Annotated in this window: 52 protein-coding genes (2 of these 52 running past the window's edge); 16 read left to right on the top strand and 36 right to left on the bottom strand. The window is 62.1% G+C overall.

Going from position 1 to position 56,817, the window contains the following annotated elements:
* Nucleotides 1-559: the 5' portion of an SDR family NAD(P)-dependent oxidoreductase gene (locus HHL26_RS01745; protein ID WP_226869983.1), read on the bottom strand. Its footprint begins 254 nt before the window's first position; 559 of the gene's 813 nt are visible here — the first part of the coding sequence; its start codon is at nt 557-559; its stop codon lies off the left edge, out of view.
* Between the two features lie 159 nt (nt 560-718).
* On the opposite strand from HHL26_RS01745, the gene HHL26_RS01740 reads away from it, so the two are divergent.
* Nucleotides 719-1,351 (top strand): glutathione S-transferase family protein, encoded by a 633-nt coding sequence (locus HHL26_RS01740; protein WP_102999823.1) that lies wholly within the window; start codon nt 719-721, stop codon nt 1,349-1,351.
* Between the two features lie 4 nt (nt 1,352-1,355).
* Here the strand turns inward: HHL26_RS01740 and HHL26_RS01735 are convergent, their stop codons facing one another.
* From HHL26_RS01735 to HHL26_RS01720, 4 genes are all read right to left on the bottom strand, one after another.
* A complete protein-coding gene (locus HHL26_RS01735) occupies nt 1,356-2,138 on the bottom strand; it encodes a hypothetical protein (protein ID WP_066563090.1) in 783 nt (260 codons plus the stop codon).
* 34 nt (nt 2,139-2,172) lie between these two features.
* Entirely contained in the window at nt 2,173-3,015 is an 843-nt protein-coding gene (locus tag HHL26_RS01730) for an SDR family NAD(P)-dependent oxidoreductase (RefSeq protein WP_066563091.1), read from the bottom strand.
* 81 nt (nt 3,016-3,096) lie between these two features.
* Entirely contained in the window at nt 3,097-4,470 is a 1,374-nt protein-coding gene (locus tag HHL26_RS01725; RefSeq protein ID WP_102999822.1) for a phosphotransferase, read from the bottom strand.
* Nucleotides 4,467-4,859, bottom strand: a complete 393-nt coding sequence (locus tag HHL26_RS01720; protein WP_066563095.1) for a nuclear transport factor 2 family protein — start codon at nt 4,857-4,859, stop codon at nt 4,467-4,469. The genes HHL26_RS01725 and HHL26_RS01720 overlap by 4 nt, the downstream gene beginning before the upstream one ends.
* Before the next feature lie 170 nt (nt 4,860-5,029).
* Between HHL26_RS01720 and HHL26_RS01715 the strand changes: the two genes are divergently transcribed.
* The 3 genes from HHL26_RS01715 to HHL26_RS01705 are packed head-to-tail and all read left to right on the top strand — an operon-like array spanning nt 5,030 to nt 6,582.
* Nucleotides 5,030-5,731: a hypothetical protein gene (locus HHL26_RS01715; RefSeq protein WP_066563097.1), complete on the top strand. Its 702-nt coding sequence runs from the start codon at nt 5,030-5,032 to the stop codon at nt 5,729-5,731.
* Nucleotides 5,731-6,312: a cytochrome c oxidase subunit 3 gene (locus HHL26_RS01710; protein WP_066563099.1), complete on the top strand. Its 582-nt coding sequence runs from the start codon at nt 5,731-5,733 to the stop codon at nt 6,310-6,312. Before HHL26_RS01715 ends, HHL26_RS01710 begins: the two co-directional genes overlap by 1 nt.
* A 12-nt stretch (nt 6,313-6,324) precedes the next feature.
* Nucleotides 6,325-6,582, top strand: a complete 258-nt coding sequence (locus tag HHL26_RS01705) for a cytochrome C oxidase subunit IV family protein (RefSeq protein WP_066563102.1) — start codon at nt 6,325-6,327, stop codon at nt 6,580-6,582.
* A 5-nt stretch (nt 6,583-6,587) separates the two neighbouring features.
* On the opposite strand, the gene HHL26_RS01700 is transcribed toward HHL26_RS01705, so the two are convergent.
* The 5 genes from HHL26_RS01700 to HHL26_RS01680 all read right to left on the bottom strand — a co-directional run bounded on the left by HHL26_RS01700 (nt 6,588) and on the right by HHL26_RS01680 (nt 10,401).
* Nucleotides 6,588-7,028: a nuclear transport factor 2 family protein gene (locus HHL26_RS01700; protein WP_082749142.1), complete on the bottom strand. Its 441-nt coding sequence runs from the start codon at nt 7,026-7,028 to the stop codon at nt 6,588-6,590.
* 41 nt (nt 7,029-7,069) lie between these two features.
* On the bottom strand, nt 7,070-7,876 hold the full coding sequence (locus HHL26_RS01695) for an SDR family oxidoreductase (protein WP_066563107.1): 807 nt from the start codon (nt 7,874-7,876) through the stop codon (nt 7,070-7,072).
* A gap of 71 nt (nt 7,877-7,947) precedes the next feature.
* The gene (locus tag HHL26_RS01690) at nt 7,948-9,000 is read right to left on the bottom strand and encodes a hypothetical protein (protein ID WP_066563109.1); all 1,053 of its coding nucleotides are present in this window, start codon (nt 8,998-9,000) and stop codon (nt 7,948-7,950) included.
* Nucleotides 8,993-10,015 carry an LLM class flavin-dependent oxidoreductase gene (locus tag HHL26_RS01685; RefSeq protein ID WP_066563111.1) on the bottom strand — a complete coding sequence of 341 codons (1,023 nt, stop codon included), beginning with the start codon at nt 10,013-10,015 and terminating at the stop codon, nt 8,993-8,995. The genes HHL26_RS01690 and HHL26_RS01685 overlap by 8 nt, the downstream gene beginning before the upstream one ends.
* A gap of 11 nt (nt 10,016-10,026) precedes the next feature.
* On the bottom strand, nt 10,027-10,401 hold the full coding sequence (locus HHL26_RS01680) for a limonene-1,2-epoxide hydrolase family protein (protein ID WP_237230098.1): 375 nt from the start codon (nt 10,399-10,401) through the stop codon (nt 10,027-10,029).
* A gap of 218 nt (nt 10,402-10,619) precedes the next feature.
* On the opposite strand from HHL26_RS01680, the gene HHL26_RS01675 reads away from it, so the two are divergent.
* Genes HHL26_RS01675 through HHL26_RS01665 form a run of 3 tightly spaced genes read left to right on the top strand, consistent with a single transcriptional unit; the run spans nt 10,620 to nt 14,501 of the window.
* The gene (locus tag HHL26_RS01675; protein ID WP_066563113.1) at nt 10,620-11,996 is read left to right on the top strand and encodes a hypothetical protein; all 1,377 of its coding nucleotides are present in this window, start codon (nt 10,620-10,622) and stop codon (nt 11,994-11,996) included.
* A gap of 16 nt (nt 11,997-12,012) precedes the next feature.
* Complete coding sequence (locus HHL26_RS01670) at nt 12,013-13,425, top strand: acyl-CoA reductase (RefSeq protein ID WP_066563115.1); 1,413 nt, start codon at nt 12,013-12,015, stop codon at nt 13,423-13,425.
* Nucleotides 13,426-13,433: 8 nt separating this feature from the next.
* The gene (locus HHL26_RS01665) at nt 13,434-14,501 is read left to right on the top strand and encodes an aldo/keto reductase (protein ID WP_066563928.1); all 1,068 of its coding nucleotides are present in this window, start codon (nt 13,434-13,436) and stop codon (nt 14,499-14,501) included.
* Here HHL26_RS01665 and HHL26_RS01660 read toward each other — a convergent pair whose 3' ends face one another.
* From HHL26_RS01660 to HHL26_RS01650, 3 genes are read right to left on the bottom strand one after another with little or no spacing between them, the layout of a single operon-like run.
* Entirely contained in the window at nt 14,502-16,214 is a 1,713-nt protein-coding gene (locus HHL26_RS01660) for an amidohydrolase family protein (RefSeq protein WP_066563116.1), read from the bottom strand. It abuts the gene before it with no gap.
* A 14-nt stretch (nt 16,215-16,228) separates the two neighbouring features.
* The gene (locus tag HHL26_RS01655; RefSeq protein WP_066563120.1) at nt 16,229-17,686 is read right to left on the bottom strand and encodes an acyl-CoA reductase; all 1,458 of its coding nucleotides are present in this window, start codon (nt 17,684-17,686) and stop codon (nt 16,229-16,231) included.
* 8 nt (nt 17,687-17,694) lie between these two features.
* Nucleotides 17,695-19,110: a hypothetical protein gene (locus tag HHL26_RS01650; RefSeq protein WP_169575791.1), complete on the bottom strand. Its 1,416-nt coding sequence runs from the start codon at nt 19,108-19,110 to the stop codon at nt 17,695-17,697.
* 256 nt (nt 19,111-19,366) lie between these two features.
* Between HHL26_RS01650 and HHL26_RS01645 the strand changes: the two genes are divergently transcribed.
* The gene (locus tag HHL26_RS01645) at nt 19,367-19,768 is read left to right on the top strand and encodes a nuclear transport factor 2 family protein (RefSeq protein ID WP_066563122.1); all 402 of its coding nucleotides are present in this window, start codon (nt 19,367-19,369) and stop codon (nt 19,766-19,768) included.
* Between the two features lie 14 nt (nt 19,769-19,782).
* Here HHL26_RS01645 and HHL26_RS01640 read toward each other — a convergent pair whose 3' ends face one another.
* The 6 genes from HHL26_RS01640 to HHL26_RS01615 form a co-directional block, all read right to left on the bottom strand.
* Nucleotides 19,783-20,670, bottom strand: a complete 888-nt coding sequence (locus HHL26_RS01640) for an AraC family transcriptional regulator (RefSeq protein ID WP_066563124.1) — start codon at nt 20,668-20,670, stop codon at nt 19,783-19,785.
* Nucleotides 20,671-20,754: 84 nt separating this feature from the next.
* Entirely contained in the window at nt 20,755-22,053 is a 1,299-nt protein-coding gene (locus HHL26_RS01635) for an MFS transporter (protein ID WP_240962269.1), read from the bottom strand.
* 354 nt (nt 22,054-22,407) lie between these two features.
* Nucleotides 22,408-22,665, bottom strand: coding sequence for a hypothetical protein (locus HHL26_RS01630; protein ID WP_066563125.1), 258 nt, complete (start codon nt 22,663-22,665; stop codon nt 22,408-22,410).
* 191 nt (nt 22,666-22,856) lie between these two features.
* On the bottom strand, nt 22,857-25,289 hold the full coding sequence (locus tag HHL26_RS01625) for a TonB-dependent receptor (RefSeq protein WP_066563126.1): 2,433 nt from the start codon (nt 25,287-25,289) through the stop codon (nt 22,857-22,859).
* A 268-nt stretch (nt 25,290-25,557) separates the two neighbouring features.
* Nucleotides 25,558-26,952, bottom strand: a complete 1,395-nt coding sequence (locus tag HHL26_RS01620; RefSeq protein WP_169575790.1) for a phosphotransferase — start codon at nt 26,950-26,952, stop codon at nt 25,558-25,560.
* Nucleotides 26,953-27,072: 120 nt separating this feature from the next.
* Complete coding sequence (locus HHL26_RS01615; RefSeq protein WP_066563130.1) at nt 27,073-29,448, bottom strand: TonB-dependent receptor; 2,376 nt, start codon at nt 29,446-29,448, stop codon at nt 27,073-27,075.
* A 350-nt stretch (nt 29,449-29,798) separates the two neighbouring features.
* Here HHL26_RS01615 and HHL26_RS01610 point away from each other — a divergent pair, with 350 nt between their 5' ends.
* The 3 genes from HHL26_RS01610 to HHL26_RS01600 all read left to right on the top strand — a co-directional run bounded on the left by HHL26_RS01610 (nt 29,799) and on the right by HHL26_RS01600 (nt 33,915).
* On the top strand, nt 29,799-30,710 hold the full coding sequence (locus HHL26_RS01610; RefSeq protein WP_066563942.1) for an SMP-30/gluconolactonase/LRE family protein: 912 nt from the start codon (nt 29,799-29,801) through the stop codon (nt 30,708-30,710).
* Nucleotides 30,711-30,805: 95 nt separating this feature from the next.
* On the top strand, nt 30,806-32,428 hold the full coding sequence (locus HHL26_RS01605; RefSeq protein WP_102999818.1) for a GMC family oxidoreductase N-terminal domain-containing protein: 1,623 nt from the start codon (nt 30,806-30,808) through the stop codon (nt 32,426-32,428).
* Nucleotides 32,425-33,915 (top strand): aldehyde dehydrogenase family protein, encoded by a 1,491-nt coding sequence (locus HHL26_RS01600; protein WP_066563132.1) that lies wholly within the window; start codon nt 32,425-32,427, stop codon nt 33,913-33,915. Before HHL26_RS01605 ends, HHL26_RS01600 begins: the two co-directional genes overlap by 4 nt.
* Before the next feature lie 133 nt (nt 33,916-34,048).
* Here the strand turns inward: HHL26_RS01600 and HHL26_RS01595 are convergent, their stop codons facing one another.
* The 4 genes from HHL26_RS01595 to HHL26_RS24165 all read right to left on the bottom strand — a co-directional run bounded on the left by HHL26_RS01595 (nt 34,049) and on the right by HHL26_RS24165 (nt 38,252).
* Nucleotides 34,049-34,798, bottom strand: a complete 750-nt coding sequence (locus tag HHL26_RS01595) for an SDR family oxidoreductase (protein WP_066563952.1) — start codon at nt 34,796-34,798, stop codon at nt 34,049-34,051.
* A 114-nt stretch (nt 34,799-34,912) separates the two neighbouring features.
* The gene (locus HHL26_RS01590; RefSeq protein ID WP_237230102.1) at nt 34,913-36,091 is read right to left on the bottom strand and encodes a hypothetical protein; all 1,179 of its coding nucleotides are present in this window, start codon (nt 36,089-36,091) and stop codon (nt 34,913-34,915) included.
* A complete protein-coding gene (locus HHL26_RS01585; RefSeq protein WP_237230104.1) occupies nt 36,078-37,223 on the bottom strand; it encodes a sulfotransferase in 1,146 nt (381 codons plus the stop codon). The genes HHL26_RS01590 and HHL26_RS01585 overlap by 14 nt, the downstream gene beginning before the upstream one ends.
* Before the next feature lie 135 nt (nt 37,224-37,358).
* Nucleotides 37,359-38,252 (bottom strand): AraC family transcriptional regulator, encoded by an 894-nt coding sequence (locus tag HHL26_RS24165; RefSeq protein WP_237230106.1) that lies wholly within the window; start codon nt 38,250-38,252, stop codon nt 37,359-37,361.
* Between the two features lie 336 nt (nt 38,253-38,588).
* On the opposite strand from HHL26_RS24165, the gene cysD reads away from it, so the two are divergent.
* The 3 genes from cysD to HHL26_RS01565 all read left to right on the top strand — a co-directional run bounded on the left by cysD (nt 38,589) and on the right by HHL26_RS01565 (nt 42,309).
* Nucleotides 38,589-39,506 (top strand): sulfate adenylyltransferase subunit CysD, encoded by a 918-nt coding sequence (gene cysD, locus HHL26_RS01575; RefSeq protein ID WP_066563138.1) that lies wholly within the window; start codon nt 38,589-38,591, stop codon nt 39,504-39,506.
* Between the two features lie 122 nt (nt 39,507-39,628).
* Complete coding sequence (cysN, locus tag HHL26_RS01570; protein ID WP_102999817.1) at nt 39,629-41,542, top strand: sulfate adenylyltransferase subunit CysN; 1,914 nt, start codon at nt 39,629-39,631, stop codon at nt 41,540-41,542.
* Nucleotides 41,539-42,309, top strand: a complete 771-nt coding sequence (locus HHL26_RS01565; RefSeq protein ID WP_240962267.1) for a 3'(2'),5'-bisphosphate nucleotidase CysQ — start codon at nt 41,539-41,541, stop codon at nt 42,307-42,309. Before cysN ends, HHL26_RS01565 begins: the two co-directional genes overlap by 4 nt.
* A 520-nt stretch (nt 42,310-42,829) precedes the next feature.
* On the opposite strand, the gene HHL26_RS01560 is transcribed toward HHL26_RS01565, so the two are convergent.
* Genes HHL26_RS01560 through HHL26_RS01545 form a run of 4 tightly spaced genes read right to left on the bottom strand, consistent with a single transcriptional unit; the run spans nt 42,830 to nt 48,622 of the window.
* Nucleotides 42,830-43,351 (bottom strand): lytic transglycosylase domain-containing protein, encoded by a 522-nt coding sequence (locus HHL26_RS01560; RefSeq protein WP_082749146.1) that lies wholly within the window; start codon nt 43,349-43,351, stop codon nt 42,830-42,832.
* Nucleotides 43,348-46,263: a MobF family relaxase gene (gene mobF / locus HHL26_RS01555; protein WP_066563145.1), complete on the bottom strand. Its 2,916-nt coding sequence runs from the start codon at nt 46,261-46,263 to the stop codon at nt 43,348-43,350. Before mobF ends, HHL26_RS01560 begins: the two co-directional genes overlap by 4 nt.
* Nucleotides 46,260-48,326 carry a type IV secretion system DNA-binding domain-containing protein gene (locus HHL26_RS01550; RefSeq protein ID WP_066563148.1) on the bottom strand — a complete coding sequence of 689 codons (2,067 nt, stop codon included), beginning with the start codon at nt 48,324-48,326 and terminating at the stop codon, nt 46,260-46,262. The genes mobF and HHL26_RS01550 overlap by 4 nt, the downstream gene beginning before the upstream one ends.
* Nucleotides 48,323-48,622 (bottom strand): CopG family transcriptional regulator, encoded by a 300-nt coding sequence (locus HHL26_RS01545; RefSeq protein ID WP_066563150.1) that lies wholly within the window; start codon nt 48,620-48,622, stop codon nt 48,323-48,325. The genes HHL26_RS01550 and HHL26_RS01545 overlap by 4 nt, the downstream gene beginning before the upstream one ends.
* Before the next feature lie 511 nt (nt 48,623-49,133).
* Here HHL26_RS01545 and HHL26_RS01540 point away from each other — a divergent pair.
* A complete protein-coding gene (locus tag HHL26_RS01540) occupies nt 49,134-49,394 on the top strand; it encodes a hypothetical protein (RefSeq protein WP_066563959.1) in 261 nt (86 codons plus the stop codon).
* A 185-nt stretch (nt 49,395-49,579) separates the two neighbouring features.
* Here the strand turns inward: HHL26_RS01540 and HHL26_RS01535 are convergent, their stop codons facing one another.
* The 8 genes from HHL26_RS01535 to HHL26_RS01500 form a co-directional block, all read right to left on the bottom strand.
* Entirely contained in the window at nt 49,580-50,563 is a 984-nt protein-coding gene (locus HHL26_RS01535; RefSeq protein WP_066563153.1) for a DUF2493 domain-containing protein, read from the bottom strand.
* 350 nt (nt 50,564-50,913) lie between these two features.
* Nucleotides 50,914-51,156, bottom strand: a complete 243-nt coding sequence (locus HHL26_RS01530; protein WP_066563154.1) for a DUF6117 family protein — start codon at nt 51,154-51,156, stop codon at nt 50,914-50,916.
* A 70-nt stretch (nt 51,157-51,226) separates the two neighbouring features.
* Nucleotides 51,227-52,252 carry a DUF2493 domain-containing protein gene (locus HHL26_RS01525; protein WP_066563157.1) on the bottom strand — a complete coding sequence of 342 codons (1,026 nt, stop codon included), beginning with the start codon at nt 52,250-52,252 and terminating at the stop codon, nt 51,227-51,229.
* 84 nt (nt 52,253-52,336) lie between these two features.
* A complete protein-coding gene (locus HHL26_RS01520; RefSeq protein WP_066563159.1) occupies nt 52,337-52,825 on the bottom strand; it encodes a DUF736 domain-containing protein in 489 nt (162 codons plus the stop codon).
* 496 nt (nt 52,826-53,321) lie between these two features.
* Entirely contained in the window at nt 53,322-53,645 is a 324-nt protein-coding gene (locus HHL26_RS01515) for a hypothetical protein (RefSeq protein ID WP_066563162.1), read from the bottom strand.
* A 22-nt stretch (nt 53,646-53,667) separates the two neighbouring features.
* A complete protein-coding gene (locus tag HHL26_RS01510; protein ID WP_066563164.1) occupies nt 53,668-55,362 on the bottom strand; it encodes an ATP-binding protein in 1,695 nt (564 codons plus the stop codon).
* 36 nt (nt 55,363-55,398) lie between these two features.
* Nucleotides 55,399-55,770 (bottom strand): hypothetical protein, encoded by a 372-nt coding sequence (locus HHL26_RS01505; RefSeq protein WP_197672815.1) that lies wholly within the window; start codon nt 55,768-55,770, stop codon nt 55,399-55,401.
* 23 nt (nt 55,771-55,793) lie between these two features.
* Nucleotides 55,794-56,336: a hypothetical protein gene (locus HHL26_RS01500; protein ID WP_240962264.1), complete on the bottom strand. Its 543-nt coding sequence runs from the start codon at nt 56,334-56,336 to the stop codon at nt 55,794-55,796.
* A gap of 138 nt (nt 56,337-56,474) precedes the next feature.
* On the opposite strand from HHL26_RS01500, the gene HHL26_RS01495 reads away from it, so the two are divergent.
* Nucleotides 56,475-56,696, top strand: coding sequence for a hypothetical protein (locus HHL26_RS01495; RefSeq protein ID WP_066563178.1), 222 nt, complete (start codon nt 56,475-56,477; stop codon nt 56,694-56,696).
* Here HHL26_RS01495 and HHL26_RS01490 read toward each other — a convergent pair.
* Nucleotides 56,684-56,817, bottom strand: partial view of a hypothetical protein gene (locus tag HHL26_RS01490; RefSeq protein ID WP_066563183.1) — the 3' portion only. Its footprint extends 109 nt past the window's final position; 134 of the gene's 243 nt are visible here — the last part of the coding sequence; its start codon lies beyond the right edge, outside the window — the gene reads right to left on this strand; its stop codon occupies nt 56,684-56,686. The two genes, HHL26_RS01495 and HHL26_RS01490, sit on opposite strands and share 13 nt — an antisense overlap.

Below are 56,817 nucleotides of genomic sequence, written 5' to 3'. Positions count from 1 at the left end.
TGACCCGGATATTGAACCGGCCGAACTGCACGGCGGCATTGCGGGTCAGGGCGTTCACAGCCGCCTTGGACGCGGAATAGGAAGGATTGTTGATGTCGCCGGTCAATGCCACACCCGTCGAAGTGTTGATGATGGAACCGCCGCCGCCTGAAATCATGTGCGGAGCGACCGCCTTGATCATCAGCATCGTGCCCCTGGCATTGATGTGGAAGGCGCGATCCCAGGTCGCGGCATCGAGATCGAGAAGCGAGCCATCTGCCGCCATCTGCTCCAGCCGCGTATCGGCGGCATTGTTGTGAAGGATGTCGATGCGCTGGTGCTGCCGCATCACATCTTCGACCAGCGCCGTGATACTGTCCTCTTGCGCAAGATCGAGGAACATCCCCGTCGCCTGTCCGCCCGAAGCCTGGATAGATCGGGCGACGACCTCTGCCCGCTCGACCGCGATATCCGCCAGGATAACTGCCGCGCCGGCCTTTGCCAGGGCTCGTGCGCAGGCTTCCCCGATATTGGCGCCCGATCCGGTGACGATAGCGACGCGTCCCGATAAATCCGTCATGGGCATCTTCTCTCCTGTCTCTCATGGATGCGGGACCGCTGGGCTTCCGCCGCAGCGGGACGCTGCCACGGCGGACGCTCCGCGATACCTAGATAAAGATAGGTTTGGCGGAATTGATAAGCGGCGCATCTATGGCGCCCCTCAAGCGGAGAGCCCTTCATGAGCATCACCATCTTTCAACTTAACAGGTCCCGCTCCGAACGCGCGGTTTGGCTGATGGAGGAAGTGGAGTTGCCCTATGACATCCGCTTCTATGCGCGGCTGGAAACGCTCGCGGCGGAGCCCGCCTATAAGGCATTGCATCCGCTGGGTTCTTCACCCGTGATCGAGGCCGATGGGCGTCGGATCGCCGAGAGCGGGGCGGTCATGGAATATCTCGCCACGACGCAAGGGAAGGGCACGCTCCGCGCCAATCCCGGCGATCCGGACTATGCTGATTATCTTTTCTGGTTCCATTTCGCCGAATCATCCCTGATGCCGGCGCTGGTGACCGAGATCATGGCCGAACGCGCAGGCATCGCGCAGGATCACCCCTCCCGTGTCGCGGGACGGACCCATGCGGCGCGCCTGCTGACACTTGTCGACGACCGGCTTTCGCATAAACCATATATGGCGGGCGACCGGTTCACGGCAGCCGACATCATGATGACTTTTCCTTTCACTACCACGCGGCTGTTCATGTCCGTCGACGTGGAGGGACATCCGAACATCGCCGCCTATGTCGAGCGGATGGCGGCGCGCCCGGCCTATCGCCGGATGCGCACCATCGTCGATCGCCCCCCGACCGCCTGACGGATCAGCTCATCGCCAGCTTTTCCGTGCCGCCGGTGCGTACCCGGTCGCCCATTTGCGCCCGGGCGCGTTCTTCTTCCGCCAGGCCGACGGCGGTCGGATGCTGGACATCGTCCTTGGTGAGACGGGGTGTCGCACGGTCCCACCGCGTGATGCGTATCCCCTCGGGCCGGAGCAGGCCGCTGTTCGCCAGCAGGGCGTCCGCGCCTCTCCATGCTTGATGGGCAGCGTCCGGATCGTTGATCCTGTAGATCGCGACATAGCGATAGTCGGGCGTCATCGGGATCATCTGGCCAAAGGTGCGAAAGGTCAGGAAAGCGGCCGATTTGACGCCGGGTCGGGCGGCCGCCTCGCGAAAATAGCTTTCCGCATAGAAACGTCTGAAACGGTCATCGCTGCCCGCAAGCGGGTTGAATTCCTCCAGGATGACGCCGCCGCAATGCGCGACCTCCGGATCATTGTCCTGAAAGAGCAACGGATAATAATGAAAGTCATAGAGCAGGCTGTCATCAATGGCGTCCGACACCTGCATCCGCGATGTCAGCGCATTGTCCAGATGCTCACGACTGAAGCGAACCGGGTCGAATACGTCGTAGAAGGCGAGATACTGCCAGTCAAAGCCTTCGGGCGGACAGGGCTGCTCCACGGCGAGCCGGAAGCGCTGCGCCGTCACCGACCCCCGGAAACGCAGCGCGTCGCGAATATGGATGTTGCTGTACCAATCCTCCATATCGGCCTCCCGGCCCGGAACGGCTTTGGTCAGCACGACCAGCACGGCATCGATCATCGCTTTTGCCTTTCCTCTCCTGATTTCTGTCCTCTCAACCTTGCCGGACGGACGGCATGAAAGGCGTCGGCGCGCCCATCGTCGCCCGATAGGATAGGGGCTGCTTCCCGTCCGTATCCCGGATGCCGTAGCGCTCCCCCAGTTCCGCGCCGATCAGCGCCTGGCCCGACAGGGAGGCAAGGTCCGGGTCTTGCGCGAGCCGGTCGAGGACAAGGCCGGAAAATTCCGGCGTTTCCCAATGGGGCATGGCGGCGCGCAGGTCTTCGGGCATCATTTCGGGCGGCATGGCCTTCACCGCATCGGTGAGAATGAAGCCCGGCCAGAAGGAGACGGCGGAAACGCCATGCGGCGCAAGATCGACCGCCATGTCGGCCGTCATCTTGTCCGTCCCCGCCTTTGCCGCGCCATAGGCCGGCCCGTGAAAATAGGACACCGCGCCATAGAAGGAAATGCTGGCGATCAGGCCCTTGCCGGCCGCCACCATCATCGGCGCGGCATGATAGGCCGCGACATAGCTGGAGCGCAGGCCGATGGTGATCATGTCCGCCAGCCTGAGCGGCTTTTCCCAGAAACCGCCCGGCGCGACCAGTTCGGGTCCGTAAACCGCGGCGGCATTGTTGACGAGCAGGTCCAGCCTGCCATCCGTCCACTCGGCCAGTTGCGCGAACGCCCTTTCCACGGCGCGATCGTCATGGTGATCGCATGCCAGCGCGATGCCCTTGCCGCCCGCCCTTTCAATCTCCTTCACGACCTCGGCAAGCTGCGCCCGGTCGCGCCCGGTGACCGCCACCACATGGCCCCGCGAGGCCAGGCCCCGCGCCATGCCGCGCCCCAGCCCGCGCGTCGCGCCCGTCACCAGCACTATCTTTTCGCTCATATCCTGCTCCTGTCCTCAATATTGGCATCGCCATGAAGGACAGGGGCGTGACCTGTCCGACGGCAAGGGCGCGACCGCCCTTCAGTCCAGACGCGTCATCGGCAGGACGACATGGCGCGCCGCTTCGCCCAGCACAGTCGGCCCAAACAGTTGCAGCCGCCGCCCCTCGATCGTCGCGAGCAGGGCGATGAGCGCGGCGTCCTCCTCCGGTCCCGCTTCGATGATATGGGCCTCCAGCGCCTCGGCGGCGTCAGCCCAGCGGTCGAAGCGGCGACCAAGAAGCGCGGACACATCCGCAATATTGCGCGCGACCATGTCCGCCCCGTGATCGTCGGCGCGCTGCACCCATTCGATCAGTTCGGCAACCTGCGCCTTATGCGATTCGGCCGCCTCCCCCGTCACCGGAAGCGCCCCGAGCGTATCGGCCAGCTTGGCCAGCAGCGGCGCATTGTCACCCGTGCGCTGTTCCAGCGGCGGCAGTCCGGGCAGCGCATCGCCGGTCAGCTGCGACAGCGCCAGCAGGATGGAGCGGCGCAGCGCAAGATCAAACATGAGATAGACCGAATGCGGATCGCCGGGACATGGCTTGCCGACAGTCCCGGTGAACTGCATCGTGCCGAGCAGGGAGAATTGCAGGACGTGGAAAACCACCGCGTCATGATCGACCGGCTCACCCGTCGCTTCCTCATAATAGCGCACCAGTTCCGGCAGCGGTGCGCCCAACGGCTCATAGCTGTTGCGCATCCCCATGGTGGCGATGTCGACCAGCGGATCGCCGATCATCGAAAATTCGAAATCGTAGAGCTTGGTCATCGCGCCCTGATCGACCAGATATTGGCCCGAATCGAACTGGATGAAGCTGGCGCGCTGGCGGTGCCGCGGCACATTACGGCGAAGCCAGCCGATGACGAATTCCAGCAACGGCTCGGGCCGGCTCTTGGTTCGCCGGTAATGCGGCATATAGGCGTCCAGTCCGACCAGCGCGATCGCCTCGGCGCCCTCGGGCCGATGCACGCCGGCGGCCATAAAGGGTTCGACCGGCAACCGGTGCATCGCGGCAACCGCCCGCATATAGACGCGGCCGATGGCGCTTTTCGTGGCGGCATCGAGCGCCGAAAAATCTCGCGTCCCTTCGATCGCCTCCATCACGATACATGGCGGATCGGCAAGATACCCGTAAATCTCCGGCACCGGCAGTCCTTGGCTGTGAAGCAGGGCGATGACGTCGGCCTCGCGCTTGAGGTCGGGAAAGATGGACACGTCGCCGCCCCGGTCGCCGCGCAGGTGCAGGCGGCAGACCGTCCCCTCCCTTTCGACGTCGACGAACCAGGAGGGGCGCCAGCGGACGAGGCGCTCAAGCCCGACAACCTTGCCGCCGGTCAGTTGCTCGACAAAGGCGGTGATCCGGCCGACCGCCGCATCGTCATAATTGTTGAGCGGAGCGGCATGCGTCACTGCCCGCCCTCCCCCGCCGAAAAGGCCTCGGCCACGGCGCGGGTGTCCATATATTCCTTGCCGGAAATGATCTGCCCGTCCCGGATGATCAGCAGATTATGATATTCGTTGCGATAGACCCGGTCCGGAAAGACCATCTCGCCCCTGACTTCCACCGCCACCCGGTCCCCTTCGGCGGTTATCCCGACCACCTCGGCCGTTCGCTTCTGCGCACTCAGCAGTCCGCCTTTCACGCTGGCGATGAAGTCGGCCCGGCTCATGTCGCCATGGCCCAATATCCACCACTGGCAATCGGGATGCTGAAGGGCCTCGATCGTCTCGACGTCGCCCTCCTCCACGGCCCGCATGTAGCGGCGGGCCACCGCCTTGTTCGCCTCAATGTCGCTCATCACCCTCTCCGCTGCTCCTCTGTCGCCGCCTTTGCCGGTGGCCGTGGCAAGAATATTACCCTTGTGCAGGCGGGATCGCCGACAGGAACCCTATCCATGGGCGGGTGGCCTGGACGCGTTCGCTTCACAATCTTCCGCCTGCACAACAAAACAGGGCAGAGGGAGGCCGCATGACGACCAAGAGCATGACGATGAAGCTATGCACCTATATGGGCGCCATTGCCGGTACGATGATGTTCGTCGGCATATGGCCGGTCGCGCACATGTTCCCGCCGCTGGCCCCATCCATGCCCGCTGCGGAAGTGGCTGCTTATTATCGCAGCCACCAGATCGGCATATTGGCAGGCGCTATCCTGATCGCCTCTTCCTCCGTGCTGTTCTTCCCCTTTCTGGCAGCGGTCGCCACCTTCATGAAGAAGATCGAAGGGCCGGTTTCGCCTTTGACCTGGGCCTTTGTGATGGTCGTGGCCTTTGGCTTCGTCACTTTATTCTTCGCCGGGCTGATCTTCACGGCGGCCGCCTATCGGACCGACCGGCCGGACGCCGTTATCGGTGCGTTGAGTGATATCGCCTTCCTGCTGTTCGTCATGCCGGCCGTGCCCGCCTTCGTGCAGAATCTGCTGACCGGTTTCGTCATTCTGGGCGACCGCCGCGCGCAGCCCATCCTGCCGCGTTGGCTTGGTTATATGAACCTGTGGACCGGCGTGCTGCTGCTGCCCGGATTGGCGATCGGCCTGTTCAAGACCGGACCCTTTGCCTGGAACGGCGCCCTGGCTTTCTGGATGCCCGCCGTCGTGTTCGGCATCTGGTTCAACCTGATGATCTTCGCCATGCTCGGCGCGATCAAGCGCGACGCGCTGGGCGGCGAATAATGGCTGCTTCGCAAGCCGCCGCTTCGCCTCCGCGCGGCCATGTGCCGGGAGAGGAAGGCGTATGGGTGTTCATTGGCGGCGATCTTGTCGTCTTTGCCGTCTTCTTCATCACCTATGCGCTCGCTCGGCAGCAGGAACTGGCGCTGTTCGAAAGTTCGCAGGCGCTGCTCGACCGGAGCCTTGGCCTTCTCAACACGCTTTTGCTGCTGACCAGCAGTCTCCTTGTTGCACAGGCCGTCGCGGCGGTACGCTGTGACGACGACAAGGCGCGACCGCTGCTGCTGGGCGCGGTCCTGCTCGGCAGCGGCTTCGTCATCGTCAAGGCGTTCGAATATTCAGCGAAGATCGCCCAGGGCTTCACGCTCAACAGCAACAGTTTTTCGATCTATTATTATATGTTTACCGGCATCCATCTGGTGCATGTGCTGATCGGCTTGGGCGTGCTGTGCTTTACCCTGTCGCGCTTCGACCGGACCGGCCGGATGCAGGGTGGTGCCGCCCTGATCGAGGGGAGCGGCGCCTTCTGGCATCTGGTGGACCTGCTCTGGATCATCCTCTTCGCCCTGCTCTATCTGCTTTAGGGAATCCGTTTCATGGCCATGATCTGGCGTAGCCGCATCACACTGGTCTGGGCGATGCTGATCGCCGCGACCTTTCTGTCGTTCGAGACGATGGCATTGGGCAATGCGTTCCTGCTTCGCTCCGTCATCCTCGTCATCGCCTTCACGAAGGTTCTGCTAGTCGGGCGCGAGTTTATGGAGTTGCGGCACGCGCCGCGCTGGCTGCTCTGGGGATTTCAGAGCTGGGCGATCCTGACCTGTGCAGTCCTGATCGCCCTGTTCCGCGCCTGACGCAATCAGGCAGGCACTTCCGTACCGCCTGCCGCGGCTTCGTCTATGCCCATCTTGCGCGTAAGGTCCGCCATATCGAGATATTCGCGCCAGCGTGAAATCAGCCCGGCCCCGTCAAACTCATAGATGGCGACCATCTGATGCGGACAGGGCCGTCCCATGATGATGGCAGTGTCGGACCGTTCCTGCATCACCATCCGGTCGTTGGAGAGGATGTTCACCTCATTGCATTTATTGTTGGTGGCGAAGGCCATTTGCCGCTCAATCTCTGCGCGCAACGCCGTCTTGCCCTTCACGACGGGACCGCCGGGAACCCAGAGCTGCCATTCGGCATCCTCCGCCATCATCGACAGAATTTTCTCTACATTGGGCCTGCTGGCATCGCTGCCGTCGCCCCAGGCATCGCAAAATTCCCGTACCTTCTGTTCCAGTTCGACGCCCATCATCCTCTCCTCTTCTGTTTTCCTCAAATCTGGGATTGCTGCATTCACCCTCGGGAAAGCGCCCGCGTCACGCTGATGAACGGCACGGTGCAGCTCTGACCGCCATCGACCGGATACAGCATGCCGTTGACGTAGCGGGACTCGTCGGACGCAAGGAAAAGCGCCATGGCGGCAATGTCTTCCGGCTCGCCGATAAAGGGGGTGTTGAGCACCTCCAGAAACAGCCGATCCATTTCCGGCGTGGACCATTGCAGCTTGGCGGGCGTCTGCGTCGGACCGGGAAGGATCGCATTGCTGCGGATGCCCTGTTTGCCATAGGTGGCGGCGATCGCCTGCACGAACCAGTTGAGCGCGGCTTTTGACGATCCATAGCTGTAGGCGGTGATATCCCCACCCATGGAACTGCCGGACGAGGTGGAGATGATCGACCCCACCCCGCGCTCCAGCATGTGCGGAATGACGAGCTTGCTCGCCAGAACCGCTCCCAATACGTTGACCCGCACATTGGCAAGGAAGATGTCGGGGTCGAAAGCCAGGAAATCCATGTCACGCATGGCGTGGTCCTGATTGACATAAAGGGCATTGTTGAAGAGCACGTCGATGCGGCCAAAATCGGCGACGGTCTGGCCGATCATATGTTCCAGATCGGCCTGTTCGCCGACGTCAACGGTCATCGCGCGCGCCGATCCTCCGGCGTCGACAATGGCCTGCGCGGTCGCCTCGGACGCTTCGGCGCGAATGTCCGCGACGATCACCGTCGCGCCTTCCCGCGCGAACATCAACGCGCTGGCTCGTCCGATGCCGCTCCCGCTTCCGGTGATGATGCAAATCTTTTCTGCAAGGCGGGCCATGCTGCTTCCTCTCCCTTTTGGTTCATTGCCGATGCCGCGGACCGGGCACCCCGCTCAGCGGAGATCGCGCTTCAAGCCGGCTTCCTGATGGACAGGATCAGGATGAAGGCACGGCTGCGCTGCGGATCTGCCTCAACGCGGGCGGCCACACGCTGCACCAGACTGGCCAGCAGCGCGTCCCGATCGCGGGACGCAGCGACGCGTGCAAGGAAGTTGGGGCCGTTGGCCGCACCCATCATGGCCGCCCACTGCCGCCCCAGTTCGGCCGCATTGCCGGTCTGTTGATAGCCCTCCCAATAGGGATCGGGGGACGGGATCGCGGCGAGATGCTCCAGCACCAGATCGGGCACCAGCCCGGCATCGAAAGGCGCCCTCACCTGATCGGGCGAACGCCCCGCCGAAGGCGCTGTCATCTTCAGCGTTTCGTCGGCGCTGAGCAGTCCTTCGCCTTCCATGTCTACGATCGATTGCCAGAAATTCCCGGCCATCCATTCAAATCCGTGGCTGTCGGGGCCTCGACCCATGAACTGGCAGATCAGGCGCCCCCCCGGCCGCAACTCAATGACGCGCGCTTTCAGGAAGCGAAGCCAGTCCTCCGCCAGCACCGCATCGACGGCGGCACGCGCCTGCGCGGACCGGCTGAAGATCGCCCAGCCATGATCCGCGACGTCGACCGGATTACGGCTCATCCAGTGCAGCGCATTGGAGGACCAACCCAGATCCACGCTGCCGGGTGGCAAAATCGCATCGAAATAGGATCGGCCTATGGCGGAAGGAAAGACGCCCTGCCGGCCGTTAAGATAGCTGGCCGGGTCCTGATCCAGCAAGCCGAACAGCGACGTGAAATCGTTGGAGGGCAGGTCCGTATGCACGACCTGAACCGGCCGCCGCGCATCATTCGCACGAACCAGATCGATGGCCGTCGCCATCGGCGCCATCGAATTGCGCCCTTGCGATGCGCCATAGTCGACTATGGTGACAGGACCGACGGAGGCATCGCCAATGGCTCGCGCCGCATCCTCCAGCAGGGGGAGCGCGGATTGCAGATTGGCCTGTTGCAGGCCCGAATGCCGGTTGTAAAGCCCACCCCCCGCCATGGCCGCGACAGCGGTGGAATCAGCCATAAAATGTCTCCGCTATACGCTGCGTGTAGATCGCGCTTTTTTCGGGCGACAGGCCATAATGCGGGATCAACGGCGTAATCGCGTCGGCCAGCGCCGCGCGCCGCGCAACCCGGGCCCGCACTTCATCGGCCGTTCCGACCACGGCGATGCTTTCCACCATGGCGTCGGTGCAGGCAGCCGCCATGCCCGCCATGTCCCCCTGCGCGAAGGCGGCCTGAATCGCCGATGCCTCCCGGCCGAAACCGATTTCCTCGAAATAGCGCAGATATTGGGGCGACTGGCTGTAATAAGCCACAGTCCCCCGGCAATCCTCGATCGCCTCTCGCCTGTCGTCAGAAATCGCCGTGAATATCGAAATGTTGAGCGAGAAGTCCTTGCGCGCCCGGCCGGCCCGATCCAGCCCCGCCTTCATATGAGCGGCCACTTCCCGCTCAATCCAGCCATCGTTCCACAGGGGATGCCCAAGCAGCCCGTCGGCAATTTCCGCCGCCTGCGCGCAGGCCTTCTGGAACACCGCCGGCAGCACGATGGGAATGTCGCCGCGCACCGGCTTGTGCAGCAAGCGGAAGTGCGAAAGGTCGAGACGGTGATAGTCTCCCGCCAGTTCGGTCAGCTCGCCTGTATGCCCGCGGGCCACGACAGCGCGGATCATGCCCACGATCTCGCGCATATGGGCGAGCGGCTTGCCATAGGCGCTGCCGAATGATCCCTCGATCTGGCTCTGCGCGCTCGACCCCAGTCCCAGCACCATCCGGCCGTTGCTGATGAGGTCCAGGTCGATGGCGCTGCACGCGGTTTCCAGCGGACTGCGCACGAACGCCAGCGCGATGCCGGTCCCCAGCTTGATACGCTGCGTGGCGGGCGCGACGGCGGCCAGCGTCGTGAAGGGCGCGCCGAACATTTGCGGCGCCCAGACCCCTTCCACCCCCGCCGCTTCATAACTCTGTGCCAGCGCCGCCAGATTGGCCCCCGGCATCGGGACGATCTGCGCCCAGACAGCCTTGCGATCGGTCATAGCATCCCCCTTCAAAAGCCGCTTGTGTCGAAATAGTCGCGCCAGGCGACGATATGGGGGCCGTCCATTTCCAGGGCGCCCATCAGCCGCAGCGACAGCATTTCCTGCCCGTCTGGCCCATAGAAAATATCGCTGCGCTCCGTCAGGACGACATGGCCCGCGGCCGCCGCATGATGGACCACGACCGCGCAGCGTTCGAACGGAATCCGGCCAAGAAAGCCGTCGATGAACTGCCTCGCCTGATCGACCCCGACGATCGTCGCCACGCCGACATTTTCCCAGCGTGTATCCGCCGTAAACCGGCGCTCCATGGCGGACAGCATGTCTTCGCGCGAGCCGCTGCTTTCCCGAAAAAACGCCAATACTTCGTCCAGTGGACCGGGCATGTCACCCCCTGCTCCTGTGTTGCGCCGGCATCATGGCCCGGGGTGCCCGCCTTCTGCCCTGCCGAAAGATAGCAGCCTTGTTTTGGCAGGGGATCGGCACGCCATCGGGCGGAAAGGTCATGCTGAGAATAGTATGTCCTCCCCATAACAGTGAATCGAGCGGCTAAATATCGGGCATCGCCTATACTTCCCGGCAAAGCTGAGAGGAGTTTTCACTGATGAGCGCCGTTGACGAATTGATCGCCCTTGCCCGGTCGCCCGATCCGTTCCGGAACGCCCCGGACAATCTGGCCGAACTGCAACTGGAAGCGGCGCGCGAACGCTTTGCGGAGCGGCGCCAGCAGATCCGGGTGCTCGACAAGCGGGCGAAAGAAGCCGGTATCGACAGCATCGACAGCCTGGCCGACCTCGTCCCGCTCCTGTTCGCCCACACCAATTATAAAAGCTATCCGGAGGCGTTCGTCGACAATGGCCAGTGGAAGCATATGAACATGTGGCTCGGCACGCTGAGCAGCTATCCGACGGACAATATCGAGGTTGCGGATGTGCGCGACATTGACGAATGGCTGGACCGCGCCAAGGCGGCGGGCCACCATGTCTTCGCGTCGAGCGGGACCTCGGGCAAATCCTCCTTCCTCAACCAGTCGACGCAGGACCGCGACCTGTCGCTCGCCGCCTGTCTGGCGGCGGCCGACCTGTCGACACCGGCCTATGTGCCCGATCACGGCCGCTCGGTCTTCACCATGATGCCGCCGCGCGGCACCCACAAGATGATTGAATTCTGCAATGTCCATTTCCCGCGCTGGGCCGCGCCCGGCGAATTTCATCGCCTGAGCGACTATCCGATGCGCGCCTTTGATGCCATGCGCCCCGCGCAGCTGCGCCGCCTGCTGGCTGCCGGCAAAGTCGGTCCCGGCGAGATCGCCGTCTATGAGGCGGAGGTCGAGGCCCGCCAGCAGACGCGGGCAGGCGAGTTCGACGCATGGATGGACCTGCTTGTCAGCCGCCGGGATCGCCCGCTCTATATCGGCGTCATGTATGGTGTCGCCTGGCAGATCGTGCAGGCCCTGCGCGCGCGCGGGATCAAGGATGGCGATTTCCATCCCGACACGCTGATGAGCTTTGGCGGCGGCACCAAGGGGGCGGCTGTCCCGGCCGACTATAGGGAACAGATTATGAGCTTTTTCGGCGTCACGCCGGACCGCATCACCAGTTCCTATGCCATGGTCGAAATGAGCGGCTTCTGCGCCAAGATCCAGCCGACCGAATCCTATGCGGTGCCGCCATGGATCATCCCCCTCATCCTCGACAAGCCGGGCGAAAAGCTGCTGGGCACGACGAAGGATGTTGGCCGGATCGAAGGCCGAATGGCGTTTTTCGATATATTGGCGGACGGCCGCTGGGGCGGCATCATCTCTGGCGACAAGGTGCAGGTGGAGTTCGGCTCCGGCCTGGAGGGCGTGAAGACGCCGGTCGTTCACGCGATCGCCCGTTACGCCGATCTGGAAGAAGGTGAGGACAAGCTCAGCTGCGCCGGATCGATCGATTCCTATGTGCGCGGATCGATTACCGCACCCCAGCCGGTCGCGGCCTGAACGACAGGAGGCAGACATGCTGCATGAAATCATCGCCGATAATGACCGGCTGCTCGTTCCCCATGTGATCAAGGGCGTGGTCCAGCTCGACGCCGCCGTCGAGCACCGGTCGCGGGCCAGCGGCACGACGGTCATGACCCCTTCGATCGATCTGGACTCGCTGATCTGGCCGCGAAGCCAGCCCGGTCCCGCCTTCGACACGCCGCTTGCGGAGATCGTGGATTTTCTCGTCGAAGTCGGCAAGGCGCTCGATTTCGACCGGAACATCTATCTCCAGGAGGCTGCGGCCTATAATCTGCGCTGCAACACTCTTGGCGCGCGCATCCTGGAGAATTGCTACCGCGATATCGCCTGGTTCTTCACCCGCGAGGCGGTCGAGGCGGAAGCCGAACAGTCGCTGGGATCGCTCGACGTGCTGGATGGGTGGGCGCGGCGCGACATTCAGGGCACGGCCTTCGACATCCGCGCCTTCCCGCCCCGCATGGTGCATGTTCTGGCCGGCAACGCCCCGATCGTGCCGCCGGTCACGATTGTCCGAGGAGCGATCAGCAAGGGCGTCCATCTGCTGAAAATGCCGTCCAACGACATGTTCACGGCGACCGCCCTGCTGCGGACGATGGCGGATGTCGGCCCCAACCATCCGGTGACGCGCTCCTTCTCCGCCGCTTACTGGCGCGGCGGCGATGCCAGCATCGAAAACCACATCCTGCGCTCGCAATATTTCGACAAGCTCGCCGTCTGGGGTGGCGAGGCGGCGGTACGCCATGCCATGCAATATGCCGCGCCGGGCTTCGAGATCATGTCCTTCGATCCCAAGGTCTCGATTTCGCTGATCGGCCGCGAAGCCTTTGACGACGTCCCCCTCGCGACCATTGCCGAACGGAGCGCGGCCGACATCATCGCCTTCAATCAGGATGCGTGCAGCTGCGCCCGCTTCCAGTTCATCGAAGGATCGGACGAACAGGTCGATCGCTATTGCGAAGCGCTGGTGGAGGCGATGGGCAAGGATATCCGCTATGGCGCCGGCCCCGACGGCCCGCTGCCGCCCGCCATGCTGATCGACGAACTGGACATGCTGGGCAATCTGGAACCGGTCTACCGCCTGTTCGGACGTCCCGACGGCCGGGGCATAGTCATCCGCTCCAGCGAACCTGTGTCGTTCAATCCCGGCGGCAAGCTCGTCAATGTCGTCGCGGTCGACCGGCTTGCCGATGCGATCCAGCATGTCACCGTCGCGACCCAGTCGGTCGGCGTCTATCCCCCCTCCCGCATTGCCGAGGTGCGCGATGGGCTTTCCTCGGCGGGCACCCAGCGCATCGTCGGTCTCGGCAATATCAACACCGGAAAATTCGGCGGCCTGCCGCACGATGGGGGATGGCCGGTGCACAAGATGATGCACTGGGTCGTCACCGAAGCAGCGAAAGATTGAAAACGACCATGACACAGACAAACATTCAGACGCTGTCGCTCGACAGCTATCGCCTGCTCGGCCGCTCGGGCCTGCGGGTTTCCCCGCTGGCGCTCGGGACCATGACCTTTGGCGAGGAATGGGGCGCGGACGAGCAGGAATCCCGCCGGATTTTCGACAGCTATGTCGACCAGGGCGGCAATTTCATCGACACGGCGGGCTATTATGCCGACGGCGTGTCGGAAACGCTGACCGGCAAGTTCGCGGAAGCCAAGCGCGAACGGCTGGTCCTGTCGACCAAATATTCGCTGACCCGATCGGTCGGCGATCCCAATGCTGCCGGCAACAGCCGCCGGAACATGATGCAGACGGTCGAAACCAGCCTCAAGCGCCTGCGCACGGACCGGATCGATCTGCTCTTCCTGCACGCCTGGGACGATACGACGCCTGCGGATGAGATCATGCGCGCGTTCGACGACCTCGTGACGCAGGGCAAGATCCTGTATCTGGGCCTGTCGGATACACCTGCCTGGCAGATGGCCCGGCTGCAAACCGTGGCGGAATTGCGGGGATGGTCCCAGTTGGCGGCCTTGCAGGTCGAATATAATCTGGTCGAGCGCACGGCCGAACGCGAACTCATCCCCGCCGCCAAGGCGCTGGGTATCGGCGTCATGCCCTGGTCGCCGCTGGCGAGCGGCATGCTGTCGGGCAAATATGCGACCGGCGGCAGCGCCCATGCCGGCGAATCTGGCGGTCGCGGTGCCCTGCTCGAAGCGGCAGGCCGTGTCGACGCGCGCGTGGTCGCCATCGCCGATGCGGTGAAGGGCATCGCCGACGAGATGGGCGTCACCTCGGCGCAGGTGGCGATCGCCTGGACCCTTACCAATCCGGCGGTCGTCTCGCCGCTAGTGGGCGCGCGGACGATGCGGCAATATGCGGATAATGTCGCCGCGCTTGGCGTCACGCTGGAGGCAAGCCAACTGGAACGTCTGGATGCGTTGAGCCGCACGCCGCTCGGCTTTCCGCATGATTTCCTCGCCTCGCCCTTTATCCGCCATGGACTGACGGGCGGCACGACCATCCAGCCGCGCGCCTGATCAGGCGGCGCGGATCAGCCTTCCGGGACGCGCGCCAGTGTCGGCGCCGTCCCGCCGGGTGATCACGCCGCTGACCATCGTGGCGCGATAACCGGTCGCCTGCTGCGCCAGACGGCGCCCACCGCCGGGCAGGTCATGGACGACATGAGGGGCATGCAGCCTGAGCGCGCCATGATCGATCAGGTTGATGTCGGCCTTCATCCCCGGTTTCAGCCGCCCCCTGTCCCGCAGCCCCAGGAAATCGGCGTTGTCCGCGCTCAGCGCCTTGACTGCCGCAGGGATCGTCAGTTGCTCGCCGACCCGATCGCGGGTCCAGTAGGACAGCATCGTCGTCGGATAGCTGGCATCGCAGATGATGCCATAATGCGCGCCGCCGTCGCCCAGTCCCACGATGCTGTAGGGATCGCGCATCATTGCAAGCGCAGGGTCCAGCGACTTTTCCGCATAGTTGGAAAAGGGCATCAGGATCAGCGCATGGCCCTCCTGCTCCAGCATCAGATCATAGACCAGTTCGACAGGACCGACGCCGCGCTTTGCGGCCAGCGCGGCGATGCTCCGGTCCGGTGAAGGTTCATAGTCCGGCTCGGCTCCGAGCGGATAGATATTGTCCCATGTGCGTAGCAAGCGATGCAGCGGCGTCGGCGTCTCATCCGGCTCCTCCGCGATCAGTCGCGCGCGGAAGGCGGGATCGCGCATGATGGCGACCTTTTCAGCCAGCGGTCGGTCCGCAATCGCACGATAGCTTGCACAATGGCTGAACGCGTTGGCCGACGTCGACAGGCCGCACATCGCGCCCATCGGCCGGGGAAAAACCTGCGCCAGCACCGGCGCCGCGCTGGTGCGATTATGCTCGGCCAGCGCATCCATGGTGCGCCGCCAGCCCTGCGGATCGGTCGACCATTGGGCGAGCGAATAGGTCAGCGGACGCCCCGAGGCGCTGGTCATGCGCTTCATCAGGTCGAGATCGCTGGCCCAGTCGGCGGTATCGAGATTCGGGATCATCTGAAGCACGCCGCGCCCCGCATCACCCACCGATCGGGCGATCGCCACCAGTTCATCGCTTTCCGCCTGAAAGGACGGGATGAAAGCGCCATCGCCGCGCCGATGCACCAGCGAACGCGATGTCGCGAAACCAAGCGCGCCGGCCGCCATCCCCTCCGCCACGAGCTGCGCCATTCGCGCGACATCCGCCGCGGTCGCCGGCTCGCGGTCCAACCCGCGCTGGCCCATCGCATAGACCCGCAGGGGCGAATGCGGAATATAGGCTCCCACATCCGCGTCCCAGGCACGCGCTTCGAGCGATCGCAGATAATCCGGGAAGCTCTCCCAGTTCCAGGGCAGACCCTTCGCCATCACCGCTTCGGGAATGTCCTCCACGCCCTCCATGACATTGACCAGCGCCTCGCGGTCCTCCGGCCGGCACGGCGCGAAACCGACGCCGCAATTGCCGATGACGACGGTGGTGACGCCATGTTCGGCGGAAGGCACCAGACTGTCCGACCAGGTGACCTGCCCGTCATAATGGGTATGAACATCGACGAAGCCGGGCGTGACGAGGAGGCCACGGGCATCGATCTCCTCGCGGCCTTGACCGACATCAGCACCGATCGCCGCGATACGGCCGTCGGCAATGGCGATGTCCGCCTCGAACGGATCACCGCCTTGCCCGTCGACCACCGTTCCGCCCCGGATCACCAGATCAGCGTCCACCATGTCCTTGGCTCCCCTCAGCCTGCCAGCGCGGCCAGCATCTCGCCGGATGCCTGTTCTTCGGTCACCCATTTCAGCATGCGGCGTACTGGCTCGATCGCATCCTGCCTTTCCATATTATGCTGCATCGTCGCGGCCCCGCCCAGCGACACGATCCGCTGCGCGCCCTGAAAGGCGAGACGGTCGCGCAGCTCATCCTTGAGGCTTTCGGGAAAGATGCCGATCGTCTGGGTATAGGCGTTGACCGCGCTGACGGCCGTTTCCCTGCTGTCGATGGGCACGATATTGCCCACCCGGCAGGCGAGCGTGCGGGAAAAGTCGACCGGATAATCCTCCTGGCTGACGATCACCGCGCCCTCGTTGGTCCGACCGCCGAAGATGCGATAATCCTCGTCATTGAGGCGGATGCCGTCGATCTCGGCCTTGAGCGCGCCGTCGAACGCCTTGTGCGGCGTGCTCAGGTGATCGGGCAGACGCTGGAGTGCATCGAAGGTCATCTGCCCCAGCCGATTGGCGCGCTCCAGCCCGGCTTCGTCCGTGCCGCATTCGACATAGATGACGCGCGCGGACACGCAGCCTTCCTGATTCTGGGCGCCGATGTCGAGCGCCAGACGGCGTGCCACCTGACCCAGCGTCGCTTCATCGGCGAAGGCTTCGCGACCGATGATCGTTCCCGACAGCTTGGGGTCCTGGGTGATGAGGTCGATGCCCGGTTGCAGATAGCGGGTGATGTGCTTGACCGAATCGAACCCGCCCCAGGCGACGATCTTTTCGACCCCGCGCGGATCGTAAATCGCGGATTCCACCTGATCGTCGCCGCCCTTCCAATAGGCGACGGAGACATGTTTCGACAGCGGATGGTCGGGGTCCATCTCGACCATGGTTCGCACCAGCGCGGCGGCCGTCAGCGGATCGTTGGACGGCAGCTTGATGATCGCGTCGGACCGGGTCAGCGCATTGCGGATCACCGTCAGGATCGACACGATCGGCGCATTGCCGGCAATGACATGCACGGTCCGCGCGCCGAAAGCGCGCGTGCGGGCGGTCAGGCCCGGAAATCTGCCAGCCCCCTGATCCACCCAGCCTTCCAGATAGTCGACGCCGCAGGAGCGCTCCATCATCCGCCGCATTTCGGTGCGATCGAAGGCGGCGCCGATATGCTGGAAATGGACGCGCAATATGCTCTCCGACAGGCCGGAGGTCAGACAGGACAGACGAAACGCTTCCTGCAAATGCCGGTTCTGCCCGAAATCCAGCCGCTCCCCCAGGGCGACGAGGAAATCCAGTATCTCGTCGAAGCTCAGCGAATAAAGGTCGGCCATGGCCGAGGGCGTCCGCAGGGGCAGGCGCGCGACATGCTTGGCGATGTCGGGCGCCGAGAAGCTGACGCCGCCCCGGCGGCCGCCATAGTCGACTTCAGCATCATCGATGATCTGGCCTCGGATGATGAGGGGAACGCGGAATTGATCAGTCATGGCTCTACTCACATCGACAGTTCGGCAAGAAATTCGAGGGCGCGATCATGCGCTTCGGGGGCGCCGGCGCAGACGATGCGGTCATCGCCGCCTTCCTTCTCGCTGTAGCGGCGTACCGGCGGAATGACGTGCGGCCCGGTGCGGCCACAGGCGCAGGGCTTTTCCCAGCCCGCCAGCGTGATCTCATCCCCCGTCACCAGCCCGGCCCAATAGGTGTTGGGCATCAGGTCGAACGAGGCGAAGCGGCCGGTCAGGCCGTCCTTGCGCGGCAAGGGCTTGCCGGTCGCCGGATCGAGCAGGAACGGAATCTGGATCGGCGGGATGTGATAATGGCCATGCTCGCACATCATCGACAGACCCATCTGTTCGGACGTGGCGTACATTTCATAGATGGTATCGAAACCCAGAAACTCGAGTACGCGCTCGCGCCAGTCGTCGGGCAGTTCCTTGCCCTTCTTGCCGCCGCCGGTCAGCAGCACGCTGCCCTTGCCGAAGACGTTCTTGAGGCCACGCTTCAGCCCCTCCTCCGCCCAATCGTAGAGGATCGCCCACATCGCCGTCACATAGACGTCGCGCCCGCCGAAGCGCCGCTGCGCCTCGCTGAAGAAATGCTTGAGGTCGTCGGGCCGGCGGCGCTCCAGTTCCAGCAGGGCCTCCCGCCGTTCCAGCAGGACCGGCGGAATGTCGATCATGCCGGCCTCACCCCGTGCCTCCGCCGCACGCAGGCGGCCGCCCAGCGAGGCGATGTCCGCGCTGAAGCGGGCGTCGGGGTAGAGGAACAGGGTGTTTTCCTCGCCCTTGGCATAAAGATCGACCTGGATGCCGTTACCGCGCTGCATCGCGGCGGCGCCATAGCGATAGCCCGGAATGATGATCGGCATCCCGTCCTTCAATATGTCCGGGCCGCGACCCGGCCACCAGTCGCGGATAATGACCGCCGAATGGACGATGGTTTCGCGCCACTGTTTCTTGGTGCGGGGGACAAAGCTCAGCTTGCCGGTCGTGCCCGACGTATGCTGGATAGTAAGATCGGTTTCCGCGTCGAGCAGGTCGATCCAGTCGTCGATCGTCTCGATCCCGCTGGCATCGACATGGGAAATGTCGCTGGTCGTCAGGCCCGCGACCCATTTGGTCAGCTTGTCGAAGCGGCTGCGCTCCAGATAGCTGATCGGATAGGATTTGTAGACGGTGTGCGGAAACAGCAGCGGCGCCAGATCGTTGATCGTCTCGATCGTCTCGATGCCCTGCTCGCGCGCCAGCTTGTCCAGCACCGACAGGCCAGGACGAAGTTCGGCAAAGCGTTTGCGCGCGCCTTCCAGATGCAGCCTGTCGATCTCGTCGCGGCTGAGCGTGAAGGCCTGCGCATAGGGCGCGTCGTGGAAACTGGTGGGATCGGCGATCAGTCGATCGAGATAGCTGGTCATGGAGAGAATCCGCCTTTCTGTCGGAGACGGATTGTGGCGGCGACAGCGCGATCCCCGCAATGCCGATGCCTACAGCCGGAACGCCCAAACATCGTCAGGCGGACATGAAGCGCATGGGTTCGGGCCGGCACGGCCGCCGCGGCATTGCACTGCCATCGCGGCCGCAGCATGGTGCAGGGGACGTGGACGCTCGGCTCCGGCGAAAGGCGGGGCCTGCGGCCAATGCCATCTCTATGCAGACAAGGAGGATGAACCGATGGGACTGAGCGTAAAGGACCGGCTGAACATTTACGATCTGTTCGCGCGCTATTGCCAATATGTGGATAGCGGCAGGGCGGCCGAATGGGTGAACCTCTTCGCGGAGGATGGCTGCTTCGAGATTGTCGGCCAGATGACCCTCCGGGGTGCGGGACAACTGGGCGGAATGCCGGCGATGCTCGCGGAAAGGAGCGGCGGCAAATGGCGTCACCAGATCACCGACATCATGATCGACGCAGGCCCATCCGATGACGCCGCCCATGTCGGCGCCTCCGGCCTCGTGACGGACTGGAACGATGGCGGCCGGGTCATCATGTTCGCCAATTATCAGGGCGCACTGGGCAGAGGCGACGGACGCTGGAGGATCGCCAGATTGACCGCAACCATGTTGACGGGCTGAACGGCGAAAGCAGCCTATCGACCGGCGCCGCGTTCTTCCCGAAATTCGCGCGGCGTCATGCCGGTGGCCTTGCGGAAAGCGGCGGAAAAGGCTGCGGCGCTCTGGAAGCCGCAATTGCCGGCAATCACCTTGATCAGCACACCGTCCCGCGCAAGCTGTTGCTGCGCATGGGCGATCCTGCGGCCAGCGATATAGTCGGACAGGGTAGTGCCGGTGGTCGCTTTGAACGTCCGGATCAGGTGCCGGGGGCTGGTGCGAATTTCCGCCGCCAGATCCGCGACCGACAGATCGCCTGACAGTTCGGCTTCGATCCTGTCCTTGATCCGGCGCAACCGCCAGCCCGGCATTTGTCCATGGCCGCTACGGTCGTCCTCCGGAGCCTGCCGGAAATGCCGGCACAGTTCGACGACCAGCAACAAAGCCATGCTCTCCAGCACTATATTCTGTCCGAAACTGGGGTTGCGCAACTCTTCCAGCAGGCGCGCAAGCCCCTGACGCACCCGACCGATCTGCACATCGTGGCAGGGCGTCAGATCAGCCAGACTGTCATCCTCGAACAGCTGCATCGCCCGTTCATTTTCAAATGTCAGGCACAGCAGGCTGTGTTCGCCCGGTTCGCTCAACGCCGAAAATGCGCCGCCCTTGGGCAGGAAAACAATATCGCCCGGCGGGTCGGCGAGCCGGCGGTCGGCGCTGAAAAAGCGCGAATTGGTACAGCGCGGGCCGATGGAAAAGTCCAGATAATAGGAATCGGGCTGGTAAACCGCGCGGCTGCTCTGGGTCCAGCCGAAGTGCCGGATATCCGCAAAAATTCCGTTGGCGTGAACCTGTCGTTCGACATGGAAATGCGATGCCGTACGCGGCGCGCACAGGGGCAGATCAGTGCCGATTGCGTTCTGCATCCTCAACCTCCTTGCCATCAGTCGAGTCTGTTCCCGACCTGGAAGGGCCGGGCTATTATTTGCCAATTGGCCGCGGATGGCAAGTCAGGGTTGATCATGATCGTTCACATCGGCGATCATCCATCGGCTCGTCAGCGCGAACAGGCCGGCGGCAAGGATGAAGAAGCAGGATCCGAAGCTGAGCGACAAGCGCAATCCCTGCGCGCTGGCGGCCTCACAGGCCTCGACCGGCCGCTTCACGCAGTCGGCGAGGCTGAGGCCCGCGGACACCCGTGCGGCTTCCCCCAATATGTCGCTGACAAGGCCGATCAGCGGCGGCCCCAGACCATAGCCCAACAGCGAACTTGTGGCGATGATGATGGCCGACGCCATGGCCCGCATATGCGGGGGCGCGACGTCCTGCCCGTGCGCATACATGGCGGGCATGTAGAAATGCTGCCCCATCGAGGCGAACACCATCAGCGCGACGGCAAGACCGACCGTCGGCAGCTGAAAGGCGACGGCATAGAGCGACCCGCACCAGAGCAAGCCGACGGACGGCAGCCACGCCTTGATCCGTGGATAGCGCCGCCCTCCGAAATCCATCAACGGTCCGCCGATAAGCGTGAAGACAATGCCCACGCCCCCGATCACCAGCCCCATCAGCAGCGACGCGGTTGCCAGGGACAGGCCATGTCCGCGCATGAGGAAGGACACCATATATTGCTGGTTGGCATAGCTGCCGATCCCGGCAATGCCGCCCGCGACCGCCACGAGGGCAAAGCTGCGCCGGACGAGCAACTGGCGGACCGTATCGATGAAAGACGCCGAGTGAGAGGGCCCGGGCTGGCTCCGCTGGGGTTCCGGCACAGTGGCACGGAACAGCAGAGCGAGGACTATGCCGGCCATTCCGCAGAGGAGGAAGGCCGTGCGCCAGCCAAAGGCAGCGATAAGGGCACCCCCTGCCACTGCGGCGACAATGGCTCCGACCGGGCCGGCCACCCCGAAAATGGCAATGACAGTCGTCCGGCGCCGTGCGGGAAATGCATCGGAAATCAGAGAATGGGACGCTGGTGTGCATCCCGCTTCCCCGATGCTGACCGCTGCTCTCCCGACAAGCATCTGGAGGAAATTGGCCGCTATCCCGCAAAAGGCCGTCATGACGCTCCACAGCATCAGCGAAAAGGCAATGATTCCGACCCGTCGGCCACGGTCGGCCGCCCGCGCGATCGGGAAGCTGAAAAGCGTATAGAGTATGGCGAAAGCCGGTCCGCCGATCAGGCCCAGTTGAAAATCGCTGAGGTGAAGGTCGACCTTGATCATTTCCTGCGCGACCGAAAACAGCAGGCGATCAATATAATTGAGACAATTCAGGAGAAACAGCGCGACAATTGTCCACGACAATACCGATCGCCTGCTCGCCGGAAACGACATTTCATAGGGCGTCGCCCGCTGCGTAGCATCCATGGATGAAGGATTGTGCATCACTCGTCCAAATCCGTTATAACGACCTTCCTGAGGACTATGTCAATGCCGCGTCGCATTCCCTCGTCACGGCTATCGCCGGCAAGACAAATATCGCGTAATGGACATATTCGTCCGGAAAATGCCTACTGCCCGGATCTTCCGCAAGGTTGCAGAAAAGCCATCGGCGAAATATCGAAATTCTCCGAGTATCGCCAACACTTGCCAACAACTTCGACCTTTCATCCACGCTCTGTGCGACACGGCCGGATCAAGAGTTTGTCGAGCTAGCCCTCATAGGCAGCGACGCCGCTTCCCGCCATATCGTTTTCCGCAATATTCATTCAGATCGCGCATTTCCTTCGCGGCCGCCACCGCCTGTCCTCGATCACAGGGGAATTCCTTTTCGATAAAGGAACGAGATTCCACTCGCTCGCACAATTCCTCAATATCACACCGCGAAAGAATGTTTTTTTCCCGCAAATAGAAGATAAGACTTTGCAATATAATCAAAGCCTTGTCTCCATTATCGACCGATTGATTGACATCCATTCCACGATCCTGGATTGTTAAAATGACGGAACAATTATGCTTTCATGAATTGATTCAGCAGTTACGCAGAAGAGGAGCCGTTAGGCCCCCGACGAAAGATAGGGTTCGCCCTCGCGTGTAAATCGGGATGACCGGATCATAGCGATCAGGTGAAGCGGACATCGCCGCCGCACCTGATCGACGCACTTATGTCAAAAGCGGTAAGAGACCGTTGCCCCCCAAGTGCGCGGCGCCGCAGTAAACCCGATCGCGGTGCCGAACGTGCCATAACCGTTGAAGATGGCGTTGTAATATTTCTCCTGAGTCAAATTCCGTCCCCACAAGGTGAACTCCATGCCGCCGTCGAGCTTGAAGCTGATACTGCCGTTCAGCACGCCATAGGCCTTGAGCCGGCTGAAGCTGTTCTGCGTGTTGATAAAGCTGACAGCCGCCGCGCGCTCTGCGGCGTCGTTGACACCGTCGTTAAGCGCCGGAGCCGTCAGATCAGCGGTGGCATAATCCTGATAGACGGCTGAGGTATAGGCATAGTCGGCATGCAAGGCGATTTCGCCGCCTCTGACTGGAATGCGCTGTGTGGCGCCGACGTTCCAGGTCCATCTGGGCGCGCGCGGAACAATTTCACCGCTTCGATCAACCGTGCCCCCCAGCCCCGCCGCGGTGAATGATCCCGCAGCATATTTCGCCTTCAGCCAGGATATGGCGCCACTGACTTCCATACCCTGCCACGGAATGAGCGTGCCTTCGAACTCGACGCCATAAGCTCTCACATCGCCCGCATTCTGAACAAACTGCGTCAGATTGCCGCCGACAAGAGCATTGACGATATTCTGCGCACCGTTCCGCCAGATATAGAAGCCTGCCAGGTTGGTCCGCAAATGCCTGTCGAGAAAGTCGCCCTTGAACCCGATTTCGGCATCCTTGACCTTTTCCGGCGCAAAGGAACTGGCGTCGGGCGGAGTCGGCCGTGAATTAAGCCCGCCAGCCAATGCGGCACCGCCCGTCTTCGCATAGACGAATTTGCCATTCCCCAGTTCATAGTCGATGCTGACCAGCCATGCGGGATAATCAAATTTGGCGGTCACGGGGTCCGTACAATTGGGGCCGGGCGGGACGAGATTGGCGTTGGTGCCCACGGCGCACAGACCCGTCGGCGGAAGCGTGATCAACCTGCCGTTCGACACGAACGAACCGGAAAAGCCTGGTATCCCGCCAATATAGCCCATGCGGTTGATAGAGCGTTTGTCCCACGTATAGCGAAATCCGCCCGTCACCCGCAACCGTTCGGTCAGATTGTAATTGGCCTGAGCGAACAATGCCTTGGACTCTGATTTATAAGTAGCAAGATTGGTGTTGGCGGGCGCAAGGTTGAAACCGAAATCGGTGTCCTGGAAGACGAGGGACTGCGATTGTTCGTCGCCCGTTTCCTTGAAATAGAATGCACCAAGAATGAATTCCAATTTCCCCAACGTACCCGAGAATTGAAGTTCCTCACTGCGCTGTTTCTGGGAATAGTCGCTGGCATAGGACGCGATCTTGGCGGGCGTACCGTCCAGATCGGTGCCGTCCCCGGTTTCCGCCTCTCGATAGGCCGTTATCGATTTTACCTTAAAATCCCCCAGATCATATTCTATCGTCGCACGAAGGCCCCATGTCTTGTTGTAATTGAAGGGCGTATCGATGTTGGGATTACCCGTGTTGGGGTCATTATAGGTTGTGTAGAAACGACTTTGGGTTTGCAGGAAGCTGGCGAGGTCAAATTGATGGGAATAAAGAGCGAGGCCCGGACCTGTCGGATTGATACCACGCAGAGCGACATTATTGTAAGTATCCTTGATGTCAGCCCAGTCGGCCGACAGGGAGACCGTCAGCGGGACCGCCGAAGGTTCCCAGTTCAGCGTGGCGCGGGCCGCGATGTCATGATCGATACGCGCCGCATCGACCCCCCTGATGGGGTTCGGGCCAAAGCCTCTGCCCCGCTCACCATAGCGCCCCGCCAGACGTAACGACAATTCGTCGCCGGCGATCGGCAAAGTCAGCGCGGATTCGATCGACCAGCTTTCATAATTGCCGACACGACCGGTAATATAGCCGCCGAAATGGCCGTCCGGCTGAACGGTCGTCATGTTCAGGGCGCCGCCTGTCGTATTGCGTCCGAACAATGTTCCCTGGGTACCGCGCAGGACTTCGACGGACGCCAGGTCGAGAAGACCCAGATTGCCGGCAATGGGTCGTCCATAATAAACGCCGTCGACATAGATGCCGACCGCAGGATCGGAAAATGAATTGGGACTGTTCTGAGCGTTACCCCGGATGGCGAGATATATGAGGGACGCGTTCCCGGTGCCGCCCGACTGAACAGACAAACCCGGCGCGGCCCGGCCTACATCCGCCACTTCGACAATCTGGCGTTCAAGCAGGGCGGTCGGATCAAGCGCCGTGACGGCCACGGGAACTGTTTGAAGATTCTCCGAAGTCCGGCGCGCCGTCACGATGATATCGCGCACCGCGTTATTGTCGCCGCCACTGGAGCTTTGCTCGACCGCTTCTGCCGCCTGGCTTATAGCAACACCGCACGCGCTCCACGCGGCGCCGGTCATAAGGATTACCCGGAATATCTTACCCATTTCATCCCCTCCTGTGGTGACTATATTTAATTTATGACGACCTGTTTCTATTTATTGACCGAAATGATATATTTTTATCTTATTATATTTTCAGATAATATTTTATCTTGGCACGATCCGTAGATACTGATTGGGCAAGCATATACTGATTGCCCAGACCAGCTACTCCCTGATCGCTCAATCTGCGGGACGAAGCACATATCGTCGGATAGGTACCATCCCTCGGGCTGGCCAGACGCCCATGCGGGCATATTCAATACCCACACGCCTAATCCCGCCGCAGCGGCTCCATGGGCACCAGAACCAGATGATCGGCGGGCGCGCCAGGCCCCGCGATGACCAGACAATGCCGCAGCGTCCTTCGGTGGAAGAAACGCGTCAGGGCGATATCATCGGCTGGCTTGCTCTTTTCGATGAAGCGCATCAATGCGGCCTCACCCTCGACCGGATCGGCATAGGCTGCACCGAGCAGCGCCTCGATATCCTTGCCATCCTCGTCCCGCAGCCAGTCCCGATAGCGCAGCTGATCCCGGAGATAGTGCGGTATGGATGCGAGAATGTTACGTTGCCAACCCTGTAACGATCCGCTTTCCGGCAGGCGCTCGATTTCCGCCTGCAATTTCTGGAGCGCCAGATCGTTCTGGTCGATGGCGGCGGGCGGCGGGAGCGCGATGTCATCGAGCGTCATGCCCAATATCTCGGCCAAAGCCTCCATGCAGCGCCGTCCGATCATCGGAACCTGCACCGCCGCCTCGACCCAGTCGCCGCCGCGTCCCGTTTCATGAAGCCCGAACAGGGGACCATAAATGGCTTCGGCCAGGAAAGAGACGGTGTGATAAGCGATTGCGTCATAATCGAGCGGCACGCCGATCGCGCGTTCATAGTGATGGAACAATGCGGCGACGTCGCCCATATTCTCGATCGGATGGCGTCCCCGGAAGCAGGCGAGATCGCGCATGGGATCGCCCAGATGACCGATTTCCACATCCAATATGCCGGTGACCTGGGCGCCGTCCGAAAGGAACTGGCCGCAATCGCCCGTGACGAAGGAAATGGATTCCCGATGCCGGGGATAATTACGGCGCAGCCAGCCTGCGCAAAATTCCAGCAGCGGATCGGTGATGCCCTGCTCTGCCGTCATGGCATGAAAGCGCTCGAAATTGTGCAGGGCAATCTCGCGCGGCCCCTGCGGCAAATGGGCTCCCCCTTCGACGAAGGGGCGACTTGGAAGACGATGTATGTCCGCCAATATCTCCATATAGCGCAGGGATGCGGCCCACCGATCGTCGGTCATGACCGATGCGCTTTCGATCGCCTGCTGAACCAGGCCGGGGTCCCGCCCACCTTCTATCCATTCCATCACGATGGTGTTGGGCTGGTCGCACATGCCCAATATGGCGGGAATGGGGACGCCATTTTCATGCAGCGCCCGCTGCATGCGCATTTCATAATCGAGCGGATAGGGATGGGTCGGCCAGGTACGGTCGCCCTTGAGCAGAAAGTCGCGCTTCACACCATTCTGCTGCACGCTGGCGCGCCAGACCGGACGCCAGCGCCGTTGCTTTTCCAGCATGACCTCAGAACAGCCCAGCACATCCTCAAGCCATCGGCTGAGCTGTTCGCGGCTTTCGGCCTGATCCTGATCGGCTTCGGTCTGCGCCATCGACGGTCCTCCCCATAATCCTGCCCTGTCCATTATGGCCGGTGCGTCATCCGCCTTCGTTGGGCCGCGCTGGCCTTTGCGGACAGGACGAGACTGACGCACCGTCCTCAACTCTTGCGGTCAGTCGCCGAACCGATAGCGAACCTCCACGCCATAGGTGCGCGGGGCTCCATAAAACCCGCTGAATATGCCAAGCGCCGCTGATCCGACATTGCTCGAAGCCAGATATTTCTTGTCGAACAGGTTGCGCACGAAAAAGCTGATGTCGGCATTGCTGCCGCCCACGCCGTTCAGGTCCAGCCGTCCGTTGACCAGATCATAGGCGGGCAGAACCTGATCGGAGGAGCGGACTTTACTCGAATGGTAATAGTCCATGCTGACCACCGTTTCCGCAAGCGAGCGCGGTACGGGCAGCGTCCAGCGCAGCCCGGCGGTCACCGTCGTCTTCGCGACCAGATTGAACGGCACCTTGAGCGCTGCGAGATAGGATTGCAGTGCGGCAGGCACCGTCAGCGACCGCGACTTGAGGTCGAGGAAGGTCGCCCCCGCGTCGAATGACAATGTCGACGTCGGCTGAATCCGGGTCGAAAGGTCAATGCCCGCGACACGGGTTTTGCCGGCATTGACGAGCAGCGTCCCGCCGCTCGGATCGTTGCTGGCGTCGCAATCGCCGTCCGGTGATTTTGGCGGGTTCGTGCCACCGGCGGCCGTCGTGCTGCAACTTGCCTGCGTATTGAGGCCGGAAATCGGCACCTGCACATTATTATACCAGCCGACAAAAGGCGACGCGTTGAACTGGAGCTTGACGTCGCCCATGGTGAAGTCGGAGCGGATACCGACCTCCACATCCGTCACCTTTTCCGGTGCGAAGGACTGGAACGGCGCCAGCCTGCCGGCCAGCGTGGGACTGTTGATTCCGCCCGCGCGATAGCCCCGGCGGGTGACCGCATAGAGGAAGATCGCATCCGACGCCTTCCAGTCGACGCCCAGCTGCCAGGTCAGCGCCTTGGACGAGGTTTTGTTGACGCTCGAATTGCGGATAGTTGCCGCCCCGTCCGCGCATTCTTCGGGCGAAACGACGGGCTGGTTATTAAGGCCGCCGCCGACGCAGGCCTCGATCTTGTCCCAGGTGTGGCGCACGCCCAGATTGACGTGCAGCCCGTCCGCGATCTCATAATTGACATTGCCGAACAGCGCCCGGCTCTTTTCGCTGTAGAAACTGTAGTTGAAGCGCGCATCGGTAATACCGGGCAGGATGAAGACGGGAATATAGGTGCCCGACGGCCCGAGCGGCTTGCTGTCAAGGTAGAAGGCGCCGACCAGCCAGTCGAGGCGATTGCCGAGTGCCGATCCCTTCACCTGCACTTCGTCGCTGAGCTGCCGAACATCGGATGTCTGACGGCCGCCGACGATTGTCACCGGAAGCCCGGCGGGGATCGCGCCGCTGCCGTCGGCGATCAATGTCGGCAATCCGTCGACACTGGAATAATAGTCGATCTTGGTGCGCCGATAGCCGAAGATATTGAGGAAAGTGATGTCGTCGGACAGATCGAATTCAGTCCGATTGGTAATACCAAAACGCTTGACCCTTTCGAACGCATCGACGTCCGAATTGATCACGCGCGGACCGCGTGCGCGCTGCAACGCCAACTGGACCAGCGCTGCATTGGCCGTGCCCGTCGCCGTCAGCCCGTTGGGACCGGGCAGCACATCGGTCAGCACGGACGCGCCGCCGACCGCTTCATTGTGATAATAGTCGACAATGACCGTGTTGCGGAACGCGGCGCTCGGCTCGAACAGGATCGATCCGCGGATCGCACGCGAGTTGAGATCGTCGGGGTCGCCGCCGATACCGATATTCCTGGTCCAGCCGTCGCGTTTCTGGATCTGACCGGCGATGCGGATGGCCAGCGTATCCGATGTCAGGGGTATATTGAGTGCGGCTTCCAGCAGCCGGGCGTCGTAATTGCCGTAGGACGCCTTGGCATATCCCCCCAGCTTATAGTCCGGCGCGGTCGGATAATAGAGGATCGCGCCGCCGGTCGTGTTGCGGCCAAACAATGTCCCCTGCGGCCCCTTGAGCACCTGAACCGAGGACAGGTCGTAGGTCGGGATGCTGGAACCTGTGGTGGGGGAAGGCACTTCGGCGAAATAGCTGATGACGCCCGGCGCGCTGTTGCCGGCCAGCGCCTTGGACTGACCCCGGATGGAGAAATTGGTGTTTTCGCGCCCGCCCGACCCGGCCAGGAAAACGCCCGGCGTCTTGATCAGCAGATCCTGCGTATCGCGGATATTGGCCTGCCGCAGCGAATCCGCCCCGAAAGCCACGACGGAAACCGGCGTCTCCTGAATATTCTCGGCGGTGCGGCGCGCGGTCACCACGATGTCGCTGGTAGCGCCCTCCTGCGGCGCAGCGGTGGACGACTGCGCCAATGCCGTCTGCGACGTCGTCAGCAACAGGCCCAATGGCAGTATGAAACCCCGTATTCCCTTCATTCTTCTTCTCCCTGATGGTCAAAGGATGACCGTTCTGATTGAGAGCCGGTCTGTTGCCGGCCTTCCGCCTCTGTAGGTTGGCAGCATGGTCGTTGCCGCCTGCCGCCGGTCAGTTCCCGTCGCCGACCGCACTTTCCGGATTGTCGCCTATGCAAATCTGCCTGCGAGCCACGTCGCTATCCTCTCGGCATTTTCCCCATGGATCGGGTGTGCGGCGGATATGACGCCAATTCGCGCCTTCAATTACCTGTCGAAAGGTGGGTCCGATGTCCGATCATGCCGATATCCACCAGATTTGAGGGCGGCGCACGGTCCGCAGATGCCGTCGGCCCCTAATGGGAAAGGACGAGATGACCTGTTTTGCAAGCGGACTGCTGATGCCAGAGGGACCGATCGCGCAGCCCGATGGTAGCCTCATATTGGTGGAGGTGCTCGGCGGCCGCCTGTCCCGCCTTGGCCCGGACGGCGCGCGCACCACTATGGCCGATCTGGGCGGCGGTCCCAATGGCGCGGCGATCGGTCCTGACGGGCGCATCTATGTCTGCAACAATGGTGGCTTCGGCAAAATGACCCTGCCAGATGGCGGGCTTCTGCCGATCGAGGCGCCTCTCGATACGCCGCCCGGCATGATCCAGGTCGTCGATCCGGCCAGCGGCGCCTTCGAAACCTTATACGCATCCACCGAAGCAACGCCCTTCTGGGGACCGAATGATCTTGTCTTCGATGCAGAGGGGGGCTTCTGGTTCACCGATTTCGGTAGGGATCGCGGCGCGGCGCGAATGCGGGGCGGGCTTTATTATGCCAGGGCGGACGGGTCGGAGATTCGGCTGGCCGCCGGACCATTGGACGGGGCGAATGGCGTCGGCCTCTCGCCCGATGGACGCACTCTCTACGTCGCCCTCACCTATGAGGCGCATCTGCTGCGCTATCGGTTGTCGGCGCCCGGCGTGATCGATAAATCGGCGTCGCCCTCCCCGGACGGGCACAGCATCGTCGGCCGGGCCGGCCCCGGTCAATATCTCGACAGTCTGGCCGTGGACAGCGCCGGACGCATCTGCTGCGCCTCGCCCGGCGAGGGCGCGATACTGATCTTCCCGCCGGAAGGCGGAACGCCCGAGCAGATCGAAACGGGCGACTTTCTGACGACCAATATCTGCTTTGGCGGCGCGGACGGGCGCGTGGCCTTCGTCACGCTGGGCAGTTCCGGCAAGGTCATATGTTTCGACTGGGACGTGCCCGGCCTGCCCCTGGCATTCGGCTGACCTGCTCAGGTCGAACAGCGCCGCCCTGCCGTCTGGCAGGTCAGCCAGGGCCCGCATTGCTGTTTCATCGCGACATGCCTGAGAAAAGAGCGAACATGCCGGCTGATTGCTATGACTATATCATCGTGGGAGCGGGTTCTTCCGGCTGCGTGCTGGCCAATCGTCTGTCGGCCGACCCGACCGTCAGGGTTCTGCTGGTGGAGGCGGGACCGGACGACAGCAGCCCGTTGATCGCCATGCCCCGCGGCATCGGCAAGCTGCTGGCGCCGGGCAATCCCCATGTCTGGGATTACGCCGTTTCGCCCGGCGGGAACGCACCCCAGGAAATATGGCTGAAGGGCCGCGCGGTGGGCGGGTCCAGTTCGATTAACGGCATGGTCTATGTGCGGGGCGCTCCGGCCGATTACGACGGCTGGGAAGCGGCAGGCTGCACCGGCTGGGGCTGGCAGAGGATGGGCCAGCATTTCGTGACGCTGGAGGACCATGTGCTGGGCGCCAAGGCGTGGCGCGGCGCCGGCGGCCCGCTCAAGATCAGCGTCCACCCTTCCGGCGACCCGCTTTGCGAAGCGTTCCTGACCGCCGCCGAGCAGGCCGGGACGCAACGGGTGGATGACATGAACGACATGCCGGCCGTGTCCGAGGGCGGCATGGCCTATCAGCCGACATCTACCTATCGCGGCAAGCGCTTCTCCGCTTCCCGCGCCTTTCTCAAGCCCGTGCGAGGCCGGCCGAATCTGGACGTCGTGCCGCGTACCGACGTCCTGCGCATCCTGTTCGACGGGCAGCGGGCGAGCGGCATCCTGCTGCGCAACAAGGATGGCGTGCATGAGGTCGCGGCACGGCAGGAGATCATCCTCTCCGCAGGCGCGGTGCAGAGCCCCAAGCTGCTGCAATTGTCGGGCATCGGTCCCCGCGCCCTGCTTGAATCGCTCGGCATCCCGATCGTCGTCGATGCGCCCGGCGTCGGCGCCAACCTTCGCGAACATCGCTATCTGGGCTTTACCTACAGGGTTCGGAGGAACAGCCTGAACCAGAAACTGTCCGGCCTGGGCCTCATCATGTCGGCTTTGCGCTATGCTTTCGGATCGAAAGGTCCGCTGACCCATGCGGCGCATGAGGTGGGCGGCTTCGTCAAGACCGATGCCACGCTCGACCGGCCCGACGCGCAGGTCGGCCTGGGCCTCTATTCCTTTCACACGGACGACAAGGGGGCGGTGGCGCTCGACCCCTATCCCGGCATGACCGTCATCGCCTATTATATGCGGCCCGACAGCCAGGGCCATGTCAGGATAAGCTCGGCCGATCCGGATGTCCCGCCGGTCATCGACGCCAATCATCTGGCCACCGATGCCGACCGGAGCCATTTCGTCGCCCTGTTTCGCTGGCTCCGCTGCCTTGCGCAACAACCCGCGCTGAAAGACTGGATCGTCGAGGAAACAGGAAAGACCGTCGGTATAGAGGCGGACGAGAACATTCTTGCCAACGCCATGGCGCTTGGCGGCACATCCTTCCACATTTGCGGGACGTGCCGCATGGGCGCGGATGAAGCCTCCGTCGTCGACCCGCAACTTCGCGTGCGCGGCGTCACCGGCCTGCGCGTGGTCGATACCTCCATCATGCCGACCATCGTGTCGGGCAATACCAATGCGCCGGCCATGGCCATCGCGCTCAACGCCGCGGACATGATCCTGCGGCCCAGTCAGGACCCTGCCCTATGACCGTGTCTTTCACCGCATTCGACAAGCTGTATATCGATGGCGCCTGGGTCGATAGCGGGAGCGAACGCGACGCTATCATCAACCCCGCCACCGAAGCGGTCATCGGTCGCGCGCCGGTGGGCAATGCCGCCGCCGTGCAGGCCGCGATCGCGGCCGCGCGCGATGCGTTCGACACGGGCATCTGGCCGCGCATGGCCATGTCCGAGCGCGCCACGTACCTGCGCCGGATGCATGCCGCCCTGGATGCCCGCAGGCAGCAGATCGCGGCGCTGATCGTCGCGGAAGTCGGCTGTTCGCAGGGCATCACCCAGGGCATGCAGGTCGCCAATCCGCTCGACCATTTGCTGGCCGCCGTCGAACATTCGACGCGCGACGACAGCGTCCGCCTGCCCATCGACATCACCCCCGATCCCTTCAACCCCGACGGGCCGAAGAAAATAGGCGGGACCACCGTGGTGCGCGAGCCGGTGGGCGTCGTCGCAGCCATCACCGGCTATAATTTCCCTTTCCTCATCAATCTGGCGAAGATCGTGCCCGCGTTGCTCGCCGGCAATACGATGGTGCTGAAGCCGTCGCCCTTCACACCCTTTTCCGCGCTGCTGTTCGGGGAGATTGCCGAAGAGATCGGCCTGCCCAAAGGCGTGCTGAACATCGTGACCGGTGGACCGGAGGTCGGCACGACCCTGACCAGCGATCCGTGCGTCGACCTTGTTACCTTCACGGGTTCCGAAGGGGTGGGCGCCGCGATCATGGCGCAAGCCGCACCGACATTGAAGCGCGTGCACCTCGAACTGGGCGGCAAGTCCGCGCTGATCGTCCGTCAGGATGCCGACGTCGCCCGCGCCGCGGGCATGGCGGTCGCGGTACTCTCGGTCAATGCGGGCCAGGGTTGCGCCCTGCTCACGCGCCTCGTCGTCCATAACAGCATCAGGAAGGCGTTCGTCGAAACCGCCTGCGCCATCGCCAGCCAGTTCAGGATCGGCGATCCTGCCGATCCCGGCGTGGCGATGGGGCCGCTGATCCGCGAATCCCAGCGGGAAAAGGTCGAAAGGCTGATCGCCATCGGCCGCGACGAAGGGGCGCGGATCGTGCATGGCGGCGGGCGTCCGGCGGGCCTCGACAAGGGTTTCTTCACGGACATCACGATCTTCGACGATGTCGACAACAGCATGACGATTGCCCAGGAAGAGGTGTTCGGTCCGGTCGGCTGCATCATCGGTTTCGATAGCGACGAAGAGGCGATCCGCATCGCCAACGATTCCCGCTATGGCCTGAATGGCGGCATCGAAACCGCCGACGCCGCCAAGGGCTATGAGATGGCGATGCAGATCCGCGCGGGCAGCGTCATGCTCAATGGCGGGACCGGGCGGATGACCTATGCGCCAATCGGCGGCTACAAGCGCTCCGGCATCGGACGGGAATATGGTCCGGACTGGCTGCACGAATATCAAAATCAGAAGTCGGTCTTCTATCCCATCGGAGGATAGAGAAGCTGCCTAGAGCAGATTCCGATCCGATTGCATCGGCTCGATTGCTCTAGTCTTTTGATTTGACGCGTTTTCCGAGCCAGCAGGTGATTGGCTTGGCCGAACTGGCGTTTCCACCCGCTTCGAAAACGCTCTAGCCGGCGGTAATGCCGCCGTCGACCGCCCAGCAGGCGCCATGCACATGACGCGCGCGATCGGACGCAAGGAACAGAAGCGGTTCGGCCACATCCTCGGGCGGACAGGGCGGGCGCATGCCCGTGTAGCGCGCGAGCAGCCGGGGATCGGCGAAATCGGGGAAGGACATGCCCTGCGTCATTTCCGTCCGCATCGGGCCGGGCGAGAGGACGTTGATCCGCACGGGACTGTCCATCATCTCCATCGCGAGCGACAGCGTCAGACCGACCAGTCCGAATTTGGAGGCGGTATAAGGCGCCAGATAGGCCTGCCCCATGAAACCGGCGGTCGAGGCCACACAGACGATATTGCCCTTGCTCTCGATCAGGTGCGGCATGGCCGCCTGCATGAGAAAGAAGGGACCGGACAGGTTCGAGGCGATGGTCCGGTGCCATTCCTCTTCCTTGATGTCCAACAAGCGGTGAAACATGACATCGGCGGCGATATTGCACAGCACGTCCAGCCGGCCGAACGCCGTCATCGCCGCTTCGATCGCCTCCCTACAGCCACGCGGCTCGCCAAGATCGCAAGCCAGTTCGACACATCGGCCACCCGCGTCGCGGATCAACCGCCCGGTCTCTTCCAGCTTGGCCCGGCTGCGCCCGACAAGGCACAGTGCCGCGCCTTCCCGAGCAAAGGCGAGACTCGCCGCCCGGCCCAGGCCCGACCCGGCGCCGGTGACCAGTACGACCTTGCCTGCAAAGTCCATCCGCATAGTCTTTCCCAAACGGGGCGGCGGCGGGATCAAAAGATGCCGCGCTGAACGCCTGTCATATCGGTGATTACGACGCGGCCAACCTTTCGCCGGATGGGGTCGATCCCGTCACCAGCGCCGTCGCCATTGCGCGCCACGCCGACGGTTACGGATCATCTCGTCCCTCTGCTCCGGCGTGACCAGCGGCGTGTCGCCGGGAAGATGCGACCGAAGCTCTGCCGCGGGCACGAGTCTGAGCGTCGGCTCCGGCCCGGAACTCGCGCCGGTCCAGCGCAGCATCAGCGACCCTTCGTTGCGGCCTGCCGGATCGAGCCAGTTGGGCACGCCCGGATCGTCCAGTGCGATGACGGCGCGGAAGCGGCCGTCGCCGTCGAGCCGCGCCTGCGCTGCGTTGAGGCTGCTCTGATGGTTGATCCAGTCGATCGTGTTCCACAGTGGATCGTTGAGCTGCACGTTCCAATAGCGCACCTGATCGGGCACCGCCGTATCGATGATCATCGCTTCCCCCGGTTCCAGCCGGAAGATGCCTTGATAATAATGCTGCCCGGCAACGCCGCCGCGACCGGCCCAGTCGTCATATTCCAGCCTGTTGACGAAGCCCTGCGCCCGCTGTCGCTGACCATAGCCCAAGGCGAATGCGGCATAGCGTTCGACGAAGGCCGACAGGCGATCGAGCCGATGGGCGATCTCGGCCGCGGGCACGGGACCGCCGCCCACGCGCCGGTCGACCCGTTCGATCGCGATGCGCAGATCGCGCCCCGCGCCCCAGTCATAATAGGCATGGCGCAGACCAATGGTGACCGCGCGCGGGTCGAGCGGGAACCAGTCGCCCGCATGACCCTCCGGCCGCTCGCCGCCCAACAGGATGTCGAATGCGCCGTCCGGTCCCAATGTGCAGGCATCCAGATCGATCATGCCCACCGAAGCCCCCATATCCTCCATCGGTCCCAGACCGCCCGCGACCAGATCGAGAAACACGAAAACCCCATCCCCGCGCGTGCCGGACAACCTGTAAACGCCGCTGCCGTCGATCCGCGCCGCGCCATAGATGAAGTCGGGATTGACCCCGACCGTGTTCAGCACGCTGCTGACCGACGGCACGAAATCGGGATGATCGGGATCGGCGAAGGCCGTCTGATAGCCGGTGGCGAGGATGGCGAAGAACAGGCGGTGCGCCTCGGCCCGGGCCTGTGGATCATCGGGATCGGCCAGCCTGTCCAGCACGCTTTCCGCCCCCGCCATCTGCTCCAGCCAGGCGCGCCACTGGGACGTATTAGAGATAGGCATGGTAGGTCTCAATATATTCGGCGAACCTGTCGCTCACCTGTTCGGCGGTCAGGCCATAATCGGCCAGCGTATAGCTGCGCGGCCCATGCTTGCCCGCCGGATTCTCCCGCAGCCAGCCCAGAATGCCTTTTTCCGAGTCCGGCGTGAAATCCCAGCCGAAATGGTGATAGGCGGCCCGGATGGTCGAAACCGGGTCGGCAACGAGATCCTTGTAGCGCATGTCGTAAATCGGCAGGTCCGGATGCGCCTTGCGGTAATCCATGCAGCACTTCACCCCGTCCCACCAGAGTTGCAGAAATTCGGCGCCCAGCGCATGCAGGTCGAGCCGGTCGTAGGAGGGCCCACGGATGACGCTGATCAGTTGGGAGATGGAGGCGATGACGGTGGTCGGGTCGCGATGCGGCTGGATGAAGATCGCATCGGGATAGACGTGGCGCAGCGCCGGGAGCTTATACATATGCTCCTGAATCTTGAGCACCCAATGCCTGCCGGGATGCCGCCAGCCCAGATGCTGAAGCCACATCTTATGGACCTCGTAACGAAAGGTCGCGTCGATGCCCTTGAACCAGTCGTAGAAGCGGGGAAGATGCTGGAACATGCACGGATTGCTGCTCTGAAACGACGTCGTCATGAACGATCCGCATTCTTGCGGGATCTTGGCGCCGAGCGGATGGGCTTTGAGCAATTCGTCGGCATCACCGCCCAGTTGCGCGCGCAGATGTTCGTCGAAACGGGCGATGCGCGGGTCCGTATCGGCGGTTGCGGCTTCGGGCGGGGGCGATGGCTCGGCCACTTCCCACATCAGCGGCGTGCGGATCTGCGGGTCGCCTTCCATCAGGGCGTGCAGGAAACTGGTGCCGCACCGGGGCAGGCCGAGGATGAAAAGCGGCTGCCTGATTTCGACATTGGCAATGTTGGGATAGCGCGCCCGATCGTCGGCGATCGCCTTCAGCCGGGACAAGTCATCGGCGATGATATGCAGCGCCCGGGCATGGCCATTGGCGTTGAGTGCCCGGTCTTCCTCCATCGAGGCGAGCAGTTGTTCGAGCCCCGGCCGCACATTGTCCCGTAAATAATCAGGCAGCGGATATTGCGCCAGCAGCGCGTCCGCGTCCGGAAATCCAAATGTCATTGCCATCCTCTCTCAAACCGGTCTGACGACCATTTTGGGCAGGATGACCGGTCCGGGCACCGATGAAAAGCGCAGGCGGCCTCGATGTCGCCTATCGGAAACAGATGTCGAAAATTGCGGCTACACCAATGGGCGTCAGTGGATCAAAAGCCGGTCGCGGAACTGCTGCGGCGAACAGCCCTCCATCTGGCGGAAGGCCACACTGAAACTTGCCGTATTGGCAAAACCGCAGCGATAGGCGATCTCCTTGACCAGAAGCGATCGGTCCATCAGCAAGTCCTTTGCCAGAGCCAGCATATGACGGCGACAAAAGGCTGCGGGACTTTCGCCCGTCGCGGCGCGGAACAGGCGTTCATAATGACGGACGCTGATGCCGCGTTCCGCCGCCAACTGCCCGATCTCGACCCTGCCGGGCTGCTCCCGGATATGTGCGACAAGGCCGGCCAGATAGCGCTGGTCGAACGTCCGGCGACTGGTGAATTCGGCTTGCGTTTCCGGGCCGAATTGCTGCACCATTTCGGCTGCAAGCCCGACGCTGATCGAATCCAGAACGAGTTGCGAACACAGCCCCGGCGCCACCAGTTCCTGCTGCGCCCTTAGAAGCAGCGCCCTGACGTGGGGATTGCGCATGTCTATGGTGTCGCGCAGTTGTTGATCGGAAAGTTCCATCGGCAATCCGGTAATCGCGGGAATATCTATTCTGCAAAATAGCGATCTTTGCTCGCGTTCCTGCCAATGCATTTGGAACGGACGCGCGGCCGGATAAAAGCGCACTTCGCCCTGCTCGCAAAAGTCGCAGGCAGAAGCGAGATAACGACCCACGGACGGGAAGTGGGTCAATTCGAAATAGCTGCACGGCGGCGTGAAGACGATCTCGTTCCGTTCCCGCCAGAAAAACCGCCGGACTTCAAAGCGGGCACCAACTGTAGCCTTGGCCGCTTCGAGAGACGTTTCGAATTCCTGCGGGAATATGAAGTCCAGTCTTGTGCCCTCAGCATGACGGGCAGCGTCATAAGGTCTTATCGACATATCGGCCCTTACCTGCGCTCTCTTCTCTCCGGATTATCGTGATGATAGGCGATCGACCTTATCAGGAGAAGCTGATTTATCGGACGATCTCTTCTGGTTCCAAAAATATAATCGGATGATTTCCCTGATACGCGGTTACGGGAAATATTCATATTTTTGACGATAGATACCCAAGATGTTACTGTTATCATCATTCGGATCGGCTACGATCGTACTAGCCTATCCTTGACGGAATCGCTATTCATTTGGCACTTTGAATGCTGATCGATAGCTCGGAATCGACACCTTATATTGCTACCGAGCAGATAGTGTCCATTTGCTATCGGCAGGAATTTCATGATCAAAGAGCCACGGATAGGGCTGACGCATCTCCAGCGCCTGGAGGCGGAGAGCATCCATATATTGCGGGAGGTCGTTGCGGAGGCCGAAAAGCCCGTCATGCTGTATTCCGTGGGCAAGGATTCGGCGGTGATGCTGCATCTGGCGCGCAAGGCCTTCTACCCCTCGCCGCCGCCCTTTCCGCTGCTGCATGTCGACACGACGTGGAAGTTCCAGGCGATGTACGATCTGCGCGACCGGATGGCGCGGGAATCGGGGATGGAACTGCTGGTCTATCACAACCCCGAAGCGCAGGAGCGCGGGATCAACCCGTTCGATCATGGCGCGCTGCACACGGACATGTGGAAGACGGAAGGCCTGAAGCAGGCGCTCGACCTCTATGGCTTCGACGCGGCGTTCGGCGGCGCGCGGCGCGACGAGGAGAAGAGTCGGGCGAAGGAGCGCATCTTCTCCTTCCGCACCGCCAGCCACGGCTGGGACCCCAAGAACCAGCGGCCGGAGCTGTGGAACCTCTACAACGCCAAGAAGAACAAGGGCGAGAGCATCCGCATCTTCCCGATCAGCAACTGGACCGAGCTGGACATCTGGCAATATATCCATCTGAACGACGTGCCCATCGTGCCGCTCTATTTCGCGCAGGAGCGCCCGACCGTGGAGCGCGACGGCATGCTGCTGATGGTCGATGACGAACGCTTCCCGCTGAAGGCTGGAGAGGAGCCGGTGATGCGCTCCATCCGGTTCCGGACATTGGGCTGCTATCCGCTGACCGGCGCGGTCGAGAGCAAGGCGAAGACGTTGCCGGAAGTCATCCAGGAAACGCTGCTCACCACCACATCGGAACGGCAGGGCCGCGCCATCGACAAGGATGCCGGCGGCGCCGGCATGGAGAAGAAGAAGCAGGAAGGGTATTTCTGACGCACTACGGAATGCGAAGCGTTCCCAAGCGTCAACCCCAGCGCAGGCTGGGGTCTTTCGCCTCCTGATACGAACCAGACCAATGCGACCCCGGCCTTTGCCGGGATGACGGGACAGATGACATGACCGACACGCTCGACGAACCTATCTACAAGACCGATGCCCTCATTGCCGAGGACATCGACCAGTATCTGCAGGTGCATGAGCACAAGACGATGCTGCGCTTCATCACCTGCGGATCGGTGGACGACGGCAAGTCGACGCTGATCGGCCGCCTGCTCTACGACAGCAAGATGATCTTCGAGGATCAGCTCGCCGCGCTGGAGGCGGACTCCAAGCGCGTCGGCACCCAGGGGCAGGAAATCGACTTCGCTCTGCTGGTCGACGGCCTTGCCGCCGAGCGCGAACAGGGCATCACCATCGACGTCGCCTATCGCTTCTTCGCCACCGAAAAGCGCAAGTTCATCGTCGCCGACACGCCGGGGCATGAACAATATACGCGCAACATGGTGACCGGCGCGTCCACCGCCGACCTTGCCGTCATCCTGATCGACGCGCGCAAGGGCGTGCTGACGCAAACCCGCCGCCACAGCTATCTGGCGCATCTGATCGGCATCAGGAATATCGTCCTCGCCATCAACAAGATGGACCTGGTCGACTATGACCAGGCGGTCTATGACGGCATCGTCAAGGATTATACCGAGTTCGCCCACTCGATCGGCATCAAGGCCTTCACGGCCATGCCCATTTCCGGCTTCAAGGGCGACAATATCACCGGCCCGTCGGCCAACACCCCCTGGTACAAGGGGCCCGCGCTGATCGAGCATCTGGAGACCGTCGAGGTCGATCAGGTCTCCGATCAGGCAAAGCCCTTCCGCATGGCGGTGCAGTGGGTCAATCGCCCGAACCTCGACTTCCGCGGCTTTTCCGGCCAGATCGCGACCGGCACGGTGCGCAAGGGCGATGCGATCCGCGTCCTGCCCTCCGGCAAGACCAGCACGATCAGCCGCATCGTCACGCTGGGTGGCGATCTGGACGAAGCGATCGCCGGTCAGTCGGTGACATTGTGCTTCGCCGATGAGATCGACTGTTCGCGCGGCGACGTGATCGCGGCGTCGGACAATCCGCCCCAGGCCGCCGACCAGTTCGAAGCGACCATCGTCTGGATGGCGGACGAAGAAATGCTGCCCGGCCGCCCCTATTGGCTGAAGATCGGCACCCAGACCGTCACCGCCACGGTCCAGCACCCCAAATATCAGGTCAACGTCAACACGATGGAGCATCTGGCGGCGAAAACGCTGGAGCTGAACGCCATCGGCGTCGCCAACCTGTCGACCGACAAGCAGATCGTGTTCGAACCCTATGAGACGAACCGCACGCTGGGCGGCTTCATTCTGATCGACAAGATCACCAACGCCACGGTGGCGGCGGGGATGCTGCACTTCTCGCTGCGGCGGGCGCAGAATGTCCATTGGCAGGCGACCGATGTCAGCCGCGATTTCCATGCGGGCCTCAAGAACCAGAAGCCGGCCGTGCTGTGGTTCACCGGGCTTTCGGGCGCGGGCAAGTCGACCATCGCCAACCTTGTCGAGAAGAAGCTGGCGCGGATGAACCGCCATACCTTCCTGCTCGACGGCGACAATGTGCGTCATGGGCTGAACAAGGATCTGGGCTTTACCGATGCCGACCGGGTGGAGAATATCCGCCGCGTGGGCGAAGTCGCCAAGCTGATGACCGATGCGGGGCTGATCGTCATCACCGCCTTCATCTCGCCCTTCCGCGCCGAGCGCGAGATGGTGCGGCAGATGATGCAGCCGGGCGAGTTTGTCGAAGTGCATATCGACACGCCGCTGGCCGAGGCCGAAGCACGTGACGTCAAGGGCCTTTACAAGAAGGCGCGCACGGGTCAGCTCAAGAACTTCACCGGCATCGACAGCCCCTATGAAGCGCCGGAAGATCCGGAGATCCGCGTCGACACCACCGCCATGACGGCGGAAGAAGCGGCCGATGCCATCGTTGCGAGGCTGATCCCATGAGCGCGGCGGTGGAAAACATGACCGACGCCGATCTCGCCGCCCATCTGGCGGAGATTGCCGGGCGCATCCTGATCGATGTGCGGGAAAGCGGCCTGTTCAGCCCCAAGGCGCTGGGCAAGGCGGGGGACCAGACGGCGAACCAGTTCCTGTGCCACGCCCTGCGCGAGGTCAGGCCGCAGGACGGCCTGCTCTCCGAGGAGGAGAAGGACAATGCCGACCGGCTCGCCATGAGCCGGGTGTGGATCGTCGATCCGGTGGACGGCACCCGCGAATATGGCGAGGAGCGGAGCGATTGGGCGGTGCATGTGGGTCTGGCCCTCGACGGGCAGCCTGCCATAGGCGCAGTCGCACTGCCGGGTCTGGATGGCGGCACGCTATTGCGCTCCGACCAGCCGGTCACCGTGCCGCCTGCCCCGGACAGGCTGCGCATGGTGATCAGCCGCACCCGCCCCGCCGCCGAGGCGGTCGCGGTCGCGGAACGGCTGGGGGCGGAGCTGGTCCCCATGGGCAGCGCCGGCGCCAAGGCGATGGCGGTCATCCTGGGCCAGGCCGATATCTATCTGCACTCGGGCGGGCAATATGAATGGGACAGCATGGCCCCGGTCGCGGTCGCGGTCGCCCATGGCCTCCACTGCTCGCGGATCGACGGCTCGCCGCTCGTCTACAATAGACAAGACGTCTACCTCCCCGACCTTCTCATCTGCCGCAAGGAGCATGCGAGGCAGATTCTCGAACTGATCGCGGAGGTCACGCAGGTCGCCGACTGAAACGGCCGATCCCGCCAGAGCGGGTCATATGCCCGGTAAGCGTTCACCGATTGTTCGCCCTTAGCGTTGTCTGACGTGCTTTCCACGCTATGTCCTCTATATGGCTTCCTTCAACATCAGATGCCTGACCGAAATCTGCTGGGCCCCGCTTCCAAGCCGATCCACGCCGATGATCGCCGTTTTCACCCTGATTTTTGAACGTCGAGCGATTTTGTCAAAAATTGGCTAACGGGAGCAACCGACCGGTTTCCCCCGTACAATCAAAATCTCAATGGTCGCAGTTACGGCGTCGAAGGCAACGGGAATCGCATTACGTCAACGCTCTACGGCTCCAAGACTGACCTGGGTGGCGGCGGCGCCCGAACAGCCGGCGGTCAACTGATTTGCTGCACCATATGTTGCCGGAATGGCGGAATTCAGCCGCTTTGCGGGTGTGGGAACAAGTCCACTGGCGTTATACATATTGGGGAAGACGACGGTGCCTCACCTACGCCTGCATCCGCTTGAGCAGGAATAGGCATCAGGGCATATTTGCTCCTTTTCCGAAAGCATCAAGTCCAAAACGTGCAACAAGCCGCCTCCATACATTCTGAATATAGCTAGTTTTCCTCCATGTAACCCGACTATGATAGTGGCCGATCGCTGCCCAGTAATCTCGGGCGTCCTGCAAGTCGGTCAGAAATATCCAGCGGGCAGCGTACACATTGAAGCAGGTGTCATGTTGAAGCCGATGCCATATCTCAGATTCCGATTGATGAACCAAGGCCGAGATTTTCGGTACCCACCAACTGTTGATTTGCAATGGGCCCAAATCGTAGCTGCCGTCTGTGTTCCTGATCTTGGCGCCAACCCATCCCGCTTCCTGATCTCGTAGGCCCCAAAGCGTCTTTTCCAGCCAGCCCTTTCCATTTGATGCGAGCCGAATGCACCGCGCCACCTCGACATCCCCGGCAAACTGCTTTGCGTTAGCTGGGGCTGCATACAGGATTGTCAGGCTCATGACGATCAGCCCTGCCAATACCAGGCCTTTCGGCCCACTCATCGATCCAACCCTTTTGACCGATCATGCCCATGTTCCTGATCTTGAGTCGGTTCCGGCCTGGACCGGTCGCGTCCAATCAACGAGCGCAGAAAGGAATCAAGCTGTTCGGCAACGGACCGTGCCCGGCCTGCAAGCTTTTCGGGCAGCGTCAATTCCTCCGCTTGCGATCGGGAGCTTGCCGAACCCAAACGTTCTCTTCTCTCCTGCCGCTGGATTTCCTGATCCATGCGCTGACGACGCAATTTCTCCCCATGACGCGCCGTGAAACTGCGTCGACTGTCTCGATCAAGACGACCAAGACCTTCAAGAGATGATGTCTTTTGACCTGAGTTTTGCTCCAATTTCTTGGCCAGCTTATCCCTGTCTTCCGTCCATAGCTTCACGCCAAGGCGCGCGCGGGTGATCGCCGTGTAGAAATTCTGACCATTGACGAGACTTGATCCGATGGGAGCCAAAACATAAGCCCGTGCATAGGTCTTAGACTGAGACGAATACACGGTTTCGGCGTAGCCATGGTCCCAAGTCTTGTGTATCGACAAATCTACGGTCTGGACTCTATCATCCCGATCCCATCTGATTGTTGCCAGCAATCCATCGAGCTGTTCGACCGTGCCTCGCTCAGCATTCTTCAGATCGAGCTCCTTGTTGGCCAATCGCCATTGAACGCGATCCCCGGACGCCAAGTCCCGCTCACCTTGGTCGAAGACATTGACCTGACGGGGGCGCGTCGATCGGGGGTCCCACCGGATAATCCGTCCCTGTTCATCGGCTAACCGAACGATTTGCCGGCCGTTCTCATTGCGGCCAAGTCCTACCACGCGATATTCCACGTCCCGGGCGATACCGACCTCGGCAATGTCGCGCCCAAATTTCACGACCTGCCCACGCGAATAAAAGCGCGCGAACCGCTTCTCTTCGTCGGTCATCCCCGCCGGCGACACAATCTGGAGACGACTCTCCTCGATGGCGATGCCCCCCTCCTTCTGGAGCGCTTCCCGTATCTGGGCGTTCACAGCCAGACGAGTGGCATTTTCAAGCACGAGAATGTTCGTGCCAACGCGATGCTCCGTTTTGAGCCGGGTCCACTCCCTCACCATGTCCTTGGCAAGTATGTCCACGCTCTCCCCGCTTACGACCTTATCGAGCGCGGCGATCGAAGCGGGATAGTCACCCTCGCGCGCATACGTAACCGCAGCTCTCATCGACTTGGTTTCCTGCCGTACCGACTCCTTGAGTTCCGCGGTCGGCAAACCCAGTCGTTGCAGCAACCAGAAGGCTTTGCCCTGCTCGATGGCGCCGGTCTGGTGATCGTCACCCAAGAGGAGAAGGCGGGCACCCGTTTTGCGACTGATCTCCAGCACACGGGCAGCTTGCCGATTGCCGAGCTGCCCAGCTTCATCCAGCACCAGCACATGGCGATCGCTGATCCCATGACCGCCCCCGGCAAGCAGACTGGCAACGGTCCGGGACTCGATGCCGGCATCCTGCCCAAGCTTCAATGTCGCAGACGAAGTCGGGGCGGTCGCAATGAGGATGGTGCCTGGCTCCGCAGCCTCTTTGAGCGTCTTGACCAGCGTTGATTTCCCCGAGCCGGCCACCCCATGGATGCCATTCACCCGATCGCGCGAGATCGCGACATTCACCAGCGCCTGTTCCTGGGCCGGCGTCAAACCAGCCTTTTCGAGCGCGACCAGCAGCCGGTCCGCAGACGCGAGGGGCCGAGCATCGCTCAACGCAAGCGCAAGATGCTGCGTCAATTCCAACTCAAGACGCGCGGTTTTTCTCGTCGTGCGGCCCCGGGTCAATATCTGATGGCCCGTTTGTTCGCGCGTTGCCAGAAGCTTGCGCCGTGCCTCATGGGCTTCGATCATCGGGCGGACGTCAGACAAGCGCACTTCCCCAACATGGGAAGCGAGGCCAAGACGGAATATGCGTCCCAGATTGTTCACCGCTTCGCGCGTTTCCGCCTGTCGCATGCCGAACAGAGCGGCCCGGCCAACGTCGGCCGCGCGCGGAACGATCTCCCTGCTGTCCTTGCCGCTCAATAGATCGAGATCTTCGCGGTATCGTTCCGATCGGTGCTGCCATTGCTCCCGCAGCGCCTCGATACCGACCTTCTGCTTGGGAGGGCGGGTCGCATAGAAGGAGGCCTGGCGTCCGGCCTGCCCGGTCAGCCCCTCTTCCCGCGCATGGGCATCGATCTGTTCGGCACGCCTGGAAAATGCCTTCACCAGATCCTGCGGAACACCCCTGATTTCGAAGAGGCCGTTGCGAGGATCATGGTCGATCTCATAACCCAGCTCCCGAAGGCCATGGGCTAGGTCGTTGCGATACACCTGTCCCGCGGTCATTTGCTCCGCAAACATGGCGCGAGTTTCCAGACTTGCCATGTGCGCCTCGCCCTCCCTGCCAGTGATGTTCATGACAACCACATGGGTGTGGAGATGGGGGTCGAGTTCCCGGCTGGCATGTTCGGTGAAGCGAGCAAAAATCAGCCGGCCGGTCGTCTCATAGACAATCTCGCCGGCGACGCGGCGCCGCAGGGCGGCATGTTCTTCCAGATAGTCCAACGCTGTCCCGACCGCCTTTTCATGTGCAGCCAGTATCCGCTCGTCTCCCGCGACCAGCGCCATGATGGAAACCGACTTGGGCGCGTTGACCGCGAAATCCCAACCGGGATGATGCTCGATCTCCCCATCCTTGTGGTGCCTTCCAAGCTGCTGCTCCCTAACCCAGCCGGAGAGCAGTTGCTCGAATATCTCGGGATCGACCTTTCCTTCGAGGCCAAGGTCACGCGCAATTTCCCCTCCCCATTCGGAATGCTCATCGGGACCCTTCTTGTAATAATCGCCGAGCGCATAATAGCGGACGACATTGCCGGGTTTGCCATATAGGCGGACGGGATTGATCATGCCGGCCTTGCCTGTTCGCGGGGGCCATCGGCGCGGCCATGCTGGACGAGGTTCGACTGAATGCTGCCCTGGCGCGCAGCCAGCAAGGTCCAGGCATCGCGCGGCGGGATCGGCAATTTACCCTGCTCCGCGCCGAGAATGGCATCGACCTGCGCCGCCTCACTCTCGACCGCAGGCGACCCATCCACGCTCGGCGCACCGGTGGCAGAAGCACTGGAGCCCTGCCCCTCCTTAGCGGGAGGACGCAGATCATCACCCTGCCCCCTTTCACGCTCGAGCGCCTCTCGCACCCGTGCCTCGGCCTTGGCCAGTTTGACCAATTCGTCCGCCTTACTGAGCCGCTCCGGCGGACCCACACGTTCGACAAATGCAGGTTCGTCCGAGGAGACGACATTGTACCGGTCCGCGAACTTGACGACCGGAAGGTTACGCCCGAACCGGAGGAAACCGGAAAGATTGGGAAGGTTCGTGACCTCGGTGTGCATGACAAGCGGCCGGGTCACCTGTATCCGGGAGAGATTGACGCCGTCCCGCATGTCGTTGACGCCATAGCTCATGCCTTCATTGGCTTCGACCTGTTCGACCTGACCCAGATTTTCGGAAACATGCTTGGCGGTCGGGGTGTCATTGGCGCGCAGCGCCACCCAGGTCGAGCAATAGCCGGTGATGGCGGCAGCATCCTGAATGCCATAGGTGGCCTCAAGCTGCGGGTAACTCTGATAACCCAATATGCCGCAGCCACCATATTTGCGCGCCCGCGCGAGGAAGTCGCTCAGGGAGGGCAGCTTCTGGAGCGTTGGAAGTTCATCGATGACGCAATAGAGGCGCCGGTCCCGATCCGGCATGAGACTCATGATGGCGCTGATGGCGATGTCGAGCCAGACCGTGATCAGGGGACGCAGCGAGGGAAGCTGGTCCGCCTTCACGGTGATGAACAGCCAGCTTCCCGGTTCCCCTTTTTCCACCCAGTCGCGGATCGAGAAACCATCCTCCGTGTCATCGAGATAGGAAAAGCTGCGCATGACCGAGGCCAGTTCCGCCTGGATGCCGGCCGAGGTCCGGTCCCCTTCCATGCTGAGAAAAGCGGCAGCATCGGTGCCGGCGGCGAACGCCACGAGATCCTTGAGCTTGGACCGGAGCAACCGGTCAAGGAGCAGAGAGACATAGGTATGCTTCTGCCGGGCGAGCTTTCGCAGGACTGCCACCAGAGTCCCTCTCGCCGCCTTCGCCCAGAAGGGATCACCCCCCTTATCCGGGATCGTGGACTCAGCGATCTGGTCATAATGATAGTCGCGCGGGACATCGACCCAAGGGGACCATCGCGCGGTCCGCTGGTCGAGGGGATTGAGCAGCGTATCATATTTGGGGCGGTAGAATTTCTCGACGAAGGTGCCTGCGGTATCATAGACGATCGCCCGTCGACCCGATGTGCGAATGCCCTCCAGCATCTTGACGATGAGATTGGTCTTGCCGGTGCCGGGCGCTCCGCAGAGGAGGATATGCTCGGGCTCGAAAGCCTCCGGCACCGGGACTCCCCCGATCGTGAGCGGCCCCTTCTTCTGCCAGAGAAGCGCCCGCTTCAACTGTCTGACGGTGCCGAAGCGGGCGCCGCGCAGGAATTGATTGGAGCCAAGGCCGCGTCCCGTGCGGGTGAAATAGAACCAGGCCCAAAGCAGCATGGCGAGGGCGAAGACACCCGACAGAGCAGCCCCGTGCAGGAGGTAGCTTTCGAAGGCCGCGAGGGTCTTGTGGGCCAGCCGGGAGTCGAGCAGCGCCTTGGGCGTGGTCCAATATTGCTGGCCCGTTGGTGTCCTGAACAGGATCGGCGTGACATTGCCGGGAACCGCGTCTCTCATGAAGGTCGCCTGGCCGATCTTCACCAGCACGAAACGCTCATAGTCGGAGGATTTTTCGAGCGCATACCAGACGATACCGCCGATCCAGATCACGAGACCGGCAAGGCAAGTCTGGTAGAAGACCTGGGTGGTCATGCGGACATTGTGAACGATGGCCTGTCCACCCCTCGTCCAACTGCCCAGCGTGTCGTTGCGGAAGATGCTCATGAACGTCCCTCCTCAGACAGAAGGCCCCGCTCATCGAGCAATTGGCGGGCATAGCCTTGCCCCTTTTCCAAGGCCTGCGGCGCTCGTTCGCCGACCGCGGTCACGAGGATCGCGAACGTCTGGATTACCACCGCGAGGATCTCGTCTTTCGACGAGTAAATATAGGCGCGATCAGGATCGGCGGCCCTGGTCAGGACTGACCGGATGAATGCGGAAAGACTGAGATCGGCCCCATTGGCGCGCCGAAGGAGGCGCCGATGGAGGGCGTCGTCGAGACGAAAAGTAACTGTGACCATGCAGAAGCTCCGATGATACGGAGCCCCTACCGGGGAGGTGAAGCACAGCTTTTATAGTTGAAATGAAGGGATTTTTCAACACCCCGAGGACGGCGCGTTCAAAATGTCAGGATACGGAAAAATAATACGGATCATACCGCATCATTTCAGTATCTTATCAAGAAAATGCGATGGCCCGGTCATACCGGTATGACGATCTGCGGTGCATCGGTAATACCCGTATGACGCCCGCAAAGCCGCAGAAATGCTGGGCAAACGCCACGCAGCACCCGTGCGTGGGGTGCATTACAAACGGCCAGCGGTCGTGCGTCCTTTCTTCGCAGCGCGCTTGCCCGCTGCGTTGCCTCGTGCCGGAAGGCGCGGGGCTCCCCCGCAGGGGGTCTTGTTCTTCCCGGCGGCACGCCGGGCAGCAACTCTTTCCTCGCCTGTGCGCGAGACCTGGATTGCAATCATGATGTTCTCCATCGATAATGAGGGTTGGCGGGCAGACCATCCGATGAGGAAGATGATCATGCCCAAATTGACTGACCGGGAACGCCTTGCGGGCCTTGAGGCGCAACAGAAGAAGATCGCGCAGGATATCCTGGACACCCGCCGCACCCTGCGCGGCAAATATGCCGCCATGCTTGCCGATATGGAGATCGAGCGACTGTCGGAACGGGAGTGCCGCGAAATCCTTGTCCATGCGATCCGGGCGGGTGGCACGGCCTCGATCGCTGCTCTTAAAAGCCTCTCTGCGACACATCGCGCCGAACCCGACAAGCGCCCGTAGGGCGTCCCTGCGACGAGCACGGCGGAGCCGCGCGCAGGAGGCCCGCGCCGCATGGCGCGGCCTCGTCGACCGACGGGACCGGCGCTATCGCGGCGGTCCTTGAGGGCGACGAAAGGGTGGTGGAAAGGAAAAGAGCGGGACCGATCCGGGAGAAACCCGAACCGGTCCCGCTGTCCTTGGCGGGTTCAGTCGACCCAATGCGCAGGCCCTCCATAAAGGGTGAGCAGGATGGGATCGACGCCTATCGAGCGCATCACTCGTACAAGTTGCGCCTGGACCCCGCTACCCTCCGCAATGACGGCCTCGACCGGTCGCAGCCGGGCGATCTGGTCGTTGCGCACGAACCCCGCCCGATTGCCCCAGCGCCCCTTGTCGATGCCCAGCCTCACCACCGGTGTCCCGGTCCGGGCGGCCCAGGCTTCGGCGATGGCGTCCCCTCCGCATTTCTGCGCCGTGGTCAACAACACCATCGTCGGGCGCACCGCCTTGATCCGATCGAGGGCTTTCCAGATCGGCGTATAATCGGACCATTGGCTGCCACCGGAAAAGGCCACCAACGGGCCGTCGGGGTGATGCTGCCCAATCCGGCGTTGACGGCGCGCGGCGAGATAATCGGTGCCGTTGATGACGCTCGCGGTGCGCTTGGAGGATATCAGCGTGGCCTTTGGTGCTGACCAGGGCTTCCCGGTCTCATTGTGGAAGATGTCTGCCGCATGATCGCGCATGCAGGCCATTGCGTCGGATGCTTCGTCGAGAAAGGCGAGCAGTTCGTGCACCCGTTCCAGTTCGACGCTGTGGATCTCGCTGCCATCGGCGCGGCGGAGCAGGTCCTGCATGTCGCGCGTCGCCTTGTCCGCCTGGGCTGCCCACTGATCGGCTGCGCGGTGGAAGCTGTAGACCATCCCCCATGCGATGGTCCCCGCTGCGCTTTGCAGCCGGCTGTCCCGCAGCACGTCGAAAAGGGTCGTGACGATCAGTTCGATGGCGAGTTGGACCTGTGCCGGGTCGGGCATCTCGCAGGGCATTTCATCCTCGCCCTTCCCGATCCGCACCCCATCCAGATCTGATGCGAAGGCGGCGAGGAAGCTCTCGCTTGTCGAGTTGTCGTCGGCGGCGATGTGCGCCACGATCTCGGAGAAGGAGCGGATGGAACGGTTGGTCTTGGTCATGGGAACCTCCTTGTACTGAACCAAAAGAGGCTTTCCCTCGACACGGGCTTGCGCCGGCGGGGTCAAGGATCGTGGCGCAGCCACGACCGCGAAGCGGCGATGGGGGTCACGATTTTTTCTGGCGCGCGCCAGGCCTGACAGGGAGTGCCGCCGCCCGCCCGCCAGGAAAAATGGTGGGGCCCCGTCGTCCTTGAGGCCGCCGGTGTTCCCCGTGTAAACTTAACCCCGATGTTGAGAGAAGAGAGGAGGCTCGAGAATCGGGGGCTCGATGCCCCCGATTCTCGAATGGGTGCCTCTGGACGAAACCTCAAAAGGCGCGGGGCAGGCTCGATGCCTGCCTCGGGTCTTCGTCAAGCCTTGCGGCGGGCACCGACCTCGCCATCGGGCGGGATGTAAGCGGCGAAAGGATCGCCATCATTCAGATGACCGAAGGGGGTCATGATATAATCGCCGCGGTCCCTCCCGACTGCGCAGATCACGTAGCGCGGTTCACCCGTGGCGGCATCAGTGCATTCGAGCAGGGCAAGATTTCCATCGGCAGCTGCGCGCAGCAGCGTTTGGAAATTGCGGCGATAAGAATCTGGAATAGCCATGAACAACTCCCATGGAAAAGGGGACGGTCGCACCCGCGCCGTCCCCGATGATGTCTTATAAGGGCTACAATCAGCTGCGCCGCCTACGCCAACTGGCCTTCGGACGACCGACGTCTGCGGCGGGGGCCTGGTCCGCCTTGCGGAAGGCATGGATCGGAACGCTGGCCTTGCGCAGCGCCTGGTAGAGATTGGCCTGGATGCCGGACCCTTCGCCCAGCACGGCTTCGACCGGCTGCAATTCGACCATCTTGCGGTTCCGGGCGAAGGGCGCTTTACGCCCCGCTCCCGGCAAGGTGTAGGCGACAAGCGGAACCTGGCGGTCCCCCGCCCATGCCGCGACGATGGCATCGAACCCCTTCCGTTGGGCGGTCGTCACCAGCATCATATGCGGTATGCGTTCGAGAATGAGGTCGAGACGCTCCCAGATTGGTTGCCAGTCATGCCAGACGGCATGGCCCGAGGCGATCACGATCGGTCCCGTTGGCAGATAGCGCTCGCGGGCGGCGAGATCGCGAGCGCGCAGATAGTCCTGCACGGCGACCTGGGTTGCGCTCGATGCTTGCAGCGCGCGAGCCGAACGGGTCTTGCTACCCTTTGAAGGGGACCAGGGCCAGCCGGACTGGGCGCGATACATTTCGGCCGCATAGTCGCGCATACACTCGACCGCCTCGCGCTGTTCGGTGGTGGACTGGCAGAGGAGCTGCTTATCCTCCAGTTGCTGATTATAGACCTCGGAAAGGTCGGGCCTGTTCGCCATGTCGCGCAGTTCATCGGCAAGCGCATCCTCACGCCGTTCCAGCTTGTTAGCCACGAAGTGGAAGGAGTTGACGAAGCCCCAAGCGATCTCCGCGGCGAGCGGTTCAAGCCGCGTATCGGCGAGGAGGTCGAAGATGGTGGCGATCACCGCCCCGCACTCAGCCTGCGCCGCGAGCGGCTCGGGCATATCATGATCACCCGGTTCTTCGCCCGGCTCAACGATGGTGAGGGGTATGGGATCACCGAAGGCGCGCTGGAAATCGGAGCTGGCGGTGATCGCGGCATAGAGGCTCTTCAGGTCAGCGAGGCTGTCCACGCTGCGGGGATGAATGTCCGTCATGGGATATCTCCTCATGGGATGGGCAAAGAAAAAGGGCTGGAGAAGCAGCGCTTCCCCAGCCCGATTGCTGCGATGATCGAACCCTCAGTTGCGGAAATCGTCATCGAAATCGGCACCGGCGCCGGCTAGCTGGCCGCCCAGTTCCGCAGTGCTTGCGCCGAAGCCACCTTCGCCGCCCGGTTGATAGTCGGAACCGCCGCCGCCCATGCTGTCGTAATTGGCGGTGCCAAAGCCCGAACCGCCGAAGTCGGACCGGAGCGTGTCGCGCCGCCAGGCGATGGAGTAGCCTCCATTCTCGATCGGGAACAGCGCAATCGCCAGCGGTTCGGGGAGGCTCGGATCATCGATATTGCCGGCGAGGAAGACTTCTCCGGACCTTTTCGCGGTTGCCTCCCACAGCGCGCCCACCTGCACCCACCGCCGCGCGACGTTGAGGGCGATGACTTCATAGACGGGCGCCCTGGGGTTCATGCTATCGACCTTGCGCAGGCCGATCCGGGGGAGATCGATCGTGCGGGTGGCGAGACGGCCTTCGAGACGACCATTGACGAGATGAACTTCACCGATATTCATTGACTTGACCTTTCATTCTATCGCTCGAAACCCATTCCCGGCGACAAAAATCTCAGATCCCTCTCTTCTCTGGTCCCCGACCGTAGGGCCTGACGCATCCCTCTCGGCTCTGGCGTACGCCACCAAGCAACCGCTTCCCCCTTTTCGCGCATGTGCTGAACGCCCGACAATCTCGCGACCGCGATACCCTCTGGCCCAGCGCGGCAGGGATGACCGCCCGCCAGGGCCGAGACCCGCGCAGCGGGGCTCGGGGCGAAGCCCGTCAGCCCGGCGTCCGCGGAACGCGGGCGGCCGCCCATCCCCCTTACAAGCTACAAGACCAACTCCTGCACGGCTCCACGCAACGCGGACATAAGCCGCCGGCCATGCGCAAAGGAGAATGAGGGGCCATTTCTTCGCGATCGGCGCATAAAGTCGATTTCGAAATCATCCGGGTTTCGATCTCCATCGCGGCATGAGAGCATCGATATTCGCTGCCAAGCACTCGGACATCCCGTCAGCTGTGGTCATAGGTTGGCCAAGCCGATGATGGCGGTTCGTCGCGGTCAAATAGAACCCAGGACGCGTCGCCCTGAAAGGCGGCCTCAAGGATCGTCCAGAGTTCGCGTGACACACCAAGCGGCGGTTCGACTTCACCCAAAACCACGCAAGTGTGAACGAAAAAGCCGTAGAGATGAGGCTCGATCACCAGCGCGCCGTGGTCGACCACGACCCGGCCGCCTTCATTGCGGGGGGCATTCAAGATGAGTTGATCGATGGCGTTCCGCTCGGCCTTGGGCAGGTGGGCGGTAGAAACGACATAAAGTGCCGACAGACGCATAAGTACCCCTTCGAAACAGATTTCAGGCGGGCTTGTCGAGCGTGACGGAGAGGCTGTCGCGCGTCGCAGTCAGCGCGAGAGTTCGCCCCTTCGGATGCAACCACTGGACCTTGCGTTCAACCGCATCGCGAATTTGCTCTATCAGTGCGGCTTCCTCGCCAAGCAGAAGCGCATTGGCGAGATCGCGTGCGTCGCGCTCAAAAAATTGGCTCTGGGTTTTCCAACTATCGCTGTTGGCATCGTCGGACGCGCAGAAAATGCAGCTCTTCATCCACCAGGCAAGCAGGGACGGCGCTATCTTTGCCTTGGCATCGAATAAGATGATGGCTTCATCCAGTTCAGTTCCACCATTGCCGCAGACGAGCATCTCCAGTGGATAGCTGAGATGGTTTCTTCGTGCTTCCGGCAAAGTAGATTCGGCAATAACAAGGTCGAGGTGGATTGAATCGACGGGTCCGGAAGCGAACGCAGCATCGAGGGGATCGTCTCCATAGACCGCCTTCTCGCCATTCCGTTCGATCGAGAATGTAATCTTGTCCAGTCGGGGGAGCCGGTCATACCAGCTATAGCCAGCAAATTGTTCCTCGGCGCATACCACTTCACCGCCCATTCGCGCGGCATCTTGCAGTATCGGGGCTGCGCCTTGCTCTATATCCACATCGAACCGGGGCACGATGATCATCGTTGCTGAACGCACAGGGCCACCGCATTCTCGACCCTGGCTGTCAGCAGTGATGGGCATCCACGCTTCGAGCCATGGAGCCGCCTCAGCCAGGGTCACGCCCAATTGCTCAGCACGTTTCCAGCGCTTGAAGGAAAGACGATGGTTGGACTGCTGCGCAATGACACGATAGATGCCGGTTTCCGCCTCGAGCCGAAGCGTGGCAAGGGCGTCATTCTCTACCATCTCCTTTCGGGCCGGCAAAACGAGTTGCAGGTCCGGCGCATCGACGATGTCGATCTTGACGTGCCAACGGTCGAAGGTTCCGATCTCCAACACGGACGGCATTAGGCATGGCGCGGTGACACCATGAAAATTGAACCGGGGTGCGTCATTGGGATCATAACCGGCGGCCGAAAATATCCCGATCCTGCATCCCCGGCATTCTTCGATCCGAATAGCGCCGGCCAGAAAATCTTCTCTGGGCAACTCAGTTCCGTTAAAGATGACAGGGAGCGGGAAATAGCGCGATGCTTCGCGAACGGAATCCGGTAAGCGCTCGATCCACTGTTCAGGGAGCGTGATCTCAAGCTGAGTGCCGGCAGTTCGGGAAGAACACTCCACGGCAAGAGCCATGTCGCCCTCCCAGGCGTTTTCGGGAATTTCGACCTCCCAGCCCTGCCCCGCAGCGCGCGACCAGGATCTGATGATGACGTGGTGACCGGCAAGACTGAAAACACCCATGCCAGCGGGATCCTCGCGTCGCGCGATGTCCTTGTCCCAGCCGGAATAGCCCAATGTCACAAGGGCCGACGGATCATCGATGCCGGAACCGTCATCGGAGAAGATCAGTTTCTGGACCCCATCGATGTCGGTCACATCGATGTCGATCCGGCTCGCGCCTGCGCGGCGGGAATTCTGTAACAGTTCATGAAGGACGTCATGAATTGTGCCGTTGAACAGGCGCGAGACGCGGGTGATCAGCGACTGACCGACGGACGGCTGAATGCTGGCTGGAAGCGACATATCGTTATGCTCCGTGGGATGGAGGTCCATTCCTCCGATCCATCCTTCAGTCCCCCTCCTTCCTCCCTATTGCGGGCCTGCGGGTTCCGGTGGCACGCATGGCGTGAGCAGCTCTATTGGGTCCGACTCTTTCGATATTCGATGTGGATTTTCAGCATCCGACCAGTCGATATTGTCGATCACCCAGCCCGGCACAAAATCCCAATCAAAGCAGAGCGGATAGGTCGCGCTGACTTCCTGCCAGGCTTTCTCGACAGCGCTCGTCCAACCCACGACAATCAGGCGCAATGCAGCGGTCCCGACGGTCTCGAAACTGCGCGCAATAGCCGCAGCCAAAAGCTTTGCGGCCTGATCGCCACTGGTCTGGTCCCGCAAAGCGAGCACGGCTTCCCAGAGGCACGCCGCAGTTTCGAGACTGAACTCTTCACTCTGGTTCATATGCTGATCCTTTCATGTGAAGCTCAGGCCGCGTTTTGGGCGCAGCCCTGGTAAAGTCCGAGATCGCATGCCATCAGCGCATCGACAGCCGGCTCGAGCCGATCGAATGCATTGGCGAGGTCAATAATCGGAACGCAATGGCAGGCATCGCCTGTCCCATGATCGCCGCGATAATGGATCGGCAGCATATCGGCAGTCATTTCGGGAAAAACCGCTCGAACAACCAGCGTTTCGACCCGGCGGGCCACGAGACCGACGCGACGAGCCAGATAGGACCGTTCAGGTTCCCGCATGGGAAAATAGCGATCGGGCGCGATCAGCGGTGCTAGGCGTACACATTGAAGCCGGCCCCCAATATGGGGACCAAGGATCGAGGGAAGCATGGCCTGTCGGCCCGCTGCAAGTGCCGTCCAGGGTACCAACGCGCGATATTCGAACAGCAGCGCCGCGCCCGGAAGCCGGACGCGCGTAACGATAATGTCCATGTTAGACCTCCGATGAAAGGGGGGCACGCCACGAATGACTGAAAAGAACGGATCGATCAGATTATCGTCGATCGCCGGCAAAGGTCGCCGTTGCCGTCAGGCGCATCAGATATTATTCTCGGCGCATGCCGGACTCGGCGTCGATGGCGATCGTGCCCGACCCGGCCATGCTCCAGGATTTCAACCACCCTCTGGATCGACACGGATCGGGGAGGATTTATGCGCGAACTCGACGAAGAAGAACGTGAGATACTCCGCATGTTGGACAGCGGAATTTCCACCCCGGACCTGATCACGATTGTCCGTGATCTTGGCGATGTGCTGCGGCAGCAAGGCTATGTGATCCAGGCCAATGTGGCCGAACTTGCCGCCGACCGCCTGATCTATCTCCAGGCACGCCTGAAGGCACTGACGGCAGGACCACTCCCCTACCAGTCATGAACGGGCAGTTCCGGGAGGACCGGACCGTCGCAGTCGAAATGCAGCAGACCAATGCCCCGGCTGCGTGCCAGGCGGATGGCAGCCATAAGATCCTCGGGAAGCGAAAATTCCCGCGCAGGAT

The organism is Sphingobium sp. TB-6, from assembly GCF_012927365.1.
In the GTDB taxonomy this organism is placed as follows: Bacteria; Pseudomonadota; Alphaproteobacteria; order Sphingomonadales; family Sphingomonadaceae; genus Sphingobium.
The sequence above is the reverse complement of the archived record's forward strand: the minus strand, read 5'-3'. Positions and strand labels throughout refer to the sequence as shown.

Bases quoted from the DNA above. Each gene is read 5' to 3' on its own strand.
- HHL26_RS01740 (WP_102999823.1), top strand. From the start codon at position 719: ATGAGCATCACCATCTTTCAACTTAACAGGTCCCGCTCCGAACGCGCG.
- HHL26_RS01735 (WP_066563090.1), bottom strand. From the start codon at position 2,138: ATGATCGATGCCGTGCTGGTCGTGCTGACCAAAGCCGTTCCGGGCCGG.
- HHL26_RS01730 (WP_066563091.1), bottom strand. From the start codon at position 3,015: ATGAGCGAAAAGATAGTGCTGGTGACGGGCGCGACGCGCGGGCTGGGG.
- HHL26_RS01720 (WP_066563095.1), bottom strand. From the start codon at position 4,859: ATGAGCGACATTGAGGCGAACAAGGCGGTGGCCCGCCGCTACATGCGG.
- HHL26_RS01715 (WP_066563097.1), top strand. From the start codon at position 5,030: ATGACGACCAAGAGCATGACGATGAAGCTATGCACCTATATGGGCGCC.
- HHL26_RS01710 (WP_066563099.1), top strand. From the start codon at position 5,731: ATGGCTGCTTCGCAAGCCGCCGCTTCGCCTCCGCGCGGCCATGTGCCG.
- HHL26_RS01705 (WP_066563102.1), top strand. From the start codon at position 6,325: ATGGCCATGATCTGGCGTAGCCGCATCACACTGGTCTGGGCGATGCTG.
- HHL26_RS01700 (WP_082749142.1), bottom strand. From the start codon at position 7,028: ATGATGGGCGTCGAACTGGAACAGAAGGTACGGGAATTTTGCGATGCC.
- HHL26_RS01695 (WP_066563107.1), bottom strand. From the start codon at position 7,876: ATGGCCCGCCTTGCAGAAAAGATTTGCATCATCACCGGAAGCGGGAGC.
- HHL26_RS01690 (WP_066563109.1), bottom strand. From the start codon at position 9,000: ATGGCTGATTCCACCGCTGTCGCGGCCATGGCGGGGGGTGGGCTTTAC.
- HHL26_RS01685 (WP_066563111.1), bottom strand. From the start codon at position 10,015: ATGACCGATCGCAAGGCTGTCTGGGCGCAGATCGTCCCGATGCCGGGG.
- HHL26_RS01680 (WP_237230098.1), bottom strand. From the start codon at position 10,401: ATGCCCGGTCCACTGGACGAAGTATTGGCGTTTTTTCGGGAAAGCAGC.
- HHL26_RS01675 (WP_066563113.1), top strand. From the start codon at position 10,620: ATGAGCGCCGTTGACGAATTGATCGCCCTTGCCCGGTCGCCCGATCCG.
- HHL26_RS01670 (WP_066563115.1), top strand. From the start codon at position 12,013: ATGCTGCATGAAATCATCGCCGATAATGACCGGCTGCTCGTTCCCCAT.
- HHL26_RS01665 (WP_066563928.1), top strand. From the start codon at position 13,434: ATGACACAGACAAACATTCAGACGCTGTCGCTCGACAGCTATCGCCTG.
- HHL26_RS01660 (WP_066563116.1), bottom strand. From the start codon at position 16,214: ATGGTGGACGCTGATCTGGTGATCCGGGGCGGAACGGTGGTCGACGGG.
- HHL26_RS01655 (WP_066563120.1), bottom strand. From the start codon at position 17,686: ATGACTGATCAATTCCGCGTTCCCCTCATCATCCGAGGCCAGATCATC.
- HHL26_RS01650 (WP_169575791.1), bottom strand. From the start codon at position 19,110: ATGACCAGCTATCTCGATCGACTGATCGCCGATCCCACCAGTTTCCAC.
- HHL26_RS01645 (WP_066563122.1), top strand. From the start codon at position 19,367: ATGGGACTGAGCGTAAAGGACCGGCTGAACATTTACGATCTGTTCGCG.
- HHL26_RS01640 (WP_066563124.1), bottom strand. From the start codon at position 20,670: ATGCAGAACGCAATCGGCACTGATCTGCCCCTGTGCGCGCCGCGTACG.
- HHL26_RS01630 (WP_066563125.1), bottom strand. From the start codon at position 22,665: ATGGATGTCAATCAATCGGTCGATAATGGAGACAAGGCTTTGATTATA.
- HHL26_RS01625 (WP_066563126.1), bottom strand. From the start codon at position 25,289: ATGGGTAAGATATTCCGGGTAATCCTTATGACCGGCGCCGCGTGGAGC.
- HHL26_RS01620 (WP_169575790.1), bottom strand. From the start codon at position 26,952: ATGGCGCAGACCGAAGCCGATCAGGATCAGGCCGAAAGCCGCGAACAG.
- HHL26_RS01615 (WP_066563130.1), bottom strand. From the start codon at position 29,448: ATGAAGGGAATACGGGGTTTCATACTGCCATTGGGCCTGTTGCTGACG.
- HHL26_RS01610 (WP_066563942.1), top strand. From the start codon at position 29,799: ATGACCTGTTTTGCAAGCGGACTGCTGATGCCAGAGGGACCGATCGCG.
- HHL26_RS01605 (WP_102999818.1), top strand. From the start codon at position 30,806: ATGCCGGCTGATTGCTATGACTATATCATCGTGGGAGCGGGTTCTTCC.
- HHL26_RS01600 (WP_066563132.1), top strand. From the start codon at position 32,425: ATGACCGTGTCTTTCACCGCATTCGACAAGCTGTATATCGATGGCGCC.
- HHL26_RS01595 (WP_066563952.1), bottom strand. From the start codon at position 34,798: ATGGACTTTGCAGGCAAGGTCGTACTGGTCACCGGCGCCGGGTCGGGC.
- HHL26_RS01590 (WP_237230102.1), bottom strand. From the start codon at position 36,091: ATGCCTATCTCTAATACGTCCCAGTGGCGCGCCTGGCTGGAGCAGATG.
- HHL26_RS01585 (WP_237230104.1), bottom strand. From the start codon at position 37,223: ATGACATTTGGATTTCCGGACGCGGACGCGCTGCTGGCGCAATATCCG.
- HHL26_RS24165 (WP_237230106.1), bottom strand. From the start codon at position 38,252: ATGTCGATAAGACCTTATGACGCTGCCCGTCATGCTGAGGGCACAAGA.
- cysD (WP_066563138.1), top strand. From the start codon at position 38,589: ATGATCAAAGAGCCACGGATAGGGCTGACGCATCTCCAGCGCCTGGAG.
- cysN (WP_102999817.1), top strand. From the start codon at position 39,629: ATGACCGACACGCTCGACGAACCTATCTACAAGACCGATGCCCTCATT.
- HHL26_RS01565 (WP_240962267.1), top strand. From the start codon at position 41,539: ATGAGCGCGGCGGTGGAAAACATGACCGACGCCGATCTCGCCGCCCAT.
- HHL26_RS01560 (WP_082749146.1), bottom strand. From the start codon at position 43,351: ATGAGTGGGCCGAAAGGCCTGGTATTGGCAGGGCTGATCGTCATGAGC.
- mobF (WP_066563145.1), bottom strand. From the start codon at position 46,263: ATGATCAATCCCGTCCGCCTATATGGCAAACCCGGCAATGTCGTCCGC.
- HHL26_RS01550 (WP_066563148.1), bottom strand. From the start codon at position 48,326: ATGAGCATCTTCCGCAACGACACGCTGGGCAGTTGGACGAGGGGTGGA.
- HHL26_RS01545 (WP_066563150.1), bottom strand. From the start codon at position 48,622: ATGGTCACAGTTACTTTTCGTCTCGACGACGCCCTCCATCGGCGCCTC.
- HHL26_RS01540 (WP_066563959.1), top strand. From the start codon at position 49,134: ATGCCCAAATTGACTGACCGGGAACGCCTTGCGGGCCTTGAGGCGCAA.
- HHL26_RS01535 (WP_066563153.1), bottom strand. From the start codon at position 50,563: ATGACCAAGACCAACCGTTCCATCCGCTCCTTCTCCGAGATCGTGGCG.
- HHL26_RS01530 (WP_066563154.1), bottom strand. From the start codon at position 51,156: ATGGCTATTCCAGATTCTTATCGCCGCAATTTCCAAACGCTGCTGCGC.
- HHL26_RS01525 (WP_066563157.1), bottom strand. From the start codon at position 52,252: ATGACGGACATTCATCCCCGCAGCGTGGACAGCCTCGCTGACCTGAAG.
- HHL26_RS01520 (WP_066563159.1), bottom strand. From the start codon at position 52,825: ATGAATATCGGTGAAGTTCATCTCGTCAATGGTCGTCTCGAAGGCCGT.
- HHL26_RS01515 (WP_066563162.1), bottom strand. From the start codon at position 53,645: ATGCGTCTGTCGGCACTTTATGTCGTTTCTACCGCCCACCTGCCCAAG.
- HHL26_RS01510 (WP_066563164.1), bottom strand. From the start codon at position 55,362: ATGGACCTCCATCCCACGGAGCATAACGATATGTCGCTTCCAGCCAGC.
- HHL26_RS01505 (WP_197672815.1), bottom strand. From the start codon at position 55,770: ATGAACCAGAGTGAAGAGTTCAGTCTCGAAACTGCGGCGTGCCTCTGG.
- HHL26_RS01495 (WP_066563178.1), top strand. From the start codon at position 56,475: ATGCGCGAACTCGACGAAGAAGAACGTGAGATACTCCGCATGTTGGAC.